The following is a 57,671-nucleotide window of genomic DNA, read 5'->3' as shown; positions in this document are numbered from 1 at the left end:
CCCGCAAAAACCTTTCCGGTGACAGGGGTTAGGTTAGCGCTGCCTGATTGTGAGGCTAAACCTTTGCCACTCACAAAAGTTTCGTGATAGATTTCTTTATCCGTTTCCGTCACTGCTTTTTTTGCTGTAATGAGAAGCTCACCAATGTAGAACGGAACCGTTTTCCCGTCATCGTTGGATTGAACACGCAGTGTTGTATCTTTGTCCGTATCCACGGTAAATTCTTTCGTCAAGGTGACCGCTTGACCTGCTTCATAATTCACATTTGCCAAAAGAGCATAGCTGCCTATCGCTTGAAGATAAGCTTGGGCACCGCTAGGTATAGTCGCATTAGCATCCACATAGACTGATGCAGTCACCGTGTAGGTTTTGCCGTTCTCTAGGCCCATATCGCTGAATTTAAAATCAGCCGCGTCCCAGTTATTCGCTCTGTTGCTTACATATAAAGCTGCGCCGTCAGCATTGCCAGTAAAAACTTTATCATTCACAGGTGTAAGGCTAGCACTGCCTGCTTGAGCTGCAATCCCCTTGCCACTCGCAAAAGTTTCATGATATACCGTTACCCTATCTGATGATACTGTCGTATCCTGCGCCGCAGCTTCAGTAACCGGAGCGATCCAGCTTGTCGGAATAAGCAAGGCAGCTGCGAGTAAGATCGAGATTACTTGTTTAAGCATTCTACTCATTTAATGCATTCCTCCTCTAGTGATTTTCATAAAAATCAGTTAATGACCTACCTTATTAGCACCAGCCCTATATTCCCACGCTAATTTCCTTACCTGCTAAATCCTTAATTTCAACAGTGGTACAATCATCCCGAAGAGCAGTAGAACATCATCACAAATGAATCTTTTTACTTACAGATCCCCTTCTTATATGTAAACGCTTTCATGTCTACTCACACTATTTTACAGCCTCGCTGCTACGCACTACTACGCTAATATTAAAGGTGTTACCCCCCATAATTATAGGAAAACATAGGTATGATTAAAGATTCTACAAATTTAACCCAAAAAGAAAACCCCACTTACGGACCGTTGAACGTAACGGAAGGTAACGGGGAATTGGTTTGTTAGTTGTTCTGCCGCATAATTAAATGGTCTGTTTGGATAACGCTCCAAAATATTCTACAACTACCTCCCGAAATTCCAAAGCGGCCTGCGAAATGTACCGGCTCCTGTGCCACAATAAAGCTATCTCCCTTTCCAATTCGTGATTCTCTACTTGGAGGTATTGGATATCTTCCCGTGAATTCCGTGCCGTGCTTGGTATGAAAGCTAAACCAATTTCAGCTTCCACAAGAGTGCTAAGCCTTGCAGGTTCATCTCCCTCATACACATATTTAGGCACAAATCCAACTGATTTGCATACAGAGTCTATTAAATCGCGAGTACCATAGCCACTCTTTACCCCAACAAACCACTCATCCCTTAGCTCTATCAAAGTTACGCTGCTTCGATTGGCCAGCCGATGCCCCTTTGGAACAGCCACAAGAATTGGATCGATAAAGACGATTTGACATTCGATGTCATCCCCTTTTATTGGAGGTGAGGATAAGCAATAATCAACCTCTCCTCTATTAAGAAGTGTAACCATTTCCTGCGTGGTCAGCATTTGTACATGGTATTGAATATCAGGCCGCTTTTTCCGAAACTCTCGCAGGATATTGGGTAATGTGCTTGCCGTCGTCACCGCTAATTCGAGTGTGCCATGTTCAGGACTTGATAAATCGCTAAGCTCCTGTTTTCCCTGCTCCAATTCAAACAATGCCCTTTCAGTCCGGCGAAGGAACCGGCTTCCGGACTCATTCAGTCGCAGCTTTCTTCCTACCCGATCGAATAAAGGTACCCCCAGATCCTCCTCCAAACGCTGAATCGTTTTGCTTAGTGAAGATTGAGTAACGTGTAGATTTCGTGCAGCTTCAGTCATATGTTCCAACCGAGCTACCGCGAGAAAATATTGCAGTTGCAAAAGTTCCAATTCGCACCTCCGTTCATTCCCTCTAGTCAATGAGATCATAACATAAAATGCGTTGGAATGAATAATCGATTTCAAGTACGATGACATTAATAAGCTTTAGGGGGATTTAAAATGAGTGTTCGCAACAGGTGGTTAATGATTTCAGTAGGTCTGGGGATTTTATTGAACCCTTTAAATTCTTCGATGGTGGCTGTGGCTATTCCAAGGCTACAAAATGTATTCCAGCTTGACTATACAGGTGTTTCCTGGATTATTTTTTCTTTTTACATTGCAAGTAGCATCGCTCAACCTGTCATGGGAAAGGCCAGCGATTTATTCGGCCGGAGGAAAATATTTCTTACCGGGCTTGTCGTATCCTTCATTGCAGGTTTATTTGCTCCTTTCTCCCCAAACTTTGGCTGTCTCATCGTGTTCCGTATTGTGCAAGCCATTGGAACTAGCATGATGGTTGCCGTTGGAATGGCCATTGTGCGGATTCATATTACGGAGAAACAAGCGACCGCACTATCTGTTTTATCCATCTTCCTATCCGGCGCGGCAGCAATTGGTCCCTTTATTGGAGGGGTTATTATTCACTGGTGGGACTGGCCAGCTATCTTTTTCGTCAATATTCCATTCGTGGTCGCTAGCTTTTTATTATCTTGGAAGCATATCCCCAAGGACGAACCGTCAACAACCGTTACCCGGGGAATGTCCCTGCGCAAATGGTTTGATTTGATTGATGCGTCAGGAATCCTGCTCTTCACTGTGGGGCTGATTGCCGTGCTCCTTGGATTGCTTTCAGCAAAATCATCCGGACATATCTCATTAATACATGTCATTACCTTGCTAACAGGACTCGTTCTGCTAGGAGTATTCGTCCGGCATGAGCTAACAGCGGCATCACCCTTTATTCCTTTACGTACATTTGCCAAATACCCGGCAATGACTTGGGTTAATGTTGAATTCATGCTCGTTAATGTACTTTTTTACTCACTCTTTTTCGGGATCCCATCCTACTTGCAAATGGTACGTCATGTCAGTGAATTCCAAACAGGAATTCTCATGCTAACGCTGGGATTATGCTCACTGATTACTGCTCCAATAGCAGGACGCTGGATCGATAGATCAGGACCCCGGCCAGCATTGCTAGTGTCCGGGGTCCTGATGACATTGGGATCAGTGTGGCTTGTGACCTTAAATCAGACTTCACCAGTTATCAGTGTATGTGTGGCTTTAGCTGCATTCGGTATTAGCAACGGATTGAACAATGTCGGCCTGCAAGCAGCCTTGTTCCAAAGTTCTCCAAAAGAAATAATCGGTGTAGCCTCCGGATTATTTAATACATCGAGATACCTGGGAACCATTCTCTCTTCATTGTTAATAGGTATCATAATGGGAGGTAAGTTTAGCTTCGAGGGATTTCAAGTCCTTGGGGTTATCCTCACGGTAATTGCATTGTCTTTGGTATTCATGAGTCGGAAGCACCGTGAGTCAGGGCAATTGCAGAAATCGGCTAATTCGGGCGCTAAAAAATAGGAAAGTGCAGACAAATAAGACCTGTCATCAGACGGGTCTTGTTTTGTTATTTTAATGCGTAGCCTCAGCTCTTTATGAGTTTTATTTAACTCTTCAAGGTGGGGATAAACTCGATTCATAAATAGGATAATAAATAAAGCGCCCATAGTAAACTTGTGCTCGGTGAGCCAAAAACATAATGAAGAAACCAGATTTACATATATTTTTCATGTGAAAACAGTTTCGGCAGCTCGATATTTTGAAACTTGTCCCGGCTTGAACCGTAATTTTTAAGAACAAAGACACAGCACAGCAGAGAGGAGCTATCATTAGTGGAATATTACCGCAACAATGTAGCCGACAGTTTACAGGATGTTCAGAGTTCAGCTAACGGGCTTACTTCGGCAGAAGTCGACAAACGTCTGAAAGATTATGGTTTTAACGAATTAAAAGGAAAGAAAAAAGATCCTGTTTGGAAGCTTTTTCTTGAAAACTTCAAAGACCCTATGGTAGTCGTACTGCTTATAGCCGCCATTGTCCAGATTGTTATGGGACAAGTTATGGAGTCGCTTATTATTTTCCTCGTGTTGATTCTCAATGCAGTTATAAGTGTCATCCAGACCCGTAAAGCGGAGAGTTCACTTGATGCCTTGCAGCAGATGTCAGCACCCGAGGCCAAAGTGCTGCGTGATGGAGAATTAAAAACCGTCCCGGCAAGGGAACTTGTTCGCGGTGATATCGTATGGCTGGAAGCCGGCGATTTCGTACCCGCCGATGGCCGGATTATAGAATCGGAAAGCTTAAAAATAAATGAGGGTATGCTAACCGGAGAATCCGAAGCTGTGGAAAAGCATACGAATATCATCGCGAAAGAATCTCCGCTTGGAGACCGGCGTAATATGGCGTTCAGCGGTTCACTAGTTGTATATGGCCGCGGAAGCCTGGTAGTAACGGGAACTGCACTCACTACCGAAATCGGTAAAATTGCTGAACTCATTGAAAGCGCCGAAGCCAAGCAAACGCCGCTGCAGCGCAAGCTCGAAACATTCAGCAAGCAGCTGGGGGTAGCAATTATACTCCTGTCCATTGTAATCTTTGCCATCCAGGCCGGACGCGTTTGGTTGTCGAATGATACTGTGGATACAACAGAAGCTATCCTGAATGCGTTAATGTTTGCAGTCGCTGTGGCGGTTGCTGCGATTCCCGAAGCTCTTTCCTCAATAGTAACCATTGTCCTATCCGTAGGTACTAATAAGATGGCTAAGCAACATGCGATTATTCGTAAGCTGCCCGCTGTCGAAGCCCTTGGGTCAACCAGTGTCATCTGTACAGATAAAACAGGTACCCTCACCCAGAATAAAATGACTGTTGTAGATTACTTTTTGCCAGAAGGGGACCGTGATCAATTCAATCAAGCGCCTGAAGAATGGTCTGAAGAAGCCCGGCGGCTCCTGCATATTGCTGTGCTCTGCAACGACTCTAACATTAATGAGGATGGTAAAGAGCTGGGTGATCCTACAGAGGTAGCACTTATTGCCTTCAGCAACAGCAAGAATAAAGATTATAAGGAAATACGCGATAATTTCCCGCGCGAAGCCGAGCTACCTTTTGACTCGGATCGCAAGCTGATGACGACCTTGCATACTTTTAACGGGCAAAAAGCAATGATTACTAAAGGTGGACCCGATGTGCTCTTTGGTCTATGCTCGCATGTACTGTTAAGTGGAAAAGAAGTGCTGATGACACCAGAAGTTCTTGAACACTTCTTCGAAGCCAATGAGGAGTTCTCCAGCAGAGCACTACGTGTACTTGCTTATGCCTACAAAACCGTACCAAATACGGTTACTGAAGTCGGATTGGAGGATGAACAAAATCTGGTGCTCGTAGGTTTGACAGCTATGATTGATCCACCTCGGGAAGCTGTCTACGGCGCGATCGCAGAGTCTCAGAAGGCTGGCATCCGAACCATCATGATTACCGGTGATCATAAGACAACCGCACAAGCGATCGGCCGCGATATCGGTCTGATGACTGAGAATGAAATTGCCGTAACCGGCCAAGAACTCGATGCCATGTCTGACAAGGAACTTGATCAAAAACTCGAACAGATTGGTGTGTACGCCCGTGTCTCCCCGGAGAACAAGATCAGAATTGTCCGCGCGTGGCAGCGGAAAGGCAAAATAACAGCCATGACCGGTGATGGTGTAAATGACGCGCCTGCTTTGAAACAAGCAGATATCGGAGTTGCCATGGGCAGTGGAACCGATGTTGCCAAAGATGCGGCTGCCATGATTTTGACCGATGATAATTTTGTATCTATTGTCAATGCTGTATCTGTGGGCAGAACGGTATTTGACAATATCAAAAAAGCGATCGCCTATTTGTTTTCAGGTAACCTGGGTGCAATTATCGCCATCCTCTTTGCCCTTATTTTCAACTGGATTAATCCCTTCACAGCGATTCAGCTTCTATTCATCAATCTGGCGAATGATTCTCTGCCCGCCATTGCTCTCGGGATGGAAAAACCTGAACCTAATGTGATGAACAGAAAACCAAGAGAGCTCAAGGAAGGAATATTCGCAGGAGGAATGATGCAGGCGATTGTCACTCGTGGTCTACTCATAGGTATAGCTGTAATCATATCCCTGTATATCGGACTTCAGGATTCGCCTGATATGGGCGTAGCTATGGCATTCACAACCCTGATCTTGTCTCGTACGTTGCAGACCTTTGCCGCCCGTTCGAACAGTCAAACTGCTATTGAAGCTGGCCTTTTCAGCAACAAATACGTCATCGGAGCCGTTCTGGTCTGCTTTGCCTTTTACGGCATTGCGGTACTGCCAGGGGTTAGAGAAATCTTCTCGATTCCGGCTACATTTGGAATGTCAGAGTGGCTGATTGCAGCAGGCTTAGCCCTCGGCTCCCTCATCCTAATGGAAATAACGAAGGTTGTTCGAAGAGCTTTTACACCCAAATCTGATGAACAGAATCCTGTAAATTCCTGAGTTAGCTATAATCGACCGGAAAGACAAGACAGCGATTCTCCAATGATGGAGTATCGCTGTTTTTCTGACATCCAGAGTTAAACCTAGAAAAAACTTCTGTTGATTTTAATCAAAATAAAATAATTCTTCGAATTTTTTATCCAACGCAATACATAAAATCAAAGCTAATTTTGCAGTAGGGTTAAACTGCCCCGTTTCAATCGAGCTTATAGTATTTCTTGAGACACCCACCATTTCTGCCAATTGTGCTTGCGATAATTTTTGTTCTGTTCTTGCTTCGCGCAGTTTATTTTTTAAAACCAAATGTTCACTCATACTAATCACTCATTCCATAAAAGTAAATAAACAAAAAATAAACACTTATAATTAATCCTAAAATGAATTTGAGTAAATCCATCTTCTTCTTAGTTACAGAATACATTCCAAGTCCTTCAAAGCCCAAATATCCAAAAAACATAGCTATCATAGCTTTTAATGCAAAATTTGTTTCCTGACTATGATTATATAAATTGAAGACACTCAGAATGCAAAATACAATCAACATTCCAATGAATCCGCTTTTTCTGCCTTTAGCAAATACAAATTCTTTTCCTTCGTCTCCTTTTTCATTTCTGCTTTTTTCTAATATTTCTTCCTTTTTCATAAAAATTTCTCCTTTCAGATTGAAAAGATGATGACAAGTTTTCTTGTCATCATTATTATAATACGCCAAGTTTTCTTGTCAAATAAAAAAATAGCCCACTCCAATCCAAAGATTGGTAGTGGGCTATTTTCTATACCTTCATATATTCGTTATATAATTGCTCGAAAGTATTGTATCGTTCGACTTTCCTGCCTACCTTGTTGTATTCCTCCAGATATTCATCCATGACCTTCAGAAACTCATTTTTAAAGACTTGAAGATGGTCAGAATCAAAATACTGCATGATATCAAACTTTTTGGTTCCCTTCCATTCTGTCATTTCATCAAGAAAACCTTGTATGCCCATTGCTGCTAGATACGCATACGATCTATCACCCGATTCTACACTTGCTATAATCTTATTGCGGTAGTTGCACCATAATTCCTCATAAGTTCCGCCAAGATTATCATAGCTTGGGACAGGCTGCACTACAAAATCCTTATACATTTTATTATATAAATCATTGATGTTTTTAAGTGCCTTATATGCTGCACTTCTGATTTCATCGATAGTCTTCGCCTCTATCACAGCCATATATGTCATTTCAAAATCATCAGGAACATAACGGTACGTAGCTATTTCCTCCAAATATCTTTTCATTCCCCGTTTGAAATAAGTATTGTTCAAATGAGTCAGCGTATTTAATAAATTGTATAAAACTTCGCTTGAAGCATACCTTACTGCTCCTATATCTTCAGAAAGTAATGTATTCGCATATTCCTGTTTTGCTATGTCTATACACTTTTTCGCTCTACTGATACATTCTCTCCCTATAGGCATTGCCAGAGCATCGAGTGCTCTCTGTTTATATAAATTTAGCTTTTCCAAATATTCGGGTTTTGCACAGTATAACACCTGTAAATCCACCAGACATGAAATCATTGGACTCTCGAGATTGGCTTGATCTTCTATCCTTGTTTCCCATGGCGTACAATATAGATCGTATCCAATATCATCCAAAATAAAACACGAAGATATTCCCCAGCCCTGCTCTGTGTTATTAATTATGATTAGATCAAGATCGCTTTTTTCATGAAAATCCCCAGTACTAAAAGAACCTGTAAGCCCAATAATTGCAATATCATCAGAAAAATCTCTCTTAGCCCGTTCAATGACCATGCTAATAAGCTTTTCATTTTTGATTAAGATCTTTTCTTTATGAACAGCATCCATATCCATGTCCCCTCTCCAACCTTATTAATTCTATTGTATAAGCATGTTGTTAGAGTAGGTATTCCAACTTTAATTATATTAAATCTGTACCAAGCCTTTCCTCTCCTTCAAAGAAAACAAAAAAACGCGCTGGCAAGAGCATAATTAGCTTCTCTCCAACACGTTTTATAGTCGTTAGTGAATATTTTTCTTTTTGAAACTGCCGCCCTTAACTTCTGCAACATCGTAGACTACTACAAAGGCATTCGGGTCAATTTCACGAATAATATCTTTTATTTTACTTTCTTCCAGACGGTTAATGACACAAGTAATTTCTTTGAATTGTTCATTGGAGTAGCCGCCATAAGCATCTGTATAAGTTGCTCCACGACCCAATCGGTCACGAATAGTCTCGACCATGATTTCCGGTTGAATGGTGATGATTTTAAACGTTTTAGAGCCACTCAAACCTTCTTCAATAATATGAATGACCTTAGAAGCAATAAAATAAGCAAGCGCTGATAGAATAGCCCCTTGTAGGCCAAATACTGTTGAAACAACAATAAAGACAAACATGTTTAGAAATAAGATTAAATCACTGGTCCCAAAAGGTAATTTTCGTGAAAGTAAGACAGCTAACATATCTATCCCATCTAATGCTCCACCATTACGTAAGGTTAAACCCATACCAAAACCGATAATAATCCCGCCAACAACGGTAATTAATAAGGTATCACCTTCTATAATCGTCGGTACATGATGCATAAGACTAGTGCCAATAGCCAGTGAAGCAATACCGATAACGGAGTAAAGAGCAAAGCTTTTACCAATTTGCTTATACCCTAGCCATACAAAAGGGATATTAATTATGCCAATTAACAGCCCTAGCGGTAAGCCAAACAGTTCAGAGCCAACGATGCTTAGACCTGTGACACCTCCATCTGAGACGTTGTTGGGTATCAATACGGATTCTAGACCATAGGCAGCTATTAGCGCCCCAATAATAATCATGAATACTTTTGAGAATATCTTGAGTTTATTTGATTTCTGTTTTCGCGTTTCAATCATTGAATTTCTCCGTTTCACATTGCTTAATTTAGTCCATAAAAATTTCCTCTAAAGGTCTTCCGTCACCTGGATTAAAATCAATCCCTAAAATCTTTGCCATCGTGGGGGCTATATCTACCATTTCGATGTCCCCTATATGATGCCCATTTCTAATCTTTTCCCCGGAGACAACCAAGTTGCATCTATAGCCGTCTTTATCAGGAGAATAGCCATGCGTGGCAAATTTAACGCCTTGTTTGTCCAAATCAACAATCGTTGGTTCATCCATACTTTCGTCGAAACAATAACCTCTCTTAGCCTCAAGCATATACTTTGTGGTTTGGCCCACATGAAAATAATCCAGTTCATCTCTAGCATACAATTTCTCTATACCTGAGGATTCATCTCTCATATTATCTCCAATAACAGCTAATGCTATTTGCTCAGCTTCTTCATCGCCCTGCCGGATATGCAAGTAAGCCGCTCCACCCCCACACTGAAAGTAAGCTCTCCACTTCATTTCGCCGTTCTCTTCATAGATCAGGCCCTTTTCCTGCAAAAGGTTGTTTAAATGCACCTTGTACCTAACATTAAACTGGCCATGGTCCCCCAAAATTAAAAAAATCGTATCATCCTTTATCCCCGCTTCATCCACTGCCTGCATAATATCGCCTACCCTTTTATCCATACGTGTGATTACCTGCTTCACTTCGTCACTGTCAGTTCCATAAGCATGTTTGGCATCATCCAGATCGATCAGATGCATCATTAGAAGATTAGGTTTTTTGCGCTTAATCGTGTCTATAGCACATTTGGTCGTGAAGTCATCCAGATAGGGCTGCTCAATCCCTTTGCGGATCCGGCCATATTTCAGCTCCATATCCACGCAGTATAAGGGGCTTCCGCTTTTTAATATCTTCAGTGCCTGATTTTCGTTTTTGATGGCTCTGATTTCAGATATATTGTATTGGATGGAGGATTTACCCGATACTGGCCATAGGATTCCGGCGGTGCTCATCTTATGCTCGCGCGCAACATCGTAAATCGTTGGCACCTTGATCGCATTTCTAAACCAGAACCAATTCTGCTCCTCTTCCTTAATAAAGGGCTGAAACGGATTGTTGTGATGGATGCCATGCTTATCCGGATATACACCGGTTGCTATGGTGGTGTGCACTACATATGTGAGCGTGGGATACACACTTTTCAATTTATGGCTATGGGCTCCGTTTTTAATTAATTCCGCTAAGTTTGGAAGCCGGCTGGCCAATGCCCAGTGGTCTTCTGAAAAGGCATCGTAAGAGATGACGATCAAATGCTTGGCCATAGCCGTTTGTGCTTTAATTGACTTCATAGAATAAGCCCCTTAGGTTCGTCATGTTCAGGCTGCTCTTTAGGTAAAGTTATAAATACGAATAATCCAATAATAAAAAGGGGGATAATCGCTAAAATACTAAATTTAGCATTACCTGTTAAGGTTGTTGTTAAAGACATTACAGCAGGACCAACAATGGCCGCGAACTTGCCAAAAATATTGTAAAAACCAAAGAATTCATTGGAATTCTCCTTTGGAATGATCTTCGCATAATAAGACCTGCTGAGCGCCTGAATGCCTCCCTGAGCGGAACCAATTAGCGCACCTAGAATAAATATATGCCACACTGAAGTGATAAAAAAAGCTGCGATGCAGGAAAGGATATATGTAACAATCCCCACGATGATCAAAGTCCTGGCGGAGTATTTTTTGGCGAGATTACCATACAGGATTGCACAAGGAAAAGCGATGATCTGGATAACTAATAATATCCCCAGTAAGGTAAAGGTGTCAAAAGCATCCGCACCCAGAACCGATGTGGCATAGGGCACCACCATTTTAATAATCGTATCTACCCCATCAATATAAAGAAAGTACGCAATTAAGAAAACAAATACAACTTTATGCTGTCTAACATTCCTAAAGGTGTCTCCCAGTCTTTTAAAACTGTTGATTACAGGTCTTGGTTCAGGCTCAATATAATATCTCTGCTTCACATCTCTGATCATGGGTATGGTCAGCAGCCCCCACCAAAGGGCAGTAATGATAAACCCAATCTGATAACCGATCGACTTATCCATCCCCATAAACAGAATCATTAGCAGGCTGATGCCAAATGGAATGACGCTGGCGATATATCCATAAGCAAAACCTTTTGTGGATACCTTATCCATCCTTTCATCAGTGGTTATATCCACAAGAAAAGAGTCATAAAAAATATTGGCCCCAGCAAAACCTATGACGGACAGGATGTAAAACACAATCAATAACTACCACTGCCCGCTCGCAGGTGCAACGAATGCCAACGAAGCCGTAGCCAGCACACCGATCAAAGAGAAAAATAAGAAAAAGCGCTTTTTCTTATCCTTGTAATCTGCGATCGTGCCTAAAATCGGACTAAGGATAGCCACAAGAATACTAGCAATGGAGTTAAAGTACCCTAAATCCATGCTGCTGTTAACATTTGAAAACATGCCAAATACAATAGGCAATAATGCAGTTGTAACCGCCATCGAATAGGCTGAATTCCCGCAGTCATATAAAATCCATGATTTTTCCTCTTTGCTAAGTTTCATCTAACAGCCACCTTTTCACCTATTTGTAACTGTTATATCATTTCAGCATAAGAGCCATGTTAAATGAATGTTAATTACATCACAACTTCTTCATAAAAAAACGACCTTTTAAAATTGAAAGGTCGCTTACTCGCTTTTATATATGAATTTAATATTTGACGATATATTCGCAATATTCATCCCCATTAACATTACATTTTATTTCCCGGACGGAAACTCGTTTCCCACGAATTTTAGTAAGTGCTCCTTCGATAATGGCCCCCTCCAGGTCACAAACCATTTTCCCTTCCATAATAGGTAAACCTTCGCAGAAACAATCGTGTACTGCAATCGTCATCCCCTTGTCATCTTCATGGGTTATTATAGGAATCCCTATCTTCAATTGTTCGAATAACTCGAATAGTTCATTAACCGAGGTAACACCAAATTCTTCCCCAATTTTTCTTCCTATAGTCAACGTTGTACCCTTACCATTCATGGGTAACGCTTGATATAAACCAATAAGTCTAATCGTTCTGAAAAGCTCTAAAGGTACGACATTGCCTAAATTTTTCCTCTTTATTTTTTTCATATCTGTAAAAGTAAATTGATCCATGCCAGTAGCCTCCAATTGCTTATGTAATATATATTTCAAATTTAATTGATATATTGAGTATAAACGTATCCAATAATTGCTTTGTGATCTTACGCACATCCTGATTTTTTGTAGAACCATAACAAAAAAAGCAACTTCCCTGTTGGCAAGTCGCTCCTTCATTCATTAGCTGCAGCAGCATCTCAAATATGATAATCATAAACCCAAGGCAAAATAACCCTCACGCTAGTTCCAACCTGAACCTCTGAATCTACCTTAATATGCCCCCCATACATTTCAATTAATTGTTTACAAATCGATAATCCAATCCCTGTCCCTTTTTGCTTGGTAGTAAAGAAAGGGTCAAATATCCGTTTTAATTTATCCTGTGAAATTCCTTCTCCGTTGTCTTTAAAGAGTAGAATAATTTCGTTTGTCTCAGCAGCTGTGGTAACAGAAATATCTATTCTGCCTCTAAAAGCTGTGAAGGAATCGATACTATTTTTCAAAATATTAAGAATTACCTGCTCTAGCTGAGAGGCGCTTCCAAACGTTAGTACTTTTTCTAAAGAGCACTCTACTGAAAGTATAATATCATCACTAAGTATGAGTTGATTCACAATGTTATTAACTCTATGTATAACCTCCATAACGTTAAATACTACGCCGTTATTTTTCGTACTGTCACCTTTTCGAGCCAGTATTAGAAAATCCGTTACTAATCCATTCAGAGCATCAATCTCTTTGATGGTGATATCCAGATATGCACGCAATTCATCCGCTTTGATCTCCGGCTCATTTAGCCTGATATTTACAAGCTGAGCAAAACCTTTAATCGAAGCTAGCGGATTTCTTATTTCATGCGCCATTCCTGCTGCCATTTGTCCCATAACAGCAATTTTTTGTTCATGTAAATTGTCAATCTGTTGATTTTTATTAGACAAATAACCTTGTGCAAAGCCAGTAAAACGGGTCCAGTTGCATTCCATTAAACGATTATAAAAAAACAATCGGATCGCGGAATCATCTACAAACTCTTCAATGATCTTAAACATAATATTCTGAGCGGTTAAATTTAAATCCTTGCTCATATCAAGTAAAATATCAAAATGATCACCGAATATTTCTGCAGTATAAACCCCTTGCTCAGCCCCCTCTTTTTCTAGCAGGTTTAAGTATTGATCATAACCAAAAGAATCAAAAAACAAGGCTTCTACCATACTCATTAATATCGTACTGAATGATGAATCTAACAATTCCTTATGCGTCTCTACAAACCAGGAGAATTCGATGTTTTTCATAGTCATGGAATGATAATGCCTGTTTAAAATGATTGGAACTGCTAAGATTAATGACGAACGCAATTCATTTTCTTTGTATGACATTGTCATCCTCCTTCTTTGTAGTTTGTATTCAAGATATGTGTATATTTTCCTGCTTCAAAAACACAGTAATTCACTTTGTTTTAATCATCATATTATATTCTGGACTTGACTGTTAGAGTGGCATCGAAGATAATTACAACCTCACCAAAAAACCAAAAAAACTATAATTAGGAAGATCACTGATTTTGAAAAGGGGCGGTCGTCATTAGCTGGTTAAGTGATCTCTACAAATTACAGAAGCAGGAGCTAAAGAAGGACATCGAGCCCTCTTTAGTCAATGCTATCTTTCGCATGTATGATAAATTTCCCAGGATTGGACTTAAAGAGCGGATCGGCCAGCAGGATATGTCTCTAGATATCGCTGATGCCTATATTAATGGTCGTAACGCGATGATTGAAGCTGGAGTCGGCATCGGCAAGTCCTTTGCCTACCTCATTCCCAGCCTGCTTATTAACCAAATCTCAAGGCAACCGGTTATTATTGCGACATCCTCCATACAACTTTCAGAACAAATACATAAAGATCTGAGATTCATCGGAAGTCGGCTCGGATTTACAAGGGTACGTTCGGTAGTTGGAAAAGGCATGGGGCAGTATGCTTGCCGGTATAGGGCAGCAGATCTGTTCCAAGCGGATGATTCAAACGCCCCTCTGTCTGCGCTTGCTCAACAGATTGTCAATTATGAAATTGATGAGCGGGCAGATATTAAGGGCGGGGTTAGTGATGCAGTATGGTCTAACGTTTGTGTGAATGATTGCAAATTTGAACGTTGCCATTATAAAAGTACATGTACGTTTTATGAGATGAGAGCTAAAATTAATGCCAACGCGAGCGATATGGATTTTATTATCGTAAACCAGGATCTGCTCATCCGTGATTTAATCAAGAAAAAGGAAGGAACGAAGGGGTTAATCACTGAACGGCCGGCTCTGATCGTAATTGATGAAGCTCATAATCTGGAAGCAAAGGTTAGAGATGCAAGAACGGTCGAATTTACATACCGGGGAACCTGCCGTATTCTGGATGACGCCTTACAGATTCTCTTCAAGCAATCTGCCGATACGGAGCTTATGCCGCAATTTAAATTTATAAAAAGATGCGTTGGCCATATTTTTAAACAAGTTGAGGCAGACTTACTGCAAACAGCCAAGCAGGACAATGACCGTATAAAAATATCGCAGATCACAGGAATCCCCTTAAAACGAGCAGCACAGGTTTTAAAAGATTTTAATCTCAGCCTTTCCGTCTTAACTTCACGGCATGAGCGGGAGATTGACAATATTTTCGAAGCCATGAACGGACTTATCGACCTCTTTGATGTACTCGCCGGAGTAGAGGATAACTATCTGATCTGGGCAAGCAATACCCAGCGGGAGAGTACCCTTAGTATCTGCCCTAAAGGGATAAGCCAGTTTCTGAAATATACCTTATTTAACGGGAAAACCTCTGTTATTTTAACGTCAGCAACGATGTGTCAAAGCGGAGAAACGCTGGAGGAACAATACGCTTATCTCACTGAGTCCCTCGGTTACAGGGGAGATTATATGGAGCGCCAAGCTTCACCGTTTGATTATGACAACCACACCATGCTGTACATTGCCAAGGACATCCCCTACTATAACCATCAGCGGCGGGAAGATTATCTTGAAGCGGCATACAAAGAAATGATGAAGCTCTGTAATTTAACAGACGGGCGGACATTGGTTCTTTTTTCAGCTAAAGAGGATATGAAGTATATTCATAAGAAATTAAACTCTGAGAAGCTGGCATGGGCATTACATGTTCAAAGGGAAGGCTCGTCCCAGGACGGGGTGATAGCTGACTTTCGGGGCAGTAAAGGCGTTCTACTTAGTACCGGTGTATTCTGGGAAGGTGTGAATATCGAAGGTTCCGATTTGTCGCAGTTAATCATTTTCCGTCTGCCTTTCCCTGTTCCTGCCGATCCTGTCTATGAATATAAGACTTCGATGGCAAAGAATCCCTTGAAAGAGGTTTTTGTACCGGACATGCTGCTTCGGTTAAGACAAGGAACCGGGCGCCTGATCCGCAGTGAAACTGACCTTGGTGTGCTCAGCATACTTGATTCCCGCCTGTCCATTGCCGCCAAAAAGGATTACCGGGATCAGGTACTGGAAGCCTTACCTTTTAAAAAGGTTACTGAGGATTTCAAGGTTCTGGAGAAGTTTGTGAAAGAAAAAGGGATACAGCTTAGTGATACGTAGAGAGATGAAAAAAAGCAACCCATCCGCAGACAAGTCGCTTCTAAACCCTATAACGTTATCTGGCAATTAAACTACTTTATGTTTGTATACCCGCATCGCTATTAAATAAGCAACTACTAGAATGGCTATGCACCATATGATGGCTCCCCAAATATCATTGCCGACAGGCTGCCCCATCAGGAGGGAGCGAACCGCTTCTACTATAGATGTAACGGGCTGGTTTTCAGCAAAGGCGCGAACGACTGGCGGCATCGATTCGGTAGGCACAAAGGCCGAGCTGATGAAAGGTAGGAAAATAATCGGATATGAAAAAGCAGTCGCGCCGTCCACCGATTTTGCGGATAGTCCAGCAATTGCTGCGACCCAAGTTAGAGCCAGTGTAAACAATATGAGGATGCCGGCAACCGCCAGCCATGAGAGCACTCCTGCCGATGAACGAAACCCCATAATCAATGCAACAAGAATGATGACGCTAACTGAAATCGCATTGGATATCAGGGAGGTCAGCACATGTCCCCACAGCAGGGTAGAACGTGCAATCGGCATAGAATGGAATCTCTGAAAAATCCCTTTTTGCACATCATTAAACAGGCGGTAAGCCGTATAAGTTACACCACTTGCAATAGCGATCAGTATGATCCCGGGCAATAAATAATTCACATAGTTATCCGTACCCGCCTGGATGGCCCCACCGAACACGTAAACAAACAACAGCATAAATGCAATTGGCATGATAGTTACCGTGATGATGGTATCCATACTGCGGAGAATATGGCGCATAGAACGTCCGAGCATTACACTCATGTCACTGAAAAAGTGCTTCTTAATCATTTCCATTTACTTTCCCTCCTTTTTGCCGATGATTGCGAGGAATATTTCCTCCAGCGTCGGCTGCTTTTCAATGTACTCAACTTTTGCGGGCGGAAAACGCTTTTTTAGTTCTTCGAGTGTACCGCTCGCAATAATTTTACCTTCATGTAGAATGGCGATTTGATCAGCAAGCTGCTCTGCCTCTTCCAAATACTGCGTCGTCAAAAAGACAGTCGTACCGCCGTCGGCAAGCTCCTTAACCATCTTCCATACATCCATCCTTGCCTCAGGATCAAGTCCAGTGGTTGGTTCGTCGAGGAAAATAATCTGCGGTTTTCCAACAAGACTCATCGCGAGATCTAATCTCCGGCGCATCCCGCCTGAATAAGTGGATACCTTGCGATCCGCGGCAGCGGTCAAAGTGAAGCGTTCCAGCAGATCGTCCGCAACTTGACGCGGATGCTTCTCATGGCGGAGCCTCGCAATCATGATCAGATTTTCCCGGCCGGTCAGAATCTCATCCACGGCAGCAAATTGACCCGTCAGGCTGATGGACTGGCGTACATAATCAGGCTTTGTGGCGACATCAAATCCGTTCACTGCAGCAGTCCCGCCATCTTGATTCAGCAAAGTGGTGAGGATTTTGACAATGGTGGTCTTGCCTGCACCATTGGAGCCCAGCAGAGCAAAAACGCTGCCCTGCTCCACTTCAAAATCCACCCCCTTTAAAACTTGAAGCTGTCTGTAGGACTTTTCTAACCCAACCACTTTAATGGACTTGTTCATTGCATTCCCTCCTCAAGGTTTTGTTAGCATATCTTCATGGAATTCCCCCGCAAAACTCACTTCGGAAGCTCAGGCTTATAGAACTGTAACCTTTGTCAAATCAGCGTCCATGCCTTTGAGCGCAGCAAAGGTCAACTTATCCATCATTGCACCATCAAAGTTGATCGTTTTGATTGCACGATAAAACTTCTTGGATAACGAAAACCCGGAGAGGAATGACACATTTTTTAACGTCGCACCTCTAAACGAAATATCGTTCAGCGCCGACTTTTCAAACTTGACCCCGATAAAGGTCTGGCCGTCAAAACATAATCCCCGCAGATCAGAGGTTTTAAATTCCACACCGTCAAAGATACAGTTCTCAAAGATTGTTTTCGTGAGATCAGTCGTACACAGCTTGACGTCGGTCAGTCTTGCACTGATAAATTTCGCCCCTGTAAGTCCTGATGAGCTAAAGTTGGTGCGAACAAGAATAGATTTGTGAAAGCTCGCATTTGCCAGTTCAATGCCGGACAGATTGCAGTCGGTCAGATTAGCGCTGTCGAACTTGGCCTCGCCTACGTCACTGCCCGCGAAAGAACTGCCAGTCAAGTCAGCGCCTGTAAAATCGGAACCCCGCAACGCGCTCACTTTAAAATCCCCTTTATGGGCGGTAACGCCTGCAAAATCACTCTTCGATAAGTTGCTCGCCCTAAAGCTCGTCACCACCTGCCGCTCAAGTGAACGGGAGAGATTGGCAACCTCCTGCACCGTCTGTTCAATGTCGCCGATGCTGTCTATCGTCATCTTAAACGCCGTTTCATCATCCTTGCCTTCAGCCTTGAGTTCACTGAACCGCTCCTGCAAATCGGAAAGGAGGTCACTCTTTAATTCAGCAACGCTTTTTATCCCGTCATAGGGTGCGAATACGCCATTTAAATACATGTTTAATTTCTCATTCATATTATCAAGTCTCCTTATAATAAGTTTTCAAGCACACGCTTTGCGTACTCCCAATTAGTCTTGTTATTGGCGTAAACAGCTTTCCCCTTCTCGGTAATCCGAAAATACTTCCGTCGTCCCCCCTGAGACTCATCCCCCCAATACCATTCAATATCACCGTCTGCCTCAAGCCGCCGGACGCTGGAGTACATCGTAGCTTCTTTTAATTCATACTCGCCTCCGGAACGCTCAGCAATCAATTTGACGATTTCATATCCATAACGATCGGCTTCGGACAAGAGCCGTAATACCATCGTATCGGTATGTCCTCGTAGCAGATCGGATGTGATTTTGTTCTCACTCATTTCATCACCTCATAATCGCATTGTATATCATACTACTGTGACAGTCAAGGTACTTTGATCATCATGTTTATACAAAATAAAAAAATGCCGACCTTAGTTGTCTAAGGCAGCATTTTTCTCTTTTAAGTCTGAAGTTCCAATCTACGCTAATCAGAAATAAGTTGATTTATGTCTGCTGGTAATTCACAGCTACCTGCCGGCAACCCTCACACAAAAATGCATAATAAATCCCCTCGCTGTCCTCGGCCTGTTCCATGTCCATTTGGGCAATAAACTTCATCGTCGTCGAACAGCAAGGGCACACAGGATATTCCGCATCCTGAATCCAAGCCGGATGTCCTCCAATCTGCGACGCAGGCGCCTCAAGCATCCAATACGAATTTTCATAGGTTCCCATCTGCCGTTCCGATAGCTGCATGGCATGCCATGCTATTTCTTCCCTGTCTTCATTTGCAGGCAAAAAATCAGGAACGGTATTATATTCACTCCACGAATATTGGCCATCCAGCTCCGCTTTCATAAACACGGTGCCATAACAATTACAATGCATGCAAGCTGCAATCCTTAACCGCTGGCCGGAAAGCTTCATAAATTGAACCAGTGGATTCTGCAAATCGTAATCAAACAGCACTGTCAATTTACCGCCACACCAAGGGCAGGAATGCTCACCCGTCTGTAGCGCTGCTACCGCCGTATGATCCCGATCCATTCCATTTTTTCCGTCCCTGTTTACTTCAAAATGATAACTCTCGGGGTAAAAGAGCAGCCTTTTCCCACCGTCGGGATCTAATTCCCATCCTGCTTCGTGAGCATAGGTTTCCGGAGCCACATTTAACTCCGATGTCCATCGAGGCGGATGCTGCCGCCATGTCTCGAACTGCCGTACAACCTCTTCATCGCCAATCCAGGCCAATGCAAGCAGCAAATGATTACGGTTTTCCGAGTCATGCTCTAACTGATGAATGATCATATCGCGGATCTCCTGACCCGCTTCTTTATAGAGAATACCGGGATAATACTTCCCTTTGTGAAAAAAAACTTCCAGCCCCCGTTCAATGCGAGCACTTGAAAAACATATAAGCGACAGTAAAATAGTCTCAGCCTGGTCAAAATCATCTTCTTCCATCAATTCAATGGCGTAGGATTCCAATCGCTCCCTTTCGCTTTCAGTCAGTTGACGATACAACTCTTGCGCGGTTTTGTGATAGGGAATTTCGTGTTCAAGCGGGCTCCATCTCCGCGGTTTGTGCATGATTTTAAGAATTTCAACCGGATCATTCACACCTGCGTACAAATCAACGTCTTTTCGATTTTGTTCAATATAAGCCTTTTCCTCCAGCGCAAGCTTCCTCTGATGACAGGGCATGCAGATTCCCCCCGTCTTTAAAGCAGTTGCAGGAAGTATGCTTCCCTTGCAGCCTGAGGTTTGGCAGGGTATACGCTCGCTCATCGTATCTCTCCTATTCTGTATAAGTTATTCTCAAAGACTATTATTAATAAGCTAAACTGCATTATAGAATTAGCTATATTATAGAATTAGCTGCATTAAATATACCACCGGATTTAGCAGCTTTAAATTCATTTCAGATTTCAATTGGATATATCCCCCACCATCACCTTAAACGGAAACAAAAAAAGGTCAACCAAATATTTCTGGTTAACCTGATAAACGAAAACTCCCCCGGATAAAGAAGAACCGGTGCCCTTGTATTAGGCTTAATCCGTAATCTTCACATTTCCAAACACAGCCTTATTCCTCGAGTCATCCCCGGGATTGCTAAGTGCTATGCCAATATACACCTTGCGGTTCATCGGAATCTGAACAGTTCCGACCGTTTGCCAGTTATTCCCGTTCGTCGAAATAGCCCCTTTGAAGGTATTTCCACTTCGGGTCAGCTTTAGCCATCTTGGAGCCGAGGCAGCCGCAGTCTGATCAACCATATTGCCCGCAGTCTCTGCACGATACTGGAAGGTGGCCCCATTCTCGGGGGTAAGCATCATATCTGCGTGCTTCGAATTATGACCCAGCGACTCCCGAATCATAATGCCGGCCTTGGCCCAGCCGTCCAATCGGTTAGTGGACTGCACTTTAACAATAATCTCCGCATCGCCCCGCACGGATTGGTATATATAATTCAATTGATCTCCATTTCCCCAGATATCCGTAGAGCTGCTGCTGAGTGTAAATTGCTTATTGGAAGAATTGTAGGTAACGTTCCCCGGCATGGAACCAATATTTCGCGCCTTCCACCCTGCTGGTAATTGAGCCGGATAGTCTTGTTCTACCGGAGGCGTCCAGCCTGGCGTAGGCCAGGTTTCACGTTCTTTGATATTGGCTAGCTCATCTTCTGGCCAGGCCCCGTAAGCAAAGAACGACAGACGCTTCACACCTGGATAATTCTCGCGGATTCCCTTGTAAATCTCCTGATATTGATCATCTGTCCAGTCATTATCCAGCGTCGCAACAATTTCCACATCACTGCCGCTAATCCGGTCGCTCGTATCCTTCAGGATTCCGTAGGAAGTGCTGTATACCCAATCACTGTTGAACTCCCAGTCATCAAAGTACGCCATTGGTGCAACAAAGTCGATATCATCCTTGAATTTGGCTACATTCTGCCCAACTTCAATGAATTCTGGCGGCAAAATATACACGCCGAGCTGCACATCCGGCTTCGAGGACTGTGTGATATCCTGACGGATATCGCCCACATACTGTCCGATTTGTTCGGTTCTCCATTCATTCCACTGCTCACGCTGAGGCGAATCTGTCTCGAAGTCAATGCTGAGCGGTGAATACCCGAACTGCGCCTGATACTTCAGGGCCGTGTAATCACTGACGTCCATGTTGTAATTGTCGAAGCGGATCCAATCCAGCACAACGCCATCCACATCATAATTCTCGATTACTTCCTGAATAATGGAACGCTCATACTCCTGCACTTCATGGTGAATCGGATTGACGAAGTATTCGTTGCCGTTAGAACCTGTAAACGGTGTCTGAACCCCGTCAACCAGCGCCTGCATCTGCCATTCATCGTGCTCCAGGAAAGCCTGCTGATCATGGAACTGCGGAATCCAGGCATGAACCTTGATTCCTGCAGCATGGGCTGCCGTAATGACAGCCTGCAGGGCATCGAAATTCTGGTAGCCTTGGGCAATTGGTGCGATATTACTCTGATAAAATACACTTCCAGACGGAACCTCATCATCTTCATCCTGCTTCACGTTCATGCTAATAACATCGACGCCATAGCTTGTAGACAGCGCGATGAAATTCTGGACATCCGCCATGTTCTTAAACTGGTTTACGGTCCGTACAATAACTTCCGTTTCGAAAGGGGGGTTACTCTCCTCTTCGGCCATAACAGGAACGGAACCACCGGCTATCGAAGAAACCAACACGATGCTTAACAGTGCTATGAACCTCGATCTCAACGCAAATGCCATAATCTCGCCTCCACAATTATAAGATTTTATAAATAGTCTTATTTCGTCGCGTTGATTTTCTTAACATTTTCCTGCCATTTTTCGGTTCTGAATTCAAGCAGCTTAGCAAGCCCCGCTTTTTCGGTGTTCTTTTTAGTTGTCTTTAGCGCCGATAACACCGCTTCATCCGACTTCGCCTGAACCATCTGGGCGTAAGCAAGGGTATAAATATCCCCGATATTCTGTGCGATGATGCCGATCTCCGTATCCGGAATCGGATCGGTATTTACAAACTCTGTGATATCCAACGCGGTTTTCCAGGTCACCGTGGACTGCGCCACGGTCTCCCAGGATTTCTGGTTCGCGGAAAGCAGCGCCTCGAGGCTCATTTTCGCCGTATCAATAAAGGTCGTATTTCCCGCCCAGTTAAAGTCCTCGAATTTCCGCATCGTTTCCGTACGCTCGTTAGCAGGAGTCGTCTTGTATTTCTCATTCGGGATTGGAGCTCCGTCCGCATCCTCTTCATCCCAGTACAAGCCTTTAGGACCGAAGAAAAGCACCTTCTGCCCCTCCGGACCCGTAATCCAGTCAAAATAAGCGAAGATGGCCTCCGGATCCTTGGCCTTTTTCGTAATGACATTAACGTTCCAACCCAGCGTCTCAAAGCCGCTTACAAACACTCGTGTTTTGTCTAGTCCGGATTTATGAATCGGCCATATAATCTCATAACCGCTGTCCGGATTATTCGCTGTCAGTGCCCGGTGTCCCTCGGCTCCATACGTAGTGATATTGGATTCGACCATGACTGCTACCCGGTTGGTATTGACCTTTTCTTTGACCGCATCCTGGGTTTGCTGCAGTGCATCCTGCGTAATCAGCCGTTCACGATACAGCTTATTAATATATAGCACCATCTCTTCGTAAGCAGGATCATCCAAGATAGATGACAGCTTGTCGCCATCCGGATATCCCATGAGTGAAATAAACTTACTGGTGGAGTTCTCCTTAAAACCACCATACATAATTTCCAGACCTGCCCCCTTCTCCCCAACCTCCAGAGGTACTACATCCGGATACTTTTCTTGCACCTTAAGCAAATATTGATACAAATCATCAAAGGTCTCCAGCGCCGGTCTGCCGAGTTCGTTATAAATATCTTTATTCACCATCCATCCGCCGTTGCCGAATTGCCCGGATGTATACCAGTTCGGGATTTGATAGATTTTCCCGTCTTCTGAACGGAGCAAATTCAGGGTGGATTCCTTCACATATTTCTTGAAGTTCGGATACTTCTCATAGTAATCATCCAGCGCAACGAGTTGTCCTGCCTGCACCAGCCGCTCCACTGAGGATCCCCGGTCAGTAAAAATGACATCCGGTAAATCACCGCCGACGATCATCGTGTTGAGCTTTTCTCCGGCCGCTCCTCCGGATTGTATGGGTTCAACAGTAACCTTACGGTTCTCCTGAATCCATTTTGTCGCCTCATTATCCCCCCAGGGTGATGTCGTAAGCCAGTCATAGTTTCCATAGAAGCTGAAGGTGACGGGCTTGATCCCGCTGCCGTCATCTGTGGCGGCCTCAGTATTCAGATTTTTCTCGCTTGTGTTTGGTGAAGTGTTAGAATTCCCTCCTCCGCTACAGGCAGCGAGAAGAAGCACCAGTGAAGTCAGCAAAAGAGATACCCATTTCATACGATTGCGCATCTTTTCCCTTCTTTCTACATAATATGGAGACTGCTATTCTTTCATCGAACCAATCATTACGCCCTTAACAAAGTACTTTTGGAGAAAAGGATACGTCAGGATAATTGGAATGGTAGCGATCATCATCGTAGCCATAGTCAGTGACTTCGTGGTAATCGTCCGATTCCGGTTCATATGATCCAGCGCGATAGCATTCGATGAGCCAATTTGGGTCATGATGTTGGAGTTCATAATCTGGCGCAGCAGGGTCTGTATAGGGAGCAAGTGATCCTTTGTAATATAGATCGCTCCCGTAAACCAGTCATTCCAATAACCTACTGCGGTGAATAAGGCAATCGTGGCCAGCACCGGGCCGGAGACCGGAATGACGATTCGGAAAAAAATGCCGTAGTTGCTGCTGCCGTCGATTTTGGCAGATTCCTCCAAACCCTCCGGCAGAGCATGGAAGAAGGTGCGGATGACAATCATGTTCCAGACACTGATGATGCCGGGGATAATCAGCACCCAAAAGGTGTCCAGCATACCCAAAGAGCGAACTAGTAAATAACTAGGGATGAGCCCTCCACTGAAGAACATCGTAATCATGAAGAACACCATATATTGTTTTCGAAAAAGCAATGTCTTCTTGGACATTCCGTAGGCTAACAGTGCCGTGAAAAAGACAGACAATGCCGTGCCGCTTAACGTTCTAAGAATGGTGATCAGAAAAGAATTCAGCAGGCGTTGATCCTGAAACACAATATAATAATTTTCCAGGGTAAAAGCTCTCGGTAACAAGGTTACACCGCCGAGCGCCGTATCGCTCCCTAGATTAAAGGAAATGACCAACGCATTCCAAAACGGGTATAGCATGAGTAACGCCAGCAGCGTCAAAAGGATATAAATACTCCGCTGCATGATTTTGTCGCCTAGGCTTAGTCTCATTATTCACCCCTCCTAAAAGGTTTATGGAGCATCGGAAGCATTCGCTATGAGTAGTAGTACTACCAGAGACTAACATCTGCCCGGCGAGCGATTTTGTTGGCCGTCACTAGCAGAATGACACTGATCACCGCCTTGAATAGCCCTACCGCTGTCGCATAAGAGAATCTGGCATTTAAAATCCCAACACGGTACACATAGGTGTCGATAACATCGGAGTAGGGTCGCAGAATTGGATTGGTTGCCAGCAGCAAAATGTCCTCGAAGCCCGCACTGAGCAGACTGCCGATGGCAAGAATCATAAAGATGATGATAATGGGGGTAATGCTGGGGAGTGTAATCAAGTGAATTTGCTTAAACCGGCTTGCTCCATCTATAGAAGCGGCCTCATATAGGGTTGGATCAATACCTGCAATCGCGGCCAGGTAGACAATGCTCCCGAATCCGACCTCTTTCCATACATTTACGCTTACTAGAATCGACCAAAAGTATTTGGGTAACGCCAGGAAGTTAACTGGCTCCCCTACCAAATTGAATCGCTCCAGCAAATAGTTCACCGTTCCGTTATCAACGGATAACAGCGAAAATACAAAACCGGATACAATAACCCAGGACAGGAAATAAGGTAAATAGCTGACGGTCTGGATAATCCGTTTAAAGCCCATATTCCCGATTTCATTCAGCATCAGTGCAAGAAGAATCGGGGCAGGAAAAGAGATAATCAATTTAAGCAAGCTAATCACAAGGGTATTTCGCATCACATTCCAGAACTCCGGCGCCTCGAAGAACATTCTGAAATGCATAAATCCAACCCAGGGGCTCTTCATAATGCCGCCAAAAATATCGTATTGCTGGAATGCCATAACCACGCCATACATCGGAATGTAGCTAAAAATGAATACAAAGATAATTCCCGGCCAAACCATGGACTGCAAATCCAATTGACTGATAAATTTCTTCCATCTACGCGGTTTCTCGGCCGTGTTCATCCGCTTTTCCTCCTCTGGACGATTCTAGTGAAACAACGGCAACAACGATTTGTTCTTCTCCAGCATTTCATCCAGCAGTTGTTCAGCTACGGTGACCGAAGGCACGAGCGGATGATGAACCATAGCCTGTAGGGCTATATCCCGGTCTCCGTGTACAGCCGCCTCGATGGTGAGGCTCTCGTATTGCTTGACCGCGGCCAGCAAGCCTTTGATGGGCTGAGGAACTATACGCAGCGGAATCGGCAGCGGGCCTTGCTTGGTTACCATACAGTTCACCTCAATAGAGGCATCGTCCGGCAAGAAGTCAATCATTCCGTTATTCCTTACATTCAACGTCTGGATATCGCGGGAATCATTATAAATGGAGCGCATCAGCAGCACTGCCGCCTCCGAGTAGTAAGCTCCGCCGCGCTGTTCCAACTGCTTGGGCTTTTCCTTCAGCGCTACGTTCCGGTACAGTTCAAACAGCTCTTCCTCCACCTTCTTCACTACCTCAGCGCGCGATCCAGTCGTTGCTGCTGCTTCCTTCTGTTCCGCAAGCATCGCGTCCGTCATATAGTAATAGCTCAGGTAATAAGAGGGAATCGCTTTCAAAGCATTCAGAAACCGGTAGTCCCAGGAATCAAACGGCACATTGCTCGCCTTGTAACTCTGCGGGTAATCAATGAGCTCCTGCAGCTTGCTTTTACCGTCAATCACGATATCGGATACCCAGTGCAGATGGTTGATGCCGACAAACTCCGCGTAGATTTTCTCCATAGGAAGTCCGAAGAATTCGGAGAGCCACTTTTGAAAACCAATCGGCGAGTTGCACAGGCCTACGCTTTTTACCGATGAGTATTTGTGAACAGCTTCAGTCACCATACCGGCCGGATTCGTAAAATTCAGCAACCAGGCATCCGGAGCCAGCTCCTCAATGTCTTTGCAAATATCCAGAATGACCGGGATGGTCCGTAGACCTTTCATCATCCCTCCGGGACCTGTCGTCTCCTGGCCGATGACATTGTATTGAAGCGGAATTAATTCGTCCCATTTGCGCGCTTCCAGCATGCCTACCCGGATTTGCGTACATACAAAGTCCGCTCCGGCAATGGCCTCCCTGCGCTCAAGTGTCTGGACCACGGTAATCGGCAGTCCGGACTCAGCAATCATGCGTTTGCTCAGTTCTGCAATCGTATGCAGCTTCTCCCTTCCCTCCTCAATATCCACCAGCCATACTTCGCGAATGGGAAGCTCTTGGTGATGCAGGATGATGCCTTCAATAAGCTCAGGCGTATACGATGATCCCGCTCCGATGACAACCAGCTTCAATGTTTCCTCCATGATAGACCCTTCCTTCATCTTTTTCATTTTGGTCTTATAAAAACTAGCCTATTGTGTTCAGTACTTTCCCCTGTGATAGATTATCTAGAACCTTCTGATCTACACGCATACCGCTGCTTTCCATAGCCAGAACGACCGATCCTACAACCGGCTCCCGGGTCAAAATCCTTAAAGTGCCATTCGGAGCCGACAACTTCACTCTTCTCTCAATGGCCCGCCGGATGATGCCTGAGCGGTCTCCCTTTGTCAGCAGGCTGCCTGCAAGTACGATGTCGAAGAAGTCCTCCTCCATGCCCAAGCGATGGATGGCCGATGCCGCGGCCAAACCCAGCTCATCCCCTTGCTTGACCAGCAGCTCGGTGGCAACCTGGTCCCCTTCCTCTGCCGCTTGAAACAATAGTTCAGCAATATGGGGAGGCAGGTCTCTGAAATGATCCAGGTAATCCTCTCTTAGCTCCGAAACATTGGAATAGCCCAACAATTCCGTTAAGCGTTCGGTTAGGACCGTCTCCTTCTCTCTTCCCTCATCCGCCCGAAGGACGCTACGGAATACCTCAATACTTAAATCATAGCCACCGCCATAATCCCCGAACCGGTAGCCGAATCCACCACATTGGTATGTAGCACCCAACGGATTTTTACCACTACAGTTCACGCCCGATCCGCAAATCAGCACGATCCCGTAGTTCTTCTCTGTACCTGACCGCAAGGCAATCCAGGTGTCGCAGGAAATCTCAGTTTGGGGAAGATCAAAGCTGCTGATGATCGGTCGCAAAATCCGGAAATCAGCCTCTCTGTCCGCTCCCGCTAAGCCGAACCAGGAGTAATCCAGCTGATCCTTGGTCAGCCCTGACGCCATAATTGCTTCCGATATGGCCTGCTGCAAACTGTTCACCGCCTGCTCACGGTTTATTTGATGATTTCCGATCCCACCCTTGCCAACTCCGATGACCTTCCCTTGTTCATCTGCAATCATTGCGTGGGTTTTACTGCCTCCTGCATCAACTCCCAAAAAATACTTCACGGATGATTTCACTCCTAAAATTCAAGGTAATCTAACAGATGCGGTGGATTCACGAATGAGTAGCTGCGGAGCGAGCTTCGTTACAGCGGGCGGCATCACCTCCCCATTGATCATTTTTAGTAGTAAATCAACGCCTATATTGCCCATTTGTGCCTCAGGTTGTCTGACCGTCGTTAACCGCGGGTAAAATTCACCTACGAACTGCTGATCATCAAATCCAACAATTGAGATATCGTGGGGTACTCGAATTCCCTCTTCCCGGAGAGCCTGAACCATTCCAAGAGCAATAAAATCGTCCCCGGAAAAAAAAGCTGTCGGCAGCTTATCTTCGCGGATCCATCTCTTGGCCACCTCATAGCCGCCGCTTACTGTAAAACTGCAGTATTCCGTTCCGAATGGCGTTAACCCGGCATCCTCGAGCGCTTGGACATAACCGCGCTTACGCTCCGCTACACTTAGAAATACCGAAGGGCCGCCAATATAGGCGATTTGAGTGTGCCCAAGATCGAGCAAGTGCTTTGTAGCCTCATACCCGCCTTGATAGTTATCGACCACGACGCTAGGCACATCCTCATGCTGAAACTGGTTATCCAGCAATACAAACGGAATATTTTTTCTTTTCAGTTCCTCTACATATGCCTTTTCTTCAAGTGGGGACAACAGGATAATTCCATCAACGCGATCCTTCTGAAACAGGAAATTATCGCCTTCATCCTCATTCTCGGCGATCGATAGGGCTAAAAAATACCCTTGCGCCGCCAGCTTCCGGTTCACCACGCGAATAACCCGGTCATAGAAAGAGTCGTTAAAGTTGGTAATCGACATCCCGATGACTCCCGTTTTGCCTCTCACAAGACTCCGCGCTGCTGAATTGGGCTGATAATTTAATTCCTCCATAGCTTTCAGCACTTTCTGTCTATTAGCTTCCCGTACAGAGGGTAAATTGTTAAGCACCCTGGATACGGTCACTACAGAGAGTCCCGACTTTTTGGCTACATCATGAATATTCATCTTAGCTTCCATACCTCCGTCACCCCAAAGTTTAAACGATTAAACTTTTTAGGTAAATAAAAAAACCTTACCTTTCGTGATATTTCTATGTTCTGATTGAAAATTGCACACTGAATGTCAGCTTTGCCTTTATCAAGAACACCAAAATTCTTTGCAAAAGTTTTAAGGTTTTAACTAATTTACATTCTACTTACATTTCCAATATCCGTCAATACATAAAATGCAGCCAAAACAAAAAGCAACTCATCCGCAGACAAGTTGCTTTTTAGACACGCTATTCCCCCTTCCATTGCTTCTATCATCCTCAGGTTAATTGGTAATTACCCATTGTTGTCGATCAAGAGTAGGATCAAGCTCGCTAAGGGACAGTGTCGACCCATCCGCTGATACTTCTATCGCTTTCTTATGATGAGCAGAAATAATACTTACGGTCCCATCATCATTTTTGTAAAAAATCCAACGCTGATTGTTATATCCGAGATAAGGGTATAACTGAATTTTATTTTGCCCTGTGTCTAGATCAAGCGCCTGACCGGCTGTTGTACGAATAGAATAGGAACCTGCATCGTCCCCCGTCGGCACGAATACCCACTTCTGATCCGTAAAATCATTCGCATCCTTCAGTGTAACAGCTTCACCATTTGCGAGATTTGCTGTATAAAGGGATTTCTCTAGTTCTGCATTTACTAGACTGGAAGTGGTTAAATCGGCAGGTGTTTCTCCGCTCACGTTAACGTTTTGATATGAAACATTTCCGCCAAATACATGTAGTCCAAAGCGGCCTTCTGCAAATGTGCCGTCCTGCAGGTCGATCACTTTCTGCCCATCCACATAAACCACGATATGCGGGCCCTTCGCTTCGATTTTCACTTTGTAGGTTTGACCCGGCTGAATGAACGTCGGAACTTTTGCTAGAATCTGACGCTCTTCAAAACGGCCGTCGATTTTATAAAACAGACGGATGGACTTCATATTCGGATCCAGATTTAAGTAGTATCCGCTGCGTCCATCTTCGCTGGCACGGAACAACATAGAGCCTGCTCCTCCGGATCTCCCTAACATCATCTCTGCTTCATAAGTAAAATCTCCTGCCTGCTTCTCTGCGATATAATTCGCGTCACTCCAGTAATTTCCACGAATCCCATTTTCACCAATGACCCAGGAGGCTGCAGATAGATCTTTAGTCCACCCACTTAAGTTCGTATGAAATTCACCCCCAGATACCTTAACTAATAAGCTAGCGGATGTCTTCCCATTTGGAGTAGAGACGGTAATGATAGACTCGCCTTCTTTTTTAGCTACAAGGGTTGCCTGGGATTTATCCACCACGTTTAGTTCAACAACATCCTTGTTACTGGAATTCCATTTAAGCGGCTGTGCCCCATTACCGGTACCATTCTCTACCATCGCCAAAAGTATGTCGCTTTGCCCCTTGCTCAGTTCGCGATCACTTGTATCCATCATTATCTTGGTAGCTGAGCCCGTCTCCTGATTCCATACAGAGCCTAACTGATTCACCTTCAGAGATACGACTTTTACGTTGCCTCCTTTGGTGTAAAAACTCAAAGCTCTGCTGGCTGGATCCGGAAAAATGACGTCAGAGAAAACAACTTTACCGTTGTTGCCAAAAACCTCAATAGAAGACTCATCTACAAGGATACGCAGCTTAACTCGCTTGTTCTCCGTTTGCATTGCCGCTTCATGTCTTGTATTAAATAGACTCGAAAAATCCGTCAAACCAGATGCAGACCGATCCACGAAAATCCGACCCTCACCAGGTTTATATCCAACAACCGTTTTTTGACTTCCCCCTACACGAACGTTAAAGCCAAATTCACTAACCTGACTACCTGCTGGAATTTCTACTTCAGCTTCAATTTCGTATGCACCAGAGGTAACCCCTTTCAATAGATTCTGAGAAGAAGGAATCACCTCTTTGTTAGCAGTAGAATACAGCTGACTACGCAGCGATCCCAACTCCTTGATCGGGCTTTGAGCGAGCTGAATCCCATCTTTTGTCGTTACTAATGAGACTTCTCTTGGGATTGACAGTACGCCTTTCCAATGGCTTGTTGGAAAAGCAAACGGATAGTCCCAGTTTGTCATCCACGCCATCATTACGCTGCGATGATCTGGCATGTTTGAAAAAGACATTGAAGCGTAGAATTCTTTTCCAAAATCTGTTCGCAATACTTTCCCTGCCGGATTATCATTAACGAATTTACCATCCGCTGTTAAATGACCCACAAAATATTCAGCATCTGATCCGCCTGTTTTTGAATTCGCTCCTGTACTAATCATCAGAACCCATTTCTTCTGTGATGTTCCGTCTACCGAAAGCTGAAGCAGATCCGGACATTCCCATACACCGCCGCGAACATAGTCCCCGTATCCCCAACTATCTGTCAGGGTCCAATCAAGTAGATTTGTTGAAGTAAAGAAACGAATATGATCTCCACCGGATACAACCATTACCCACCTGTTATTGTCATTATCACGAATCACTTTCGGATCACGGAAATCCCAGCCTCCCGGCTCCCCTCCATTATCGCCTGGATTCTCGATAACCATTGGACGTGTCTTGGAATATTCCCAAGTACGACCTTGGTCCTTGCTGTATGCAAGACCGATACGCTGATTCCCATTCGGGCCATCGGGATTATAGGAAGTGTAGTAACCAATCAGTCCCTTACCTCCTGAATCCCCGAACAAACCTGATGCATTCGTCAAATCTGCCACAGCTGATCCAGACCAGACATGCCCATGATCATTCCACGGCAGCGCAATCGGAAGCCGCTTCCAGTTCAGCATATCTTTACTGACAGAATGTGCCCAAGTGCCTCCGTCCTGATGGAATAGATGATATTCACCTTCGAAGTAGACAAGTCCGTTCGGATCACTGGCAGAACCACGAATTGGCGTATAGTGGTATTGAGGACGATATTTTTCACTATAATAATTGCTGGCATCCGTCACATAGGTATCCTGGAAGTAAGCTGTTCCCTGTTTAACAACGATTCCTGCATATCCATCGGTATAGGTTTTATCTGTTAGATCGATTGCGGCCGGGGTGTATCCATCTAGAAAGACCTGAATTCTGTTTCCCCTCGCCTTTATCTCTACATGATGTTTTGCTCCGGCCTGACTTGGATAGGTATGCTGTGAACTTGCAATCGTTGTTCCGTTAGCTTTCGTCAGACTTACACGAACCTGATTTCCTTCCTTCGTAAGGGCTGCTTCATATCCCTTTGTTCCATCAGCCGATGAACGAAAGGCGAGCGCTGCAACAGAATCAGGACGAAGAGATAGATTTCCTTCATATACAAAATCAGCAGCTTGTTTATTATAAATTTGCTGTGACTTCATCTGGTTTACTGCCATTCCTTTTTTGCCGTTGATATTAGGCTGCCATTGTCCTTTATTTGTAACCACAGCACCCAAATTTCCTTTCAGGTCACTCACGAAAATATTTTGGAACAAAACAGAACCATTCCATACATTGAGTCCCAGCTTACCAGTACGATACGCATCATCCTGAACCTCAATCAAAGGTTTATATTCGTTGTCCCAATATACTTTCAGTGATGAACCCTCTGCTTTCACCTTGAGATGATAGATCTCTCCTGCCTTAATAGTAACCTTCCGCTCCTCTTTTAATTTCCCTTCACCATCACTTGCGTCTCGTAAGCGGATCATACCTGCATTCGGAACAATTTGGAGCATGTAGGAACCCCAGCCATCTTCATTAGAACGGAACAATAAGGTCGCGTCCGCTTGCATATCCTTGATCATGACATCAGCTTCATAGATAAAATCCTCTGACACCGTTTCGGAGATTGCCATTACATTTTCTTGTGGATCGGAAGTCAGTAAAATCCCTTCCACAGTATCCGCCAACTTACCTTTTCCTTTTATTTGCCAACCTGTCAAGTTTGTGTTTGTTTTGGTTACGCTTTCAAAAATAGAAAGCCCCTCCTTAGCTTGTTTACTTACCTCCTGATCAGCGGGCGCAGCCCAACCCATACCGGGATTGGCTACATATATGCCTGCGGAAGTCATAACAAATCCTGTTGCCATGAGAAAGCGTAAAGCTACTTTTCCCTTATTAACCATCTTCTTCACCCTCTTTTTCTATCATCAATCATTTCTTTTATTGTAAAATAAGAAGGAGACCAATTCATTGCACTGACCTCCTCTCTATATTCTTTTACAATTAAGCAGAAATCTGACTTTCCAGTGCTGTGAGTCCAAGAGCGAGAGCACCACATAATCCCGCCTGTTGGCCTAGTCCTGGTGGAACGATATACTCATCTATGTGTTCCAAAATAGTACTTGAGCTGACATAACCGTTCAGGTTCTGTAGCACGGCCTGCCGAATAAGTGGAAACAATTGTGACTGCTGCATAACACCACCACCCAGAATGATTTTCTGAGGAGAGTTAAGCAATATAGCACCCGTAATCGACTGCGCAATATAAAATGCTTCCATTTCCCATGCAAGGTGATCTATAGGAAGTTCATGTCCCTTCTTCCCCCACCTTGCTTCAATAGCAGGACCTGCCGCCATCCCTTCTAGGCAGTCCCCATGATAGGGACATCCCCCTGGAAATTCATCTTCAGGATGGCGTCTTGTAAGAACATGACCCCCTTCAGGATGCACAAGACCATGTATGAGTTTGCCTTCTGAATACACTCCCACACCAACACCCGTGCCAACTGTATAGTACAAACAGCTGGATAACCCTTGGGCTGCGCCCCATTTGGCTTCACCAAATGCCGCTGCATTGACGTCCGTGTCCCAGCCAAAGGGAACCAAAAAGTGTCTTTTCAAAGTGCCCAGCATATCGTAATTTCCCCAACCTGGTTTTGGTGTTGTTGTAACGTAACCATACGTCGGGCTATCTGGGCGTATATCGATTGGACCAAACGATCCAATTCCGATAGCTTCTACTGGTTTGTCTTGAAAATATTGAATAACTTTGGGCAACGTCAACTCAGGATGTTCTGTCGGGAAACTGATCTGATCTTCAATGATCCCATTTTCATTCCCGATGCCACATATAAACTTCGTTCCGCCAGCTTCAATCGCTCCTATACGCATATACAAGACTCCTCTCGGTGACTAATTCTTGTCTTGCTCAGCAGAGAGAGTAAGCTCATAGATATCCAGGGAAATCAGCAAGTCATTCTCATTTTCTGCAAACACAGCAATACCTTTAGATTCTAGTCCAGGGAATATAAGATCCGTAATCACTGCCTGACCTCCATTACTAAACGCCTCAACGGAAGAGCGATCCACATAAATACGGAGATCATTTGACTCATCAAGCGCTGCGAGTTTGGCTGAATGATGTCCTACGAAATGTTCATGGAAATCATGCTGGCCCGAAGCCTTCCGGTCTACATAAAGTTCCTCTGTCTCACCGTTGATACCGATCACTGTTTGTTCATCCGCACCAACTCTTACCTTGAAACCTACAGATTTACCCCGAGCGAACTCAGCTATAATCTCATAAGATTCCAAGTGAATCTCTTTAAGAAGAGTATTGATTTCTTGCACCGTTGCATTTTTTATAGAAAGGACTTGTACACGAGCTGATTCCAACTCTTGTACCGGCTTCTGCACAAGAAAGGTTCCCCCTTGTCTTGATTCGAGCTGAAGTTCTCTTGCAATTGTCATCGCGCCACGGAATTCTTCTGCTGGCGTCTTGTTAGCATACATCCAGTTGCTCATCCAGCCGATAAATAGTCTTCTTCCATCTTCCGCCGGTATATCGGACCAGCTTACACCTGCATAGTTATCTCTTCCATAATCAAGCCAGCGAACTTTTATCGAATCTTCATCTGGCGTGAACACTTCTCCATCAAAATCCCCTGTAAAATACTGTGTTCTTGATCCTTCCACAAAAGCGGGATCCGCACCGATGCTCACTAGCATCACCCATTTCGTGTTCGAAGGATCGCCATCAATGGCTAGCGGGAACAAGTCCGGGCATTCCCATACCCCGTCATGAGAACCGATTCCTTCTCCGAATTCACTGGCAAAAGTCCAGTTCATCAGATCAGGAGAATGATATAGACACACCGTTTGGCCACAAGCTACAATCATCACCCATTGATTAGTATCTTTATTCCAAAATACTTTTGGGTCACGGAAATCAATGAATGTATCATGTTCAAGTACCGGGTTTCCATCATATTTCGTCCAGGTTCTTCCGTTATCCTTACTATAAGCCAAGCTTTGACGCTGAATGGCTGGCTTGCCTTCCGGCATATCCAAATGGTGTGTAAAAATCGCTACTAGACCTGGTTCATCTTCAAAAAATCCAGTCGTATTATTCCAGTCAACTACGGCACTGCCGGAAAAAATCATACCTAACTCATCTGGAGCAAGAGCGATAGGCAGCTCCTCCCATGTAACCAGATCCTTGCTGACCGCATGGCCCCAGTGCATAGCGCCCATAGTCATTCCACCTGGATGGTGCTGAAAAAACAAATGATATTCATCCTCAAAATAAACCATTCCGTTTGGATCATTCATCCACTTTTCCTTAGGGGAAAAATGATACACTCCGCGGTAATTTTGTTTCGCAATCGTAGACATTATTGTTTTCTCCTTTACTCCCGAACACGGCATTTACCGCATATTATTTATAGTTTATTATTTGCTTGCTCTGTCATAGCCGCCTTGTTTAATTTCAAGCCATTCTTGCAGGCCCAGACGGTCCAATTCTTTCAAATATTCATCCCACTGCGCTTCGACTTTACCATTTTGGTACCATTCAGTACGCATTCTAAGCACGTAGGCAAATAGATCCGTCTCAATTGTCGTAAGGCGATCAAGCTCTTGAATAGAATGGAATACACTCGGCATTACGTTTTCTGCTTTCATTTTAGGCGCCATGATGTTCTTGATAATATCCATTCTGCCTTTGGCATCATCCGGCATGGTTGTGTATTTGCCATAATAGGAATCAAGGATAGCTAAGGGTCCACCGACACTTGTTTTCTCACGTAGTTCTACAGGAGCTGCACCCTCCAGCGGCAAATGCTTCAGCATTTCTTTTTCTTTATCAAATTCGAAAATATTTTGCTGTTTATCGTCTCCATACGTTCCCCAGTTGTTCTGTACAGATTGAATCGGATCGTAGAGTTGATCAACCCATTTTGCTGTCGTTTCTAAGTTCTTATTGGCGCTAGTGACAACCATCTTACCTCTGCCCAAACCAAGCGCATTCGTTCTTGTTACGTTAACTTCACCATCTGGTCCAGCAAGTGGAGGCATAACCTCGTAAATGTCATTTGCTCCAGTGATGTTGGCTTTATCCCATGAGAAGTAAAGTCCGTATCTCTGATCCTTCCCTTTTGCAAGGTAAGTACTCCAGTCCTGTGTATAGGCTTCAATATCAATGAGTCCTTCTTTATACAGCTCGTTAATAAAAGAAACGGCTTCTTTGTAATCATCTTGTGCCGCCGTAAATATTACCTTCCCATCATTGCTTACAACCGCGTGGTCGGGGTTCTCCCCCAATCCGAATGAAGCAAATAGGAAAACCAGATCTTCTGCTCCAGGCTTGTTAATAAAGGACAAAGGAATTTCGTCAGCCTTACCATTGCCATTTGGATCTTTTGTCTTGAAGGCAATTAATACTTCTTTTAATTCTTCTGTTGTTGTAGGCATATCAAGGCCCAGCTTCTCAAGCCATTCCACATTGATCCAAGGCATACTGTCTACCGCCTGGATTCTTTCTTTGCCATTGCCCAGCTCTTCGATCCACGGAAAGGCATAAATATTACCGTCTGGTGCCGTAATCATACTCTTGTATTCCGGTGCTTCTTCCAGCACCTTTTTGAAGTTGGGCATATTGTTCTCGATAAGCTCATTCAGCGGAATAATGGCACCATCTTTAGCAAGCTTGAGCAGCTCATAGTCGCTATAGTCCGCATTAAAAATTGCATCAGGAAGATCGCCGCTTGCCACAGCCAAGTTTCTTTTTTCAACAAATACGTCTTTCGTGAAATTCTTCCAATTAATATGAACATTCGTCTTTTCTTCAAGACGCTTATTAATCAGTTTTTCATTTGGATCAACGGGTGCAAGTGGAGAGCTTTGCGTAATAAAGTTCAAAGTTACTTTACCGCTGGCGTCCTGTTCTTTACTAGCTGCACTTCCCCCTCCTCCTCCGCCACCGCATGCAGTAAGGAACATAAACGAAGCAAGTACAGATGCAGAAGCTACTTTCGTTGATACTCTTGATTTCTTAATTCTTTTCATAGGGTATGACCTCCAAATTAGATATGAATGAATTAATCTTTATCTATGTGCAGCCTGTTTCCTACTTAAGGGAACCGACCATAACACCTTTTTCAAAGTACTTCTGGAAGAACGGATACATAACAATAAGTGGCAAACTGGAAACAACAATGGCAGCGTACTTGATGATTTCAGACAATCGTTTCATTTCCGCCATGGCGAGTTGATCGCTGATCATGCCCGGATCTACCTGATTCTGGATCAAGATGGACCGCAACACGAGCTGCAGTGGATGAAGATTCGGATTATCTAAATAGATCATGGCGTCAAAGTAGGAATTCCACTGGCCCACAAAAGCATAAAGAGCGAGCACGAAAACAATCGGTTTGGAGAGCGGTAATACGACACTGAAGAAAATCCGCATCTCCGAAGCTCCGTCGACATTAGCGGCTTCCTTCATTTCATTCGGTACTCCTTTGAAGAAAGTTCTAGAGAGAATGATGTTCCATACATTGACTGCCCCTGGAATAATCACCGCCCAGACTGTATCAAGCAGACCAAGGTTCTTAACGAGCAGGTATGTAGGTATAAGCCCACCCCCAAAGAACATGGTGATAATAAACAAGGTCATGAAGAATCCTTTTCCTTTGAGCCTGTCATCAGACAGTGCGTACCCTGCACAGATTGAGACGAGAACGGTAAGCATAGCAAATGAAACAGAGTATAAAACAGAGTTTCCAAAACCTCGGATCATGGCCGGATTAGAAAGAATTTTTATATACCCTTCTAATGACCAGTCCGAAAGGTTGAATGATAATCCTTTACTGAGCAGAACTGATGGATCCATAAAAGATGCAATCACTACATAAATCAAAGGAAGTACAATGATAAGTACGGCCAGTGTCAGGAAGATCGCGTTCAGCACGACGATAAAGCGATCTAATCCGGAATGTTTAATGGGCATAGCTTGTTGCTCCTTTCTTAGTAAAGACCTTCGCCCTCATTCAGTTTCTTCACGGTGAAGTTAACGGTGACGAGCAAGACGATGTTGATGATAGAGTTAAACAACCCTACTGCGGCTGAATAGGCATAATCGCCCGACTGCAAACCAATTTTATAAACGTAAGTCGGAATGATTTCTGAGGTTGGCAAGTTCATCGCCGTTTGCATGAGATAGGCTTTTTCGAAACCAATGGACATAATCCCACCAGCTGCAAGGATAAATACGATAGCCATAATTGGACGAATGGTTGGCAAATCGATATGGCGTATTCTTTGTAGAAGATTAGCGCCGTCAAGATTGGCTGCATTATGTAACTCAGGATCGACATTAGCAAGTGCTGCTACATAAATAATGGATGCCCAACCGGCTCCGGTCCAAATATCAGAAAGAATGTAGATCGAACGGAAGTACTCCGGACGAGACATGAACATGATTGGTTCACCTGTAAGCCACGTAAAAAACTGGTTAATCGGTCCCGTTGGGGACAAGAAGATAAACAACATCCCGACCACAACGACAACAGAAATAAAGTTAGGTGCATACAAGAACAACTGAATATTCTTTTTGACGCCTGCACGGCGAATTTGATTTAACATCAACGCAAGCAGGATTGGAATTGGAAAACTCAGAACTAATCCGAAAAAACTTAATTTAAGCGTATTCATAAAGATAACTTCGAAGTTGGGGGATGACAGGAATTTCTCGAAGTTGTACAAGCCTACCCATTCACTCCCCATAATCCCTTTGATTGGGCTGAAATCTTTAAAGGCGATAATCGCACCATACATAGGACCGTATTTAAAAATCAGGGTCAGGATCACAGCTGGTGCGAGCAAAATATAAAGAAAGTAGTATTTCTTTAGATAGTCTAGTAAGGAGCTCTTATGTTTGGACACCATTGTTCTGTGTTCAGCTTCTATTAGGTTTTGCAATGCCTTTACCTCCGTTCTTATCAATGTTTATATCTTGATGCAGTAAGGGCTTTCAATTGGCTTATGTCCTGCTGCTTTTACAATTTACCAAACACTTAATCGTTCGTCAATACATTTTGTAAAAATATTTATGTGCATATGACAAAATATTTTGTTCATAAATGACGCTTTAAATTTTACAAAATTACAAATACAGCCAATTTAAATAGGATTGTATACTTTAAAGTCAACATATTCTCATGAAGATGAAAAGAATAATACCTTTTTCGCACACTTACCCACTGGTAAAATGTAAACTAAATTGTGCATTTGTAAATATTATATTGCTATTTTGAGTAAACTAATATACATTAAAGAGAGTTGGAATCATGACAAATAGTACACTATTTGTGGCGAAGGTTAAGAACAAGAATATAGAGGTGAATTACATAGATGGCCAGGGAAAAAGTAACCATACAAGACATCGCGGATGCTTTAGGAATCTCCAGAAATACAGCTTCCAAAGCCTTAAATGGAACGAATGGTATACCTGATGAAACCAGAAACAAGGTTATAAAGAAAGCGATAGAGTTAAAATATAAACAATTTGCTTTTATGGACACCGAGAGTGTTCAACCAAGAAACTCTGGAAACATCGCTTTATTAACAGAAAACTTACCTAACACTTCCCACTTTGGATCGAAACTGATCAGTGGCATGGAGAAACGAATCAGCGCGGAAGGATATAATTTATCCATGCACATTATAAGAGACATTGATCAGGAGTCCTTGTCTCTTCCAAATAATTTTGATGTCGCCAATGTAGACGGAATTATTTGTATTGAGTTGTTCAATTCCGAATATAGTAAGCTGATTACAAGTCTAGGCATTCCAACTATTTTCATCGACTGCTCTGCCGATATCTGCTACCCTGAATTCCAAGCAGATGTACTTCTCATGGAAAATGAACACAGCACATATCAACTTACAAAAAAGTTAATTGATGGCGGTTACACATCACTGGGGTTCATCGGGGACTATAATCACTGTAGGAGTTTTAACGAAAGATGGGTGGGCTTTAATCGCGCTTTGATAGAATGTGGGATTCAGCTTGATCTCTCACAATGTATTCTCGATGACGACCGACTGTTTTTTTCGAGTCCGGAGTGGGCAGATACTAGGCTGAGCCAAATCAATGAGCTTCCTTCTGCTTTCGTGTGTGCTAACGATTATATTGCGGTTACCTTTATGAAGTCACTCAAAAATATGCTTTCTATTCCTAATGACCTCGTCATTTGTGGTTTTGATAATGGTCCTGAATCAAGCATTGTAGAACCCCATCTCACCACTGTTCATATTTATAGTAATCAGATGGGTGTCAAAGCAGCTGAAATGCTACTTTCCCGAATTCATGATCCGAAGCAACCCTATCAGGTTTCTCATATTTATACCAAACTCATCCTAAGAGAATCTACACCTAATATCAGTTGATGAATTTAAAAAGAACCCAAGCGATTAAAAATTCCGTCGCTGGAGTTCTTTTTTTTCGTTGAATTGTTCCAATTACAATTTCCTGTATTTATAATCCCACAATTAGTTCAAGGAAGGATTGTATTCTTCATAAGAAAGAACAATATGCTCACTTTTTAGCAGACAATGCTCTATGATCGCCTTACGTTTCGCTTTCAGGACAATTTGTTCAATATCAGCAAAACTGCAACCGGAAAGACGTTCGCATGTGTCCTCCAGCAGCCCAGCTTCACTTTCAAAGTCATTAATTAACAGTTCGACATATTGACGCCTACTTGATTCATCCGGATTAGCATAAATCATTTTTGTATCAAACCTTCGCCAAATAGCTCTATCCAGTTCATTTTCTAGGTTCGTCGCTGCTACAAAAATGCTATTGTCACCAAAATCATCGAGACATTGCAGCAGTGTATTCACCGCACGAGCCATTTCTTTAACCTCGTCATTACTCTCCCGTGTTCTTGCAATGGCATCAAACTCATCCAGGAAAAGAACACAAGGAGATGCTTTGGCATACTCAAATATTTTCCGGATATTACTTCCAGTCTCGCCCAAATGACTGTGAATAATTGCATCAAGTCGAACCAGGATAAGTGGAAGCTCCAGCATTTGAGCCATATAAAATGCCGTCAGTGTTTTCCCTGTGCCCGGTGGACCATACATAACCACTTTATTGGGAATGGGAACTCGATGTTCTTCAAATCTTTCCCTCATACCTAGGATTGTGATGAATTCTTCGACAATCTTTCGATTCATATCGGGTAGGACGAGATGTCTAACCTTTTTGGCACATTCTTTGGGTGTATAATAGGTACCCATATCAATCCCTTTTGCTCTGGGTAGACGTTGATTGGTACTGCTTTTATTCATTATTTATTGAAGCTCCTTTAAAATGGTTATTTTCAAGAAATCCAAAAGATCCTTTCTGAATCCAGTTCAACCTGCTCTAATTGCCGCTCGAAGTCCTCGTGAGGAACGATAGAGTCCGCTTGTGACCATTCATTATCCACAAATCAATTCAAATGCACATTGTTTTTATTCGTAATTATTACGATTTAAAATATCATACTTTCTTTTTGTTTATAATGTCAACCAGTAGCACCTAAAAGAGCCTTTATAATTCCAAGGCTCTTTTAGGGTTTATCTATTAAATCGGCCCTCCAGGCAAAGCAGAAGTTCCAGCATCTTGCCTTCACATATTGTAAGTCCTGGCTAGCTTGGACTTAGCTCTGAGCCGGCTGAATTCCTTAGTTACCAGGATTACCGTCCACACTACAACCACAGAATCAATTACAAGCGAACCCCAATATACTCCGGAGACGCCTAACCATCTTGGCAAAACAAGCATCACTGGCACATAAAAAACAAGTTGTCTGGTGATGCCGATAACGGCCGCCGGTTTCCCTTTATTAATCGCAGGGAAAAAGGTCATGGCCATAAAAATGAGCGACAATAATGGCAGAACCGCCATGTTCAACCGGAAATATAACATTTCGCTGGTCTTAAAGATTTGATCCGGCAGCATTAGCCCCAGAATGGAAGCCGGCGAGATCATGGAAATTATCCAGAAAGGCAAAGTCAGCAGCATGGAAACGAGTGTGAATATTTTATAGGCTTTGATGGCGCGCTCATACTGTTCTGCTCCAAAATTTATGCCGATGACTGGCTGCAAGGCGCGCATTAATCCGAATATCGGCGTCAACAGGAAGGTGAATACACGAAAAACCACTCCATAAAATGCAATATCTGCTGTAGTCCCGTATCTCGACAGTGCATTAAATACTACAACAGCCTGTACCAGATTCATAAAGTTCATAATGAAAGAGGACATTCCCAGACCAATTATGGATTTGATTGTGGCAGCATCCCGATAGATTGCAAAGACATTCGTTCGGAATGAGGCAAATCCTTTGCCAAAATAAATCCATCCCAGCAAGGTGTAGACCAGCATCCCGATATTTGTAGCCCAGGCAGCTCCCTCTACTCCAAAATCCAGCCAGGCTACCAGAATATAATTGGACAATACATCAACTGCCAGTCCAATACCCATTACCACGGCTGCCGATTTCATTTTCCCTTCGGCACGTACAATCATGTTGGCAGCCAGTCCATAAATCCAGAAAAATGAACCAATCACCGTAATTCTAAAATAGCTGTCTCCAAGAGCCAGAGTTTCCCCTTCTCCTCCCATGATTCGCACCAGCTGTGTAGAGAAAAGCAAACCCAATACCATATAGACAAGCGTTACAAGGATGGACAGATAATTAACATTCCCCATCAAACGCTTCTGCATTTCTTTGTCCTGCCTGCCGAGGGCTAAACTTAAAGCAGAACCGGCACCCACCCCAATCAAGGAGCCCAGTCCCAAGCTGATCTGGGTTAATGGATAAGCTACCGAAACCCCAGCCAGTGCTTCCTCTCCGACAAACCTTCCCACAAATACAGCGGCAATAACCGCATTTAAGCCATAGAGGACCATTGCGATGATAGCGGGCCATGATAACTGGACCATAATATTCCATAGATTACCGTTGAGAATAAAATGCGTCTGCTTGTCTTTGCTGTTGTTTATCTGTGTTACTGTGTTCATAATATGAATTTTCTCTCCTTCTTTTGACTGAATATGCAAAGTCCTCGTTCAAAAATTATACGGGACTCCCTGCATTAACTAGTCTATAAGACATGTTGGCTAGCAACTACCGCAAAAAGGATTGTTTCTATCTCATATAGGATTTTATCTTTGAATTTATATAAATCTCCCCGGAATAGCCCCCTCTCATTTCCATTCCTATTAAAAAACTGCAGCAGGAGTGGTCGCGGCTCCGCAAGTTTCCGGTACATGGTCAATTTTGAATGCTAGGCAATCATTTAGTCCCCCTACTTAACTCAACAAAAAAAGCAACTTCCCAGTTGGCAAGTTGCTTTTAAAAAAACTCTTTTGTGATAAAGTAACGATGAAAAAAAACGATTGAAGTCAAAAACCGACCTAATAAGCAGCGAACGGATCCGCATTATTCGAAAGGAACTGAGCCCATGTGAATTTGAATTCAGGACTGCCTACAACACTTTCTGCTATATCACCTGGAACAAAAAACACAGTGAATCCTGCATTAGTCAAGTAGAAGTTATCCAGGTATGCATTAGAATCTTTAGTTAACTTATTGAACAGGTCAATAGAGTAGATAGAAGACTCAGTACCTTTTTGGACTTGTTCTTGAAGTGATTTCTTAATAACCTGACTGTAATTGCTGTTGGATTTCAGCAAATCTCCCAGCTTCATTGTCCTACCATCCTGCAGAGAGTAAGTAAGACCTGTTTGTGAGCCGCCTCCATGAGCTCCGCCGAGGTATTGATAATTGGTAAGCAGGAAGCTAATCACTCCATTTTGATTGTAAGTCACCTTGTAGGCCAGTTCGAAATCGTATGTCGCTCCTTCCGCTGGAGCACCAGACTTAGCCAGTTGTTTTTCCGAGGCATCTAGAAACTTCTGTGCCTGAGCTTTCACCGCTTTATTAATTGCCGCTTCGGCATTTTGATTCTCAAGCTGCGATACAACTGGATATACGATATTGATGGTTACATCCTTATGGGAATTAGAAGACTGGAGTTTACCGGCAGTTATAGTCAGTTCATTCATTCCTGCATTCGTGATATTGACAGTACGGGTTTGTCCGTTCCATTGGGCCAAATATCCGAAAGGTTCAACCAAGGCTTGCACTGCAACAAAAGAAGTTCCTCCGATTACCTGAGCTTCGTATCTTTGTCCCAGACCGCTTCCATTTAACTTTACAAGTGCACTGTCGATATCCAATGAATAATTTACAGTATTCTCTCCCAGGGTAAGCTCTACACTATGATTTTTGTTATCGTATTTAACAGCTGCGCCTAATGCTTGCGCTGCGTCTTTAAGCGGAATGAGTGTATTACCTAATGGGCTTAGGAAAGCCTGAGTCCCGATTGCTTTACCTTTAACCTGGACATTCACCCTGGAGGTTATTGTTGCAGTAGTGGCTGCAGCATGAACTGATCCGACAGACACGGGTAAAGCCGCCGCTGTGCCAACTGCAGCCAGTGCTGCTGACAATAGAAGTACGGACATCCGCTTTTTAGTTGTGAATTTTTTAACTTGAGTTTCCATTTTGAAGATCTCCTTTTAGTCATTTTCTTACTATCACACTATAATCCCGTCATTTCCCGGATGGTTTACAGTATTTTCAGAAAAAGATTACAATTTTTACATGGAATTCGCTAATCAATGATGCATTGAAACCATTAAGGCAAATCCAAAAAGTGTCCAGTCATTTAGCACATGCACTATAAACGATGTCCAAATGTTTTTAGTCTTAATGTATGGATAGAGCAGAACAATCCGTACAATGCCGATACCGAGAATGGCTTGTGCAATATTCCAATTATAAGTTGGTAAATGGTATGCGCCAAAAATAATGGATACTACAATCCACGCTAAGATAATCGCAGACTTTCTGTTCAGTTTAAGTTTTTTTACTCCTAAGTACAAAATGACTAAGAATGGAAGGATCGTTATTAATTCTTCTCCAAAAAGCATCGGGAGCATTGTCAGGAACGTCGTAATTGTATCGGAAAAATTACCATTGAATCCTTCACTCACTGGATTTGCACTAAAATTAAATAATTTCGTAATAATAAAACCAACACCATAGGTCACAATAAGATTTACAATGTACGTCCCAAGAATTAATATAATATCTTTAGCAACTAATTTTCTGAAAAGTAATGTCCACTGACTCCGTGCAACAAAGATAACTGCTGCTAATGGGAAAATCACATTTATAAAAGGATGTCCATAAGTACCTCCAAACCCAATAAGAAACAATGCAAAACCTGCAGCAACAGCTATCAGAAATATTAGGCTGGTTTTCAAATTTAGAGTAGGGGATTGCAGTTCACTGTAGAACGGAAAATCATCATTTTTACGCTCAAATCTAAAAAAATTACTTTTACTCATCATTAATCAAATCCTTCCTGAAAATAATGAAAAGCTATACTCTCTGAATACTAAAACCAATGATGCGGAGAATAGAAATACAGTCAGCTGTTTTTTTGTACTATCACACTATACTCCCATTTTTTTCTGAAACATTTACAATTTTTTCAGAAAAGAATTACAATATTTACACAAGTTTTGAATAAACTGAAATTAATTCATCACTTAATTTTGCAAATTCATGAAAATGTTTTTAAAAAAATGAATCTATTTCAGAAATAATTATGTTGTTTTGATAAAATAGACAGGTAATAATAGAATAAACAGTTCCCTTGTTAAAAAACTAAAAAGCGAGGTTTACCAATGTTATGGACCTGAAGCTGTTAAAAAAAATTAAAACGATAAATTTCTTCACATTCTTCTTTTTTTGGACTGTCATCTTTTTTGCTCTTGCGGATAAGCCACCACCTGCTGGTTTCTATGGGCTTATTGCCCTATTATTAGTTTATGGTATTTTACTTATTATCTATTTAAATGATTTTATTGAAAGCTTGATTAAGAAGCGAAGAGGAGTTTTTCTACTCAATTTGTTATATTTCTCCTTGGGAGGTTTTGCTTTCAGTCTAATTCTTTCAATTATTGTCATTAACCTTGTTTCAAATGTAGAAAATGAAGGATATCTAATCTCGGCATTCAGTTCAACCGTAATAGGATTCCTTAACGGGTTATGTTTTTATTTTTTCAACAAGCTGCTTGTGAAGAGGTACAACCTAATGATTGAGCAGAACCGCTCTGAATAATAAAAAAGCCGAATTAGCTAAAGAATGACGTATCGCCAAAAAGCAACTTATCCGCAGATAAGTTGCTTCTTTATCATGATTTTTAACTTCTACACTATATAAGTTGAACTTAAGAATAAAGTAACGTAAACCGACGAATCCCCTGTCCTCACAGGTATCAATCTTTTCCCAGACTTTGTTTCTTAAATTCACTCTCGAAACATAACTCCGTGAGATCCCCAGCTCCTTCGCTATCTCCCGCTGTATCCGCTCTTCTCGATCTTCAGATATACTCCCTTGAGCAAATCATCCACTTCCGAATCAAAATATCGATAAGTGTAATGTTTAAAAAACTATATTTACAATTCAGAATGCTCGTGTTTCGCTTTGAGACGACTCCAGCGGCGCTGAACTTCGCTCTCAAAGCTGCGCAGAGCCGGTTCGTTCTCAGGCTTGAGCAGATGGCGGGTCTTACCCATCGTCTTCAGCCAGGCAGAGACTTCAATACGTTTGTCCTTGTTCTCCGGATTGTACGTAATGGTCGTTGTGCCTTGTTCCACTTCATACAGCGGGAAGAAGCAGGATTCCACCGCCAAGGATACAATATCCGTCCCATCCTTGTCTTCGGTCATCCAATTCAACGGGCAGGCAATCAGAATCTTGCCGTAGACCAGACCTTCATTCTGCGCGTACCATTGGGCCTTAGCTGCTTTTTTGAGCAGATCCTGCGGATAGGCTTCACAGCCGGTGAATACATAAGGAATATTAGTGGCTGCCATGATCTGGGCAGTATCTTTATGCTGGGTGACTTTACCCTGCTGGGTCTTGCCGATGCTTGAAGTAGAAGTCCGGTGACCGAGCGGTGTTGAATAAGACTGCTGTGCACCAGTGTTCATATAACCTTCATTATCATACTCGATGATAATCATTTTATGTCCGCGCAGTGCAGCACCAATGGCTGGTCCCATCCCGATATCCATACCTCCGTCGCCTGTTACCATAACGAAAGTAAAGTCATTCCTCAGGCCCAGTCCATCCAGCTCTCCGCGGCGTTTGCGTTCCCAGAACATTTCTACCACCCCGGACAACGTAGCCGCACCGTTCTGGAAAAGGTTATGGATGAACGTTGACTTGTGCGACGAATAAGGATAGCCGGTTGTTGTAACCATTGCGCATCCTGTATGGTACAGCGCAACGATATCTCCTTCAATTCCCCTGAAGAACAGCTCAAGACCCGAGAAAATCCCGCAGCCCGGACATGTGCCGTGACCCGGAGCCAGGCGTCTTGGTTTCTTCATCAAACTGCGGATCGGGGGAATCTTCACGGCCAGCTTTCCGGTTTCTTCATTTTTAGTAACAGTAATGAGGCCCGTCTTCAACAAATCGAAATTCATCGGCTTAAGCAGGCGCTGCGGTGCCTTTTCCGGTTCACCAGGATTGTGGCCGTAGTAATCAAACGGTACTTCAACACGGTCAGCAACAACAGCATCCAACGCCAGCTGGAAGAAATGATGGCCATCTTCAGCATAGAAGTCCTTGCCGCCTAATCCGTAAATCCGGCTGATGACTTTAGTCGTTGTATTCCCGTAAGTGAACAGCGCTGCCTTGATTTCGTTAACCATGTTGCCGCCGTGTCCGCCGAAGGAATCCGCACGGTCACCAACAGTAATGGCTTTGACATTCTTCAGTGCTTCCGCGATCTGCTTCTGCGGGAACGGACGGATCATGTTCGGTGAAATCGCTCCGGCTTTGACTCCCTGCAGTCGCAACTGATCCACAACATCCTTAATGATCTCGGACGCGGAATTCATCAGGAAGACAGCCACATCGGCATCCCCCATCCGGTACTGCTCAATCACCTCATAATGGCGTCCGGTCAGATCAGCAAATTCCTGAGCGATCTCTTCGAACACTTCACCGGCATTGTACATGGCCACAGACTGCTGATAGCGATTATTGATATAATCCGGTTCATTCATGTAAGGACCAACAGTAACCGGATTGTTGCGGTCAAGGGTATCGGTTGAGCCGGCTGGCGGCTGTTCGCCTACGAATTTATGCACATCTGCGCGGTGCGCAAAAGCCTGTACGCGGCGCTTCTGGTGAGAAGTGAAATATCCGTCCGAAGCTACCATAACCGGCAGGCGGACTTTGACATGCTCAGCCAGCTTCAGTGCCATCAGATTCATGTCGTAGACCGACTGCGGGTCACGGCACATCAGAATCGGCCAGCCGGTATTGAGTGCAAAATACAAATCGGAGTGGTCCCCGTGAATGTTCAGCGGTCCGGAGATGGAGCGGCAAATCAGGTTCATAACCATGGGCATCCGCGTACCGGCTTGTACAGGCAGCTGCTCAAGCATGTACATGTAGCCTTGCGCACTGGTGGCGTTAAATACGCGTCCGCCGGCTGTAGAAGCGCCATAACAGATACCTGCCGAGCTGTGCTCACCATCTGAGGGCACGAGCATAATGTCATGCTGGCCGCTGGCTTTCATCGTATCGAGGAATTGGGCAACCTCTGTCGATGGCGAGATCGGGAAATACCCCATGACATGATAGTTGATCTGATGCGCAGCATAGGCCGCCATCTCATTGCCTGATTCATATAGGAATTTCTGTTCTACTTTGGCAGAACCTATTTCTTTTTCATAATCAATAGCCATTGTTCATTCCGCCTTTCTAACCGGATTTACGCTTGCGTGATGAGATCGAATGGATGATGCACCGTATGGCTGTCGGCATAGCCTTCCTTCTCGCGCATGCTTGAGAGTGCCGAGGTCGGGCAGGCGCCTACGCATTTCAGGCAACCCTTGCAATATTGATAATCGATGCCCCGCAGGAACATCTGTGAGCGCCCCTTGCGGTCAAGCCGTTCTTCCCACACAAAACACTGGTCAGGGCAGACGGTGTCACACTGTGCACAGTTAATGCAGGACTCATTTTCATAAGCCGGAATCATTCCGGAACGGGAAATGCTCAAGTTCTTGAGGAAGCTGCTTCCCGGATTGATGATCGTACCGCCTATAGGCTGAGTTTCATAGCCAAACGGCGAAATGTCGGAACGCACATATTCAGGCATGCTGTCCCCTGCCTCCAGCTCGAAGTGCATAAACTTCACTTCATTGTAGCCGCGCTCAAAAGTCGTAATAGCCGATTGTACAGCCTGCGGATATTTTTTGCCGAGCGATTTCTCAATAACGCCCTTCATCGTTTCAGTATCCAGGAATGGGCAGAGCCGGAACAGGGCACCCAGCATCGCCATGTTTACACGGTTTTTCTCTTTCAGTGCGATGCTTGTCGCGTCGATCACAGCAATGGTTCCGGCTTTCATCTTCAGCAGCTCTTTGAGTTCTTCCGGCGTCTTGGCCGAGTTCACAAGAACAGTGCTGTCTTCATTAATCCCGCTGGTGACATTAACGGTCTTGACAAGCGCTTCGTGGAACACCCCAACCACATGGGGACGCTCTACCGGCGAAGTATCACGGATATGCGTGTTTAAATCACAGAACCGGATGTGGGCCTTTACAGCAGAGCCCTTTTTCTCTGATCCATAAGACGAGAAGCTTACGCCGTTCAGCCCCGCTCCGACGACTCCCGCTTCTGCGAGCATTTTACCCGCCAGGTTAGCTCCCAAGCCTCCAATAGACTCCAGTCGAATTTCAAAAAATCCGAGACCGTTAATTCGTGGTAATTCAATCATAAATGAACTCCTTTCACTAGAAGACTAGTAATACTCTTGCGAGCATTAATCCCGTTCAGGTCTGGAATAAGCTAAATAATTTTTGTACTTCTTCAACCGTTCTGGCAATTCGTCAGCCTTTGGATTACGTTTTAAAGAAACTTGATATAATTCATCTGCGTGGCCAAGCTTTCCGGAGATTAGAACATGGGAATGTGCTCTATCTTCCTCGGCGATATCAAATCTTACTTTTCCGTCTTCCACCTCCAGAGTCCCCCTGACCCCGCAAATTCCACATATTGCTGGATAATTATCATCATGATTTCTGATTTCTATGAGTTTGGAATGACAGATTGGACATAAACCAGGTTCGCCAATATACTTCGCTTCCGTTTCTGGATTCATGAGTGTTTCAGCCACATGACGACCGGATTGTCTTGCTCTCTTAAGTTCTTCCTCCCTGAACACAACTGCTCCAGGTAAGCCAACCCAATTGACCAGCATTTTATCTATTACATTAATTTGCATCGGCAACGTAAAAAGGTGGAGCATCGGCAATGCGAGTGTGTCCCACTCACTTCCTCCTACAGCAATAAGAGAAGCTACTCTAGTTTTAAAGCTTCTTTCATCCGGGCCTTTGCCGGTAGTAATCCCTCTTTCCTCGCGTTGCTTCTTGGCAATCATCCGGAAAGCAATGTCATGAGAAGGCCCCATCCGGTCATTCAGAATCTTCAATAATCCGTTAGGACTCTTTTCATAAATGGCTGAGCTCAAGATTAATCCGTCGCATTCCATTAATTTTTCATCAATAAATCCATAGTCATCATTCTTTATCACACAGTCTCCTGAGCCACACTTTTCAAGCAGACTCACTACACAAGCATTACAACCGGTGCAAGGTTTAATATGTAAATCATTAAGACGCACAAGTTCTACTTCGGCCCCAAGCTCCTCAGCACCCATTAAAGCTTCTTTAACAAGGATTTCTGAATTGCTCATTCTTCTTCCGCAACTGATCCCTAAAATTTTCATTAGTAGCCTCCTACAATTCGAATTTGTTAAGCATATTTTCAGAAACTGATCCACGAGATCGTTTCAGCTTTTTCACAAGAACTGGAGTGACAATTGCACTGGCAACAACTGCGAATGCAATTTGTGCGCGGGCACTCTCAACATAAGGCAGATATGCCTGATCGACCTCTGCCATAAGTTGAGGTACCGTTATGGATAACCCGGCTACACAACAAATCGCCGCAGAAGCATGCCCGTCTTGTTTCAGACAGAATCGGTCAACTAACAACATGGGGATGTTATTAATCAAGGTAAAGATCAAGAACAAAATCAGCCCCAGCCCACATGAGCTGAGTGCGCTCTTGAGATCGATATTCGCCCCAAGGCAAAACCCCAGAAAAGGCACCATAAGTGAGGTCCCTGATTTGGAAAAATTACGAACAGCAGGATCAAACATACCCAGAAGAAATCCGACTACAAATGGAATTAAAGTAGCCATGATGCTTCGAGCGTCAATCCCATTTCCGGAAGAGAAACCAAGAATACAGACGGGTATGAACGGTAGCCCGATAAGGTTCAGCAGAGCAAACGCAGAAATGTCAGTGTCATCACCGTAATTCTCCATCAGCGCAAGGTACATGCCGGGATTGCAACTAGTGATGCAAGCCACAAGTGCCAGGGTAGAGATTCCTCCAAACCCCGCCAAACCGAAAAGCTTCATAACAACGATCCCAAAAACAACACTAAGAACAAGTTTTACCGCAACTAGTATGCCGCCCCGCCGCAGAGTTGTCACAAGCTGTTGAGGTTTGAACTGAATACCACAGAATACTAGCAGAATTCCCACGATCGTCATCGTTCCCGCATTCGAAAATACAGCAGTGGACGGATTTCCAACCATCAAGGTTCTCGGATAAAAAGTATGCATTATTGCAGCGATTCCCATAGGAAGCAGCATCATTCCGCCTGATATTCCCTGTATTCTCTCTAATATTTTCATGTACGGCGATTCCCTTCTTCCAAGTAATCGTGTCTTTCCTCTATCTGACTGTTACTCTTGCGCATGCTTTATTCCCGGCAGCTTTGGCTAGAGGTGTCATGATCATGGTCATTAGATAGGAAACCAAATAAAGCACCGGATAATTCCCAGTAAATGAGGTGAGAAAGCCTGACAGGTTTGATGTGCCAAGCAGAGCCATCACTCCGCTGATTACAGTTACAGGAATGAAGTTTATTAGCAGACAGCCGACACATTGACCCGCCAGTAAATCCTTCTTTAGAGCAAAAAGCCCCGTAAACCAGTCGCTAATCCTCATCAAGGGAATAAAATCGTTAATAAGACAAGCCAGCGAGAAGCCAACCAGGGTGAACACCCATGTTCGTCCATTAATCCCCTCATTCATCAGGGAAGCTGCAAGCGACATCGCCGCCGCAGAGGGAAGATTCAACACAAGCTTAAAATACAAAGAATATGTCTTACTCATTTTCCTGCACCCGCAGCCGATATGGCATGCTCTTTCCATTTTTCTGTTACTTACTTGAATCTGCCCACCCTGGTCAGCTGTTTGGGGACACGGATGCGACCAGATGCAGTGACAATCGCATTCTCTTCACAGACTTCCGTACACCTTCCGCATTTTTCACAAATCGCCGGATCGATCATATGGATATAGCCTGATTTCCCTTGGATTGCATTTTCCGGGCAGACATCAAGACATTCCCCGCAGCCGCTGCATAATTTCGGATCAATGACATAGGCAAGAAAATGGGTACACACCGAAGCCGGACAGGTCTTGCGTACAATATGGGCTTCAAGATCAAGACGGGAGCAGGCAACAGCAGATAACGCCGGCCCCACCATATTTCTTCCAAATGCGCAAAAAGATCCTTCTCCGATTAATTCGCCTATATCTGTTACTAAATCAAGATCCTCTTTTTTTGCGCGCCCTTCGGTAACATCAGTGAAGACTGCTTTGAGTTGCCAGCTCCCCTCACGGCAAATCACACATTTTCCACAGGATGTCTCCGCTGCAGCGCTAAGTAACCCTTTGGCGATAGTTGCCATACAGTGCTTGTCGGTAAAGATTCGGATACTGTCATAAACAGAATCATAGCTTATGAATTCCGAAGTTAAGGCCGGAGCCGATGCGAAGCGCCCGAGCATGCCACCCAGCAGCAGGGGCTTGGCTGGCGCAAGTTCAAGCTCCTCTAACAGAGCAGACACAGGGGTGCCAAGTGCAACTGCCACAACCCTGGTTCTCTCATCTGTTGTAATCATTATTAATTTCTCCTGACGGCGGGAACTGCTTACACCTTCGTAAATCCAGTACGCAGTCTCCACATCCAGCAGGAAGGTAGGTCTCCCTTGCCAGCCTTCGGCACTGAAGCTTTTCACCCATAAGTCACAACGTATTACACCATTGTCTATGGCATTGTATAATGCTGTTTCTTCCCGCAGGACAGGAGAAGCCGGTCCGTACTTCACTGATATAAGCGAGGCCGGAGCTATCTCACGCAGCGGTGCCGCCAACATCTCAGCTTGCGCCTCTGTCTCGGCATAGATCAGAATCTCACAATCCATGCAAATCTTCGCAGCCATTGCCAGCCCTGCTGCTATTCGACTCGCGACATGCGCAAGAATAAAGTCCGTGAATCCATCTAACTCCTGTGCGAGAGAGCAGATTAATACGGGTCTCCCGTCATCTGGATTGATTGCGGATAAACGTTCATCGAGAAGCACTCCTTGTTTATCCGTCAATGCAAGTGCTCTAATTCTTACTGCCGCGTCCGAAGCTGAAATTGCTAGCCTATTCTCCAAAAGCTCCTGAATAGCAGGCTCTTCAGCATTCGGGAAAGGCGACAGAAAATGGGGAGTTCGGCTGACTTCATGTGGCATCTTTATTCACCTCTGGCAACACTCGAATAATCATTCCAAAATTTTTGCGCAGCTATTTCTAGTCGCAGATCACACTGCAGACAACGTTGCGCCTCATCCGGTACTTGCGCCTCAGAATAACCCAGATCCATCGGATCAAAGCATTGGCAACGCTCCTCTGGCGCAACAATCTGTGTTTTCTTTCGCTTTCTATCACTCATGCCTTTAATTGCACCAATTCTCGGGCAAACCGCCTGCTCCGGTGAAAGATTTTCCTCAATATTGCCGTCCCCGCCGAGAAACCGGTCCATCTCTGAAGCAGCCAGGCGCGCACCTGCTATGGCACGAATAACTGAATCTGTGCCTGTTACACAGTCTCCGGCTGCGAAAATACCGGGAATGCTTGAAGCACAGCTATTCGCTTCGACAACAATGCGGCTGCCACGACCAAGGGCTAACCCACAGCCCTCTGCCAAATCAGGTCCTTGACCTACTGCAAAAATCACTGTATCAACCGGGAGTATCGTTTCGCTGCCAGGTATAAGATCAATGACACTCCTGCCATTCTCATCAAACTGGAAGCCTTTCACTTCTGCCATCCGCAGCCCGTTCACTTTACCGTCGTCGCTGCCGTTAATGGCGAGGAACGTTCGGCTGTTATGCACCAGTACTCCCTCTTCTTCAGCCCAGCGAAGCTCTTCAGGAGATGCGGTCATCTTATTTCGGCTTTCAAGGCAAGCCAGATGAACGGTTTCCGCGCCAAACCGTTTTGCGATTCCTGCACAGTCCAAGGCAACGTTTCCCCCACCCAGAATAATTACGTTCTTACCGACAGTCGGAGCCTCCCCCTCTGCCGTCTGGCGCAGAAATTCAATATTCGTATATACGCCTTCCAGCCCGGCGCCCTTCAGTGGCAGACGCGCTCCCTTATGAGCCCCTACGGCTACCAAAACAGCGTCAAATCCTTCTGAGATCAGGGAGGCAGGAAATTCAATCCGAACACCGGTCTGTAATTTCACACCCAACTCCAGGATCATGCCGATTTCTCGGTCAACGATCTCCCGGGGAAGACGATACTGTGGAATCCCGTATTGCATCATACCGCCAGCCTTTTGGCGTTCTTCATAAATAGTTACCTCATGACCTAGCTTTGCAAGGTACATGGCTGCCGTCAGACCAGCAGGACCTGCACCAATAATAGCGACCTTTTTGCCAGTGGCCGATTTTTGGAAAGAACGAGTTTTCCAACTACCGTCATCATGCTCGCAGGCATGGCGTTTCAGGTCACGTATGGCCACCGGTTCATTGAGAAAATTACGTTTACACTCCAATTCGCAGCGATGGGTGCATATGTACCCGAGCGCGTGGGGAAACGGTACTTTTTCGCGCATGACGGCAGCCGCAGCCGGATAATTTTTTTCCCGTATGAACCGCAGATATTTGGGTATATCAATATGGGCAGGACAAGCCGCCCGGCATGGAACCAGGGCATCTGTACGGGACTTTCCAGTCATCTTCTGCGTAATGGCCTCGTGTTCACGAATAGCTCCTGTGGGGCATACCTCTACACAAGCACTGCAAAAGCGGCAATCTGCATCCTGCAGGGAATTACCATCTACTACAACCTGCAACCGGCCCTGAACCTTCTCAAAGCGGATAGCTCCCACACCCCGCATCTCTTCACATGCACGCACACATCTTCCACATAGAATACAGCGGGTCATTTCATGAAGAATAATCGGGTTCCTGGCATCCTCAGCAATACGGATCGGGTTGGCCCGGAGGCGGCGCCCCGTATCTCCGACAAATTGGGAAATGGATTGGAACTGGCAGTGTCCGAATTTTGGACAGCCTGTACACTCACTTGGATGTGTTTTGAACATTAAATCAACAGAAAGCTTTCGTACGTTTTCAGCGAGAGCATCCTTACTGTCAATGACCATTCCTTCTTCCGCCTTTACAGCACAGGCAGCCACGACACCCTTTTTCCCTTCCTGACGCACCATGCAGAGACGGCAGGAGGCAGTGTGACGAAGATTCTCATGGTAACAGAGGTTCGGGATATAGATACCGTTTGATAGTGCAGCTTCTAGAATCGTTCCACCTGTACGCACAGATACGGTCTTTCCGTCAATCACCAGTGTCACTTGTTCGTCCTTCATCGTTTATTCCTCTGCTCTCACATATTCAGCGGCACTTTCACCGGCAAAACGTCCCGTATTCAAGCAATAACCCATCGTGTTTCCGGGTAAAAGAAACATATAGCTGTCCCCGTAAATGGTACAGGTATCTGTACCGGCAGCGTACAGACCGGGTACAGGCAACCATTCCTTATCCAGCACTTCTGCTCTATCGTTTATTTTTATACCGCCAAGTGTGCCATACGCGCTGGGACGAAAGCATCCGGCATAGAAGGGTGCCTTCACAACAGGCTTCATATAAGTCTTGTTTTTGAAGAAGAGCTCATCACTTCTATCACACATATCGTTGTATTCATCAACTGTATCGAGCAAAGCCTCTGGAACGATCCCAAGTTTTTCAGCTAGCTCCTCAATGCTGTCTGCTTTGATAATGTCCGGATTGCCCTGAAGGATGTAATCCTCTACGACCTCATCAAAATCACTGACATCATCCGGGTCATGCACAAAGTTTATGACATCAAGACCATTGCGCTTATACCCCTTTAGAATAGTGGAATCAATAATGGAATAACCTACACGCCCTTTTTGAATAGCGATGGCGTTGCCGGTGAAGGTATTGTTCTGCATTTCTTCCTCATTAATAAAACGTTTGCCGAGTTGATTCACCATCAGGTTAGGTTGCATCAGTACGGCAGGCACACTATCCGGACCGGTATCCGAATGTGGCAGAATGTAGATCATTTCAACTGTCATATCGGTTGTCGCAGCCCCTGCCTCGCAGGCCATACGAATTCCGTCACCCTTGAGTCCGGGGATTGCAAAATTGAACATATCCTCCTTGTAGCTATAGCCGGTGCGCTCCTTAATCATCTCTGGATTATCACCTGCACCTCCCGTAGCTACAACAACAGCCTTGCACCGGAACTCAGTTTCTTCACCATCAGGCCCTCTGCCAATAACTGCGCAGACCTTGCCCTGTCCATCTGTAAGAATACGCTGAGCAGGGGTTTCAAGATAAAACTCAACCCCATGCTCACGTGCGTATTCCATGATTGCTTTATTCATGATGGCACCGCCA

43 protein-coding genes and 2 pseudogenes (2 of these 45 cut by a window edge) are annotated in these 57,671 nt (G+C 44.2%); 4 read left to right on the top strand and 41 right to left on the bottom strand.

Features of this window, described 5'->3' with window-relative positions:
- A protein-coding gene (locus MHI51_RS07485) for an endo-1,4-beta-xylanase (RefSeq protein ID WP_405173732.1) crosses the window boundary here: on the bottom strand, nucleotides 1-686 show its start. Its footprint begins 3,898 nt before the window's first position; only the first 686 of its 4,584 coding nucleotides appear in the window; it begins with the start codon at nucleotides 684-686; the stop codon falls past the left edge of the window.
- 406 nt (nucleotides 687-1,092) lie between these two features.
- Nucleotides 1,093-1,980 (bottom strand): LysR family transcriptional regulator, encoded by an 888-nt coding sequence (locus tag MHI51_RS07480; protein ID WP_076276570.1) that lies wholly within the window; start codon nucleotides 1,978-1,980, stop codon nucleotides 1,093-1,095.
- A gap of 111 nt (nucleotides 1,981-2,091) precedes the next feature.
- Here MHI51_RS07480 and MHI51_RS07475 point away from each other — a divergent pair, with 111 nt between their 5' ends.
- Both MHI51_RS07475 and MHI51_RS07470 read left to right on the top strand, forming a co-directional pair.
- On the top strand, nucleotides 2,092-3,498 hold the full coding sequence (locus MHI51_RS07475; protein WP_076219428.1) for an MFS transporter: 1,407 nt from the start codon (nucleotides 2,092-2,094) through the stop codon (nucleotides 3,496-3,498).
- 311 nt (nucleotides 3,499-3,809) lie between these two features.
- Nucleotides 3,810-6,482: a cation-translocating P-type ATPase gene (locus tag MHI51_RS07470; protein ID WP_076219427.1), complete on the top strand. Its 2,673-nt coding sequence runs from the start codon at nucleotides 3,810-3,812 to the stop codon at nucleotides 6,480-6,482.
- Nucleotides 6,483-6,587: 105 nt separating this feature from the next.
- Here MHI51_RS07470 and MHI51_RS07465 read toward each other — a convergent pair whose 3' ends face one another.
- The 8 genes and pseudogenes from MHI51_RS07465 to MHI51_RS07430 all read right to left on the bottom strand — a co-directional run bounded on the left by MHI51_RS07465 (nucleotide 6,588) and on the right by MHI51_RS07430 (nucleotide 13,933).
- Complete coding sequence (locus tag MHI51_RS07465; protein WP_076125269.1) at nucleotides 6,588-6,797, bottom strand: helix-turn-helix transcriptional regulator; 210 nt, start codon at nucleotides 6,795-6,797, stop codon at nucleotides 6,588-6,590.
- Nucleotide 6,798: 1 nt separating this feature from the next.
- Nucleotides 6,799-7,125 (bottom strand): DUF6442 family protein, encoded by a 327-nt coding sequence (locus MHI51_RS07460; RefSeq protein ID WP_076185332.1) that lies wholly within the window; start codon nucleotides 7,123-7,125, stop codon nucleotides 6,799-6,801.
- 130 nt (nucleotides 7,126-7,255) lie between these two features.
- Nucleotides 7,256-8,344: a nucleotidyltransferase domain-containing protein gene (locus tag MHI51_RS07455; protein WP_405173731.1), complete on the bottom strand. Its 1,089-nt coding sequence runs from the start codon at nucleotides 8,342-8,344 to the stop codon at nucleotides 7,256-7,258.
- A 168-nt stretch (nucleotides 8,345-8,512) separates the two neighbouring features.
- Complete coding sequence (locus MHI51_RS07450) at nucleotides 8,513-9,385, bottom strand: YitT family protein (RefSeq protein WP_405173730.1); 873 nt, start codon at nucleotides 9,383-9,385, stop codon at nucleotides 8,513-8,515.
- A 28-nt stretch (nucleotides 9,386-9,413) separates the two neighbouring features.
- Nucleotides 9,414-10,718, bottom strand: a complete 1,305-nt coding sequence (locus MHI51_RS07445) for an alkaline phosphatase family protein (RefSeq protein WP_405173729.1) — start codon at nucleotides 10,716-10,718, stop codon at nucleotides 9,414-9,416.
- Nucleotides 10,715-11,974 (bottom strand): annotated as a pseudogene (locus MHI51_RS07440) (MFS transporter). Before MHI51_RS07440 ends, MHI51_RS07445 begins: the two are co-directional and overlap by 4 nt.
- 148 nt (nucleotides 11,975-12,122) lie before the next feature.
- Nucleotides 12,123-12,569: a V4R domain-containing protein gene (locus MHI51_RS07435; RefSeq protein ID WP_076185335.1), complete on the bottom strand. Its 447-nt coding sequence runs from the start codon at nucleotides 12,567-12,569 to the stop codon at nucleotides 12,123-12,125.
- Between the two features lie 182 nt (nucleotides 12,570-12,751).
- Nucleotides 12,752-13,933, bottom strand: a complete 1,182-nt coding sequence (locus tag MHI51_RS07430; RefSeq protein ID WP_076219423.1) for a sensor histidine kinase — start codon at nucleotides 13,931-13,933, stop codon at nucleotides 12,752-12,754.
- 291 nt (nucleotides 13,934-14,224) lie between these two features.
- On the opposite strand from MHI51_RS07430, the gene MHI51_RS07425 reads away from it, so the two are divergent.
- A complete protein-coding gene (locus tag MHI51_RS07425; protein WP_405173728.1) occupies nucleotides 14,225-16,156 on the top strand; it encodes an ATP-dependent DNA helicase in 1,932 nt (643 codons plus the stop codon).
- 66 nt (nucleotides 16,157-16,222) lie between these two features.
- Here MHI51_RS07425 and MHI51_RS07420 read toward each other — a convergent pair whose 3' ends face one another.
- The 18 genes from MHI51_RS07420 to MHI51_RS07335 all read right to left on the bottom strand — a co-directional run bounded on the left by MHI51_RS07420 (nucleotide 16,223) and on the right by MHI51_RS07335 (nucleotide 39,597).
- Complete coding sequence (locus tag MHI51_RS07420; RefSeq protein WP_076276575.1) at nucleotides 16,223-16,993, bottom strand: ABC transporter permease; 771 nt, start codon at nucleotides 16,991-16,993, stop codon at nucleotides 16,223-16,225.
- The gene (locus tag MHI51_RS07415; RefSeq protein ID WP_076185338.1) at nucleotides 16,994-17,752 is read right to left on the bottom strand and encodes an ABC transporter ATP-binding protein; all 759 of its coding nucleotides are present in this window, start codon (nucleotides 17,750-17,752) and stop codon (nucleotides 16,994-16,996) included.
- A gap of 75 nt (nucleotides 17,753-17,827) precedes the next feature.
- Entirely contained in the window at nucleotides 17,828-18,694 is an 867-nt protein-coding gene (locus MHI51_RS07410) for a pentapeptide repeat-containing protein (RefSeq protein ID WP_076219656.1), read from the bottom strand.
- 14 nt (nucleotides 18,695-18,708) lie between these two features.
- Nucleotides 18,709-19,038, bottom strand: a complete 330-nt coding sequence (locus MHI51_RS07405) for a PadR family transcriptional regulator (protein WP_036675798.1) — start codon at nucleotides 19,036-19,038, stop codon at nucleotides 18,709-18,711.
- 166 nt (nucleotides 19,039-19,204) lie between these two features.
- Nucleotides 19,205-20,488, bottom strand: coding sequence for a DUF1963 domain-containing protein (locus tag MHI51_RS07400; RefSeq protein ID WP_405173727.1), 1,284 nt, complete (start codon nucleotides 20,486-20,488; stop codon nucleotides 19,205-19,207).
- Nucleotides 20,489-20,754: 266 nt separating this feature from the next.
- On the bottom strand, nucleotides 20,755-22,488 hold the full coding sequence (locus tag MHI51_RS07395) for a family 10 glycosylhydrolase (protein WP_076276577.1): 1,734 nt from the start codon (nucleotides 22,486-22,488) through the stop codon (nucleotides 20,755-20,757).
- A gap of 38 nt (nucleotides 22,489-22,526) precedes the next feature.
- A complete protein-coding gene (locus tag MHI51_RS07390; protein ID WP_405173726.1) occupies nucleotides 22,527-24,173 on the bottom strand; it encodes an extracellular solute-binding protein in 1,647 nt (548 codons plus the stop codon).
- Between the two features lie 33 nt (nucleotides 24,174-24,206).
- Complete coding sequence (locus MHI51_RS07385; RefSeq protein ID WP_405174044.1) at nucleotides 24,207-25,100, bottom strand: carbohydrate ABC transporter permease; 894 nt, start codon at nucleotides 25,098-25,100, stop codon at nucleotides 24,207-24,209.
- Between the two features lie 56 nt (nucleotides 25,101-25,156).
- Nucleotides 25,157-26,083, bottom strand: a complete 927-nt coding sequence (locus tag MHI51_RS07380; RefSeq protein WP_076185343.1) for a sugar ABC transporter permease — start codon at nucleotides 26,081-26,083, stop codon at nucleotides 25,157-25,159.
- A gap of 24 nt (nucleotides 26,084-26,107) precedes the next feature.
- On the bottom strand, nucleotides 26,108-27,406 hold the full coding sequence (locus MHI51_RS07375) for a 6-phospho-beta-glucosidase (RefSeq protein ID WP_405173725.1): 1,299 nt from the start codon (nucleotides 27,404-27,406) through the stop codon (nucleotides 26,108-26,110).
- A 43-nt stretch (nucleotides 27,407-27,449) separates the two neighbouring features.
- Nucleotides 27,450-28,430, bottom strand: coding sequence for an N-acetylglucosamine kinase (locus MHI51_RS07370; RefSeq protein WP_076125294.1), 981 nt, complete (start codon nucleotides 28,428-28,430; stop codon nucleotides 27,450-27,452).
- 21 nt (nucleotides 28,431-28,451) lie between these two features.
- On the bottom strand, nucleotides 28,452-29,453 hold the full coding sequence (locus tag MHI51_RS07365) for a LacI family DNA-binding transcriptional regulator (protein WP_076125296.1): 1,002 nt from the start codon (nucleotides 29,451-29,453) through the stop codon (nucleotides 28,452-28,454).
- Between the two features lie 297 nt (nucleotides 29,454-29,750).
- On the bottom strand, nucleotides 29,751-33,554 hold the full coding sequence (locus MHI51_RS07360) for a GH32 C-terminal domain-containing protein (protein ID WP_405173724.1): 3,804 nt from the start codon (nucleotides 33,552-33,554) through the stop codon (nucleotides 29,751-29,753).
- Nucleotides 33,555-33,654: 100 nt separating this feature from the next.
- Nucleotides 33,655-34,542, bottom strand: a complete 888-nt coding sequence (locus MHI51_RS07355) for an ROK family protein (protein ID WP_076276581.1) — start codon at nucleotides 34,540-34,542, stop codon at nucleotides 33,655-33,657.
- Between the two features lie 21 nt (nucleotides 34,543-34,563).
- Nucleotides 34,564-36,045, bottom strand: a complete 1,482-nt coding sequence (locus tag MHI51_RS07350; RefSeq protein WP_076276582.1) for a glycoside hydrolase family 32 protein — start codon at nucleotides 36,043-36,045, stop codon at nucleotides 34,564-34,566.
- A gap of 57 nt (nucleotides 36,046-36,102) precedes the next feature.
- Entirely contained in the window at nucleotides 36,103-37,716 is a 1,614-nt protein-coding gene (locus MHI51_RS07345) for an ABC transporter substrate-binding protein (protein WP_076193509.1), read from the bottom strand.
- A gap of 61 nt (nucleotides 37,717-37,777) precedes the next feature.
- Nucleotides 37,778-38,659 (bottom strand): carbohydrate ABC transporter permease, encoded by an 882-nt coding sequence (locus MHI51_RS07340; RefSeq protein ID WP_036675818.1) that lies wholly within the window; start codon nucleotides 38,657-38,659, stop codon nucleotides 37,778-37,780.
- Nucleotides 38,660-38,676: 17 nt separating this feature from the next.
- Nucleotides 38,677-39,597, bottom strand: coding sequence for an ABC transporter permease (locus tag MHI51_RS07335; protein ID WP_405174043.1), 921 nt, complete (start codon nucleotides 39,595-39,597; stop codon nucleotides 38,677-38,679).
- Nucleotides 39,598-40,062: 465 nt separating this feature from the next.
- Here MHI51_RS07335 and MHI51_RS07330 point away from each other — a divergent pair, with 465 nt between their 5' ends.
- A complete protein-coding gene (locus tag MHI51_RS07330) occupies nucleotides 40,063-41,100 on the top strand; it encodes a LacI family DNA-binding transcriptional regulator (RefSeq protein WP_076276583.1) in 1,038 nt (345 codons plus the stop codon).
- A gap of 102 nt (nucleotides 41,101-41,202) precedes the next feature.
- Here the strand turns inward: MHI51_RS07330 and MHI51_RS07325 are convergent, their stop codons facing one another.
- From MHI51_RS07325 to MHI51_RS07265, 13 genes and pseudogenes are all read right to left on the bottom strand, one after another.
- The gene (locus MHI51_RS07325) at nucleotides 41,203-42,009 is read right to left on the bottom strand and encodes an AAA family ATPase (RefSeq protein WP_179087002.1); all 807 of its coding nucleotides are present in this window, start codon (nucleotides 42,007-42,009) and stop codon (nucleotides 41,203-41,205) included.
- 322 nt (nucleotides 42,010-42,331) lie between these two features.
- A complete protein-coding gene (locus tag MHI51_RS07320) occupies nucleotides 42,332-43,729 on the bottom strand; it encodes an MATE family efflux transporter (RefSeq protein ID WP_076276585.1) in 1,398 nt (465 codons plus the stop codon).
- 396 nt (nucleotides 43,730-44,125) lie between these two features.
- Nucleotides 44,126-45,277, bottom strand: a complete 1,152-nt coding sequence (locus MHI51_RS07315; protein WP_405173723.1) for a PdaC/SigV domain-containing protein — start codon at nucleotides 45,275-45,277, stop codon at nucleotides 44,126-44,128.
- 114 nt (nucleotides 45,278-45,391) lie between these two features.
- Nucleotides 45,392-46,129: a CPBP family intramembrane glutamic endopeptidase gene (locus tag MHI51_RS07310; RefSeq protein ID WP_076276587.1), complete on the bottom strand. Its 738-nt coding sequence runs from the start codon at nucleotides 46,127-46,129 to the stop codon at nucleotides 45,392-45,394.
- Between the two features lie 956 nt (nucleotides 46,130-47,085).
- A pseudogene (locus MHI51_RS07305) lies at nucleotides 47,086-47,160 on the bottom strand (RNA polymerase subunit sigma-70); the annotation flags it as partial.
- An 83-nt stretch (nucleotides 47,161-47,243) separates the two neighbouring features.
- Entirely contained in the window at nucleotides 47,244-49,550 is a 2,307-nt protein-coding gene (locus MHI51_RS07300; protein ID WP_076125316.1) for a thiamine pyrophosphate-dependent enzyme, read from the bottom strand.
- Nucleotides 49,551-49,576: 26 nt separating this feature from the next.
- Nucleotides 49,577-50,587 (bottom strand): 2-oxoacid:acceptor oxidoreductase family protein, encoded by a 1,011-nt coding sequence (locus MHI51_RS07295; RefSeq protein ID WP_076218363.1) that lies wholly within the window; start codon nucleotides 50,585-50,587, stop codon nucleotides 49,577-49,579.
- A gap of 45 nt (nucleotides 50,588-50,632) precedes the next feature.
- The gene (locus MHI51_RS07290) at nucleotides 50,633-51,598 is read right to left on the bottom strand and encodes a flavodoxin family protein (RefSeq protein ID WP_076218364.1); all 966 of its coding nucleotides are present in this window, start codon (nucleotides 51,596-51,598) and stop codon (nucleotides 50,633-50,635) included.
- A 10-nt stretch (nucleotides 51,599-51,608) separates the two neighbouring features.
- A complete protein-coding gene (locus MHI51_RS07285; protein WP_076125321.1) occupies nucleotides 51,609-52,577 on the bottom strand; it encodes a 2-keto-3-deoxygluconate permease in 969 nt (322 codons plus the stop codon).
- A 40-nt stretch (nucleotides 52,578-52,617) separates the two neighbouring features.
- Nucleotides 52,618-53,061: a hypothetical protein gene (locus MHI51_RS07280; protein WP_076125323.1), complete on the bottom strand. Its 444-nt coding sequence runs from the start codon at nucleotides 53,059-53,061 to the stop codon at nucleotides 52,618-52,620.
- Between the two features lie 50 nt (nucleotides 53,062-53,111).
- Entirely contained in the window at nucleotides 53,112-54,473 is a 1,362-nt protein-coding gene (locus MHI51_RS07275) for an NADH-ubiquinone oxidoreductase-F iron-sulfur binding region domain-containing protein (RefSeq protein ID WP_076218365.1), read from the bottom strand.
- A gap of 2 nt (nucleotides 54,474-54,475) precedes the next feature.
- Nucleotides 54,476-56,614 carry an FAD-dependent oxidoreductase gene (locus tag MHI51_RS07270; protein ID WP_081387461.1) on the bottom strand — a complete coding sequence of 713 codons (2,139 nt, stop codon included), beginning with the start codon at nucleotides 56,612-56,614 and terminating at the stop codon, nucleotides 54,476-54,478.
- 3 nt (nucleotides 56,615-56,617) lie between these two features.
- Nucleotides 56,618-57,671, bottom strand: partial view of an FAD-dependent oxidoreductase gene (locus tag MHI51_RS07265; RefSeq protein WP_076218382.1) — the 3' portion only. Its footprint extends 401 nt past the window's final position; 1,054 of the gene's 1,455 nt are visible here — the last part of the coding sequence; its start codon lies beyond the right edge, outside the window; it ends in the stop codon at nucleotides 56,618-56,620.

The organism is Paenibacillus sp. FSL H8-0260, assembly GCF_045040625.1.
GTDB lineage: Bacteria > Bacillota > Bacilli > Paenibacillales > Paenibacillaceae > Paenibacillus_AQ > Paenibacillus_AQ odorifer.
Note: the sequence above shows the minus strand (reverse complement) of the source record. Positions and strands in the feature narration are given on the sequence as shown.

Coding starts and splice junctions, on each gene's coding strand:
- MHI51_RS07400 (WP_405173727.1), bottom strand. CDS start 20,488: ATGAGCGAGCGTATACCCTGCCAAACCTCAGGCTGCAAGGGAAGCATA.
- MHI51_RS07270 (WP_081387461.1), bottom strand. CDS start 56,614: ATGAAGGACGAACAAGTGACACTGGTGATTGACGGAAAGACCGTATCT.
- MHI51_RS07375 (WP_405173725.1), bottom strand. CDS start 27,406: ATGGAGGAAACATTGAAGCTGGTTGTCATCGGAGCGGGATCATCGTAT.
- MHI51_RS07415 (WP_076185338.1), bottom strand. CDS start 17,752: ATGAACAAGTCCATTAAAGTGGTTGGGTTAGAAAAGTCCTACAGACAG.
- MHI51_RS07465 (WP_076125269.1), bottom strand. CDS start 6,797: ATGAGTGAACATTTGGTTTTAAAAAATAAACTGCGCGAAGCAAGAACA.
- MHI51_RS07420 (WP_076276575.1), bottom strand. CDS start 16,993: ATGGAAATGATTAAGAAGCACTTTTTCAGTGACATGAGTGTAATGCTC.
- MHI51_RS07380 (WP_076185343.1), bottom strand. CDS start 26,083: ATGAACACGGCCGAGAAACCGCGTAGATGGAAGAAATTTATCAGTCAA.
- MHI51_RS07360 (WP_405173724.1), bottom strand. CDS start 33,554: ATGGTTAATAAGGGAAAAGTAGCTTTACGCTTTCTCATGGCAACAGGA.
- MHI51_RS07430 (WP_076219423.1), bottom strand. CDS start 13,933: ATGTCATACAAAGAAAATGAATTGCGTTCGTCATTAATCTTAGCAGTT.
- MHI51_RS07320 (WP_076276585.1), bottom strand. CDS start 43,729: ATGAACACAGTAACACAGATAAACAACAGCAAAGACAAGCAGACGCAT.
- MHI51_RS07435 (WP_076185335.1), bottom strand. CDS start 12,569: ATGGATCAATTTACTTTTACAGATATGAAAAAAATAAAGAGGAAAAAT.
- MHI51_RS07275 (WP_076218365.1), bottom strand. CDS start 54,473: ATGCCACATGAAGTCAGCCGAACTCCCCATTTTCTGTCGCCTTTCCCG.
- MHI51_RS07300 (WP_076125316.1), bottom strand. CDS start 49,550: ATGGCTATTGATTATGAAAAAGAAATAGGTTCTGCCAAAGTAGAACAG.
- MHI51_RS07455 (WP_405173731.1), bottom strand. CDS start 8,344: ATGGATATGGATGCTGTTCATAAAGAAAAGATCTTAATCAAAAATGAA.
- MHI51_RS07340 (WP_036675818.1), bottom strand. CDS start 38,659: ATGCCCATTAAACATTCCGGATTAGATCGCTTTATCGTCGTGCTGAAC.
- MHI51_RS07410 (WP_076219656.1), bottom strand. CDS start 18,694: ATGAATGAGAAATTAAACATGTATTTAAATGGCGTATTCGCACCCTAT.
- MHI51_RS07285 (WP_076125321.1), bottom strand. CDS start 52,577: ATGAAAATATTAGAGAGAATACAGGGAATATCAGGCGGAATGATGCTG.
- MHI51_RS07355 (WP_076276581.1), bottom strand. CDS start 34,542: ATGCGTATAGGAGCGATTGAAGCTGGCGGAACGAAGTTTATATGTGGC.
- MHI51_RS07290 (WP_076218364.1), bottom strand. CDS start 51,598: ATGAAAATTTTAGGGATCAGTTGCGGAAGAAGAATGAGCAATTCAGAA.
- MHI51_RS07345 (WP_076193509.1), bottom strand. CDS start 37,716: ATGAAAAGAATTAAGAAATCAAGAGTATCAACGAAAGTAGCTTCTGCA.
- MHI51_RS07390 (WP_405173726.1), bottom strand. CDS start 24,173: ATGCGCAATCGTATGAAATGGGTATCTCTTTTGCTGACTTCACTGGTG.
- MHI51_RS07335 (WP_405174043.1), bottom strand. CDS start 39,597: ATGGTGTCCAAACATAAGAGCTCCTTACTAGACTATCTAAAGAAATAC.
- MHI51_RS07280 (WP_076125323.1), bottom strand. CDS start 53,061: ATGAGTAAGACATATTCTTTGTATTTTAAGCTTGTGTTGAATCTTCCC.
- MHI51_RS07310 (WP_076276587.1), bottom strand. CDS start 46,129: ATGATGAGTAAAAGTAATTTTTTTAGATTTGAGCGTAAAAATGATGAT.
- MHI51_RS07460 (WP_076185332.1), bottom strand. CDS start 7,125: ATGAAAAAGGAAGAAATATTAGAAAAAAGCAGAAATGAAAAAGGAGAC.
- MHI51_RS07445 (WP_405173729.1), bottom strand. CDS start 10,718: ATGAAGTCAATTAAAGCACAAACGGCTATGGCCAAGCATTTGATCGTC.
- MHI51_RS07315 (WP_405173723.1), bottom strand. CDS start 45,277: ATGGAAACTCAAGTTAAAAAATTCACAACTAAAAAGCGGATGTCCGTA.
- MHI51_RS07325 (WP_179087002.1), bottom strand. CDS start 42,009: ATGAATAAAAGCAGTACCAATCAACGTCTACCCAGAGCAAAAGGGATT.
- MHI51_RS07295 (WP_076218363.1), bottom strand. CDS start 50,587: ATGATTGAATTACCACGAATTAACGGTCTCGGATTTTTTGAAATTCGA.
- MHI51_RS07395 (WP_076276577.1), bottom strand. CDS start 22,488: ATGGCATTTGCGTTGAGATCGAGGTTCATAGCACTGTTAAGCATCGTG.
- MHI51_RS07405 (WP_036675798.1), bottom strand. CDS start 19,038: ATGAGTGAGAACAAAATCACATCCGATCTGCTACGAGGACATACCGAT.
- MHI51_RS07425 (WP_405173728.1), top strand. CDS start 14,225: ATGTATGATAAATTTCCCAGGATTGGACTTAAAGAGCGGATCGGCCAG.
- MHI51_RS07365 (WP_076125296.1), bottom strand. CDS start 29,453: ATGGAAGCTAAGATGAATATTCATGATGTAGCCAAAAAGTCGGGACTC.
- MHI51_RS07330 (WP_076276583.1), top strand. CDS start 40,063: ATGGCCAGGGAAAAAGTAACCATACAAGACATCGCGGATGCTTTAGGA.
- MHI51_RS07450 (WP_405173730.1), bottom strand. CDS start 9,385: ATGATTGAAACGCGAAAACAGAAATCAAATAAACTCAAGATATTCTCA.
- MHI51_RS07475 (WP_076219428.1), top strand. CDS start 2,092: ATGAGTGTTCGCAACAGGTGGTTAATGATTTCAGTAGGTCTGGGGATT.
- MHI51_RS07350 (WP_076276582.1), bottom strand. CDS start 36,045: ATGTCTACGATTGCGAAACAAAATTACCGCGGAGTGTATCATTTTTCC.